This window comes from Bradyrhizobium sp. 41S5 (assembly GCF_011516665.3).
In the GTDB taxonomy this organism is placed as follows: Bacteria; Pseudomonadota; Alphaproteobacteria; order Rhizobiales; family Xanthobacteraceae; genus Bradyrhizobium; species Bradyrhizobium quebecense.
Genome location: NZ_CP083721.1, coordinates 3,181,449 through 3,236,463 on the forward strand (window position 1 = coordinate 3,181,449; position 55,015 = coordinate 3,236,463).

Here is a 55,015-nt window from a genome sequence, read left to right on the forward strand (position 1 = left end):
TGGGACTCAGGCATCGGGTTGATCGGCGTCAGCTTGGTGTCCTTCGGCACCACGCCCTTCTCGATCATGCGCGCCAGCACCCAGGTGCGATACGCCTCGTAGCCATCGTCGAACTTGCCCTTGTACTTGGCGATGTACTCCTTCGGGGCCTGGTGCGGCGCATGATTGGCGCCTGGATTGTAGAACATGAACCACGGCTTCGAGGGAGTCGCCGCCTGCTGATTGCGGATCATCTTGATGGCCTGATCGGCGAGATCCTTGGAAAGATGGTAGCCGTGCTCCGGCGAGGCCGGCGGCTCGATGAAGTGATTGTCCTCAACGAGGTCCGGGTACCACTGGTTAGTCTCCCCACCGATGAAGCCGTAGAAGCGCTCAAATCCCTGACCGAGAGGCCAAGTCTTGCGGTCGCCGCCCTCGGCAACATCCTGCTCCGGAACGTTATGATTCTTGCCTAGCCAGAAAGTGCTGTAGCCGTTGTCCTGAAGGACCTGTGCGATGGTCGCGGCTTGCGGCGGGATACGACCGGCCCAACCCGGAAAGCCATTGGAGGCTTCCGTAATGGCGGCCATGCCGTTCAAGGTGTGATTGCGGCCCGTCAACAGCGTGGACCGGGTCGGCGAACAGAGCGCTACCGTATGCCACTGCGTATAGGTGATTCCGTTTTGTGCAAGCTTGTCGAGCGTGGGCATGTTGATCCGGCCGCCGTAGGGCGACCAGGCGGCAAGCCCGGTGTCGTCGTAGAGGACGAACAAGATGTTCGGTGCGCCCGCTGGTGCCTTCTTCGGCGTGAATGGCCCCCAGTCGGCCTTCGAATCCCGAACATCGAGATTGATGGTGCCGTTGAAATCCTTGTACGGCCCCACGGGCTGTGGCTGCTGCGCCAATGCCCCCAGGGAGAATAGCGTGCCTAGCGCGCCAACCATCAGACGAGAAATGGACTTCGCGATTTTTCCGATCCCGCATTGGGTCGAGCATCTGCACGCGGCTTTCATTGTCATGAGACATCCATCGGCGTCGCCCACGCGGGGAGAACAGGCGAAGTTCTCACGATAGGCTTATGGGGATGGTTGGGCTTGATCTACGTCAAGCAAGGGTGATGGTCCGATATGGGAGCGGAAGCCGGAGCGCGCAGGTACGTTACGCAACCGTGGTACAGATAGCTGTCGTTCTATTTGTTCTGCTGCAAGTCAGACGTGAGCGCGTTTTGCCAGTCCGTCCAGTTGCGGATCCAGCGGCTGACGACCGCGAAAAATAGCCCGGTCGAGAGTCCAAACATGAGAGCGGCCGTCAAGGCCTCGAGCGGCGCGAACATCCGCCAGTGCGCGGGCAATGCGAGACCGCTGCCAATGGTCGTGTAGGCGCCTGCGGAAAAATAGAACGCAGACCCGAGATCGGGAAGGCAGCCTTGCCAGAAATAGAACAAACCCCAGACCGAAATCTCAGCCAGGTGGATCAGAATCAGCCAGCAAGCCAGCGCAATCACAGCTAACGTGACGCGCCGGAAGCCCGACGCGGACAAGGCGTGCGACCGCATGATGCACCGGAGCAGCGTGTCTAGCCCGACCGCGTGAATGGCTACGGTGATCACCACCAGACAAGCAGCGAACAGAACTGTCAGGAACATTGACGGTCGGCTTGTTTCGACAAATCAAACCTGTCGGGTGAGGGCCAAGGGGAGGGCGGGCCTTACTATTTGCTCCGATTGCGTCAGCGGGTCGGATGAAAACTCGGGAAGGCTGGCGGCAACCGCTCAGGAGTGAGCAAACCTCTTGAGCCGAAACGCCAGTGCAACCAGAATCACGCCCATAATCACGGCGTAAGTGCCGATGACCCAAAGCAATGCGAGCGCGCCGGCCCCCGGAGCCATCATGACACCGATACCGAACAGTACCGAAACGACGCCACCCAAAATCAGGTACCACTCGTCGTCGATCTCCTTGCGCAGCCTGATCGCGCCGACAACCTGAAACACACCGGTCGCGATCGCCCAGCCGCCGATGAAATACAGCAGCACAAGCGCTGTAAGACCCGGCATTATGAACACGAGGAGCCCCGTTGCAATGCCAAGCAGGCCGACAATGGCCAGCCACCAGCGTGGTGCCGGCGCGCCACCGGTAATGGCGGCAATTATCGCGAGCGCTCCATCAATCATCGCAAATGCACCGTAGAACATAATAAGCGTCAGCAGGGTCATACCTGGCCAGGCGAACGCGAGCACACCGAATATGATCGCGGCAATGCCGCGTAACAGAAGCACCCACCAGTTCTTCGCCAATGCGTGCACCATGACTGACCCAAGGCCCATTCCTGGCGGCCGGCCGATTTGCATCGTGCTCATGACAATCTCGCTCAAATTGGTTGGACCGCAGCGCTCCAGGCGGTCCTGATCCTGCGCAATGGCTATCTGTGACAGACGGAAAGCAATCAGTGTTGAGCTAAATCAACCGGATGTGTCCTAGCGGTTCGTCAACAAGAGCAAGCACTCCCGGCGTGTGGCAGCGCGCTGCGACAAACGCTGCCAATTGCCCCGCGTTCGTCCAACTCGCGTCAATCCGGTTGTGGCTGCGCGTTAATGAGTCCGCGTCCTGGTAGGATTAAAGCAGAATGAGATCAGGCTGCGGCCGCGAATAGGGCGCGTTCTCTCTCCCGCCTGCGACGCGTGGGGCGAGGGGACGCGGGCGCAATTTCGGAATATTAGAAGAATATCCCTGAGTTGCCCGACGTGTCAAGTCGCCTGGCCAACCCCCGGCCGCAGCCGGCTGCTTTGCATGGGGTTGTTTTCGATATTTTGGCAGCGCCGCTGTGACGGCCCCATAACTCGTCCCGCTTTAGTGCCGCACCACGAGCACCGAGCATTTGGCGTAGCGCACGACGTGGCCGGCATTCGAGCCGAGGAAATAGGTGCGCATCGCCGGGCGGTGCGAGGTCATCACGATCAGGTCGGCCTTCATGGTCGCGGCCTCTTCGAGGATCTCGTGATAGATGCCGCCCTGGCGGACCACGCCCGAGATGCGCCCCGGCGCGATGCCGGACTCGCGCGCGACGATGGCGAGCGCTTCTTCCGACGTTTCACGCTGCTGGCTGTCGAAATCCGCCGGAACATATTCGGCGAGCATCACCGGCGTCATCGGCAATACGTTGAGCAGACGCACCGCCCCGTTCCAGGTTTGCGACAGCGTCGCAGCGGTTGCGATCGCAGGCTTCGCCAGATCGGTATCGGCGAGGTCGATCGGCACGAGAATGGACTTGTACATCTGCGCCTCCTGTCCGCGATTGGTCTGGAGCCGTTTGGTCCCTGTGCCGGGACGCGCGCCTTCTTTTTCTTGGAGTAGCTTGTCGTGTCGCCGCGAACCGGTCCCCGTGTCGCGCCGAGATCAATATAGCATGGCAGGGCGGCGCTGTCCGCTTGCGGTCAGCCGCGCGAGGCCTGCTTCAACAGTTTAGGGCTGACGAACAGGATGAGCTTGCCGCGCCGGAAGGAGACGTCGTTCCAGTCGTCGGTCGCGAAGTCGAACACGGCGAGCCCCGAGGTCGGCAGATTGTCGCCGAGCGCGCGCTTGGCCGCCTCGTCGCCGCTGCCGGTCAGCGTCAGCGCGAGCTCGTGCATGCCGGGATTATGGCCGATCAGCATCAGCCGCTTCGGGTCGGTGACGGAAGCCATCCGGATCGCGGTCAGCAATTGCGCCGGATCGGCGCCGTAGAGTTCCGGCACGAATTCGACTTTCGGCGCAGGTCCGGCGCCCTTCAGCGCCTCGCGCACGATCTCCCAGGTCTGCGTGGTGCGGACCGCCGGCGACACCAGCGCCAGATTGGGCAGGGGCGGATGGCGGGCGATCCAGCCGCCGATCTCCGCCGCATCGCGGTGGCCGCGCTCGTCGAGACGACGGTCCTGGTCCTGCCCCGAAGGCGCGTCGGTTTCGGTCTTGGCGTGACGCAGCAGCAGTAAACGGCGCATGGACTTCCATCTCGATTCGGTCTGGTCGAATTAAATTCTACAGGCGCATGCCCTGGACAAGGTGACAAGCGCCGCAGCGGTTCGTAAGAAACGACATGAGCGAGACTTCCACAAGTGCGGCAGACGGCCCCGACGAGGCGGCTTCGCCGTTCCGCGACCGTCTGGCGTTCGACCTCGACGTCGACATTTGCGTGGTCGGGGCGGGGCTGGCCGGCCTGACCGTGGCATGCGAGGCGGCGCGGCTTGGTGCCAGCGTCGCCGTGCTCGAGGGCCGCCAGGTCGGCTGGAATGCCTCCGGCCACAATCTCGGCACCGTGATGCCGGGTTTCGGCCTGCCGATAGCGGATCTGATCGAGCGCGTCGGCCTCGATGATGCCCGCGAATTGTGGGCGCTCTCGAAAGAAGGCGCCGATTATGTTCGCGCCACTGCCACCGAGGAGCTGATCCCGGGCATCAGGGCGAGCGACGGCGCGCTGGAAGTCTCCAATGTGGATGCCGGCGAAGCGCTGATCAGCCGCCTGCAGACGTTGGGCGAGGAATTTGCCACCGAAGTCGAAGGCTGGCAGGTCGATCGCGTGCGCAGCGTGCTGCGGACCGGCCGCTATTTCCACGGCATCTATTATCCGAAGGCGTTCCAGATCGACGGCCGCAAATATGTGCACGGTCTCGCCGCGCTGGCGATGCGGGCGGGCGTGCGGATCTTCGAGGAGACGCCGGTCGTGAGCATCGATTTTTCCGGCATCCGCAAACGCATCGTGACGCCCACGGCGCGGTTGCGCGCCAACCATATTGTCCTCGCCGGCAACGTCCATCTCGGCGCACCGCTGAAGCGCTTGTCGGATACGCTGCTGCCGGTGTGGCGCTACGCGGCGTTGACCGAACCGCTCGGGGAACGGCTGGCGGAGGCGATCGTCTTTTCCGGCTCGGTCGTCGACAGCGACGGCATCGACCATTTCCGTGTCGTCGATGGCGATCGCCTGTTGTGGGCCAGTCCCGAAACCACCTGGGACGCGCGGCCGAAGCGGCTCGGTGCGGCGGTGCAGCGTCGCATCGCCACGGTGTTTCCTCAGCTCGGCAAGGTCCCGATCGCCGACACGTTCGGTGGCGCAGTCGGCGTCACCGTGCATGGCATGCCGCAGATCGGGCAGTTGCGCAGGGGCCTGTGGGTGGCGAGCGGCTTCGGCCGGCAGGGGCTCAACACCTCGGCACTCGCGGGACAGTTGATCGCGCGCAGCATCCTGTGGGGCGACGACCGCTGGCGGCTGTTTTCGCCGTTCGAGCTGGTCTGGGCCGGCGGCACCACCGGCCGCATCGCCGGTCATTTTATCAGCCTGTGGGCGAGGGGCGCCGCGTCCGCGGCGGGCGTGCTGGCGCGCTACCGCGAGGGTGCACGTGCGAAGGAGCGCCGCCGCGAGGCGCGGCTGGCCGAGGCCAATCTCAAGGCGGGAACCCGGGGACCGCCGCCCCGCCGCCCGCCGCCGTCGTCCGTGCGGCCGGTGCCGCCGCCCGCGCCCCGGCAGGTTGAGGGCGGTGAGCCGCCGTCTGCCCATCCCTCGCAAGAAAGTGAGCGGATCTCGGACGGGCGGATGTAACGTCTGGCGGCGGGGTTCGTATTTGGTGACGAGCCAGTTTGCCAGTCTTGTTTCGCCAGCTTTGGCCGCCCGCATCGGAGATGATTGATGATCGATCGCCGCATCCTGCTTGCTTCCGTCGCCGGCCTGTTCGGCCTCGCCGCCTTCCGCTGGCTGCGCGCCTCGCCGGCGCAGGCCGCCGAGAAATTCGAGATCGAGAAGACCGATGCCGAATGGCGGGCGCAGCTGACGCCGCAGCAATACGAGATCCTGCGCAAGGAGGGCACCGAACGGCCGGGATCGAGCCCGCTGCTCAAGGAGCACCGCAAGGGTACCTTCGCCTGCGCCGGCTGCGACCTGCCGCTGTTCTCGTCCGAGACCAAGTATGAGAGCGGCACCGGCTGGCCGAGCTTCTGGAAGCCGCTGGACAATGCGATCGGCACCACGTCGGACCGCACCTTCGGCATGCTGCGCACCGAGGTGCATTGCCGCCGCTGCGGCGGCCATCTCGGCCATGTCTTCGACGACGGCCCGAAGCCGACCGGGCTGCGCTACTGCATGGACGGTTTTGCGCTGGTGTTTCACCCGGCCGACCCTTCGGCGATCTGACGCCTACAGCGTTTTCGAGCGAAGGGTTGGCGTCAAGAAAACGCGTCAAACCGAAACGGAGGAGCGCGGTCAGAACTGCGCTCTGTCCCGGCAATTGTTGCCTGCCCGGCAATTGTGCCCCGGTTAAACGGCCGGGGCTTTTTTTTCAAGCGCATGATTTTGTTACGTTTCGTTTCGTGGCACGACCTTTGCGACATGCTCCGCCGATGCGGCCATTCCTGTGATTGCCAGCCGCCGGGAATCGAATTGGAGAACATGTCATGGGTATCTTCGGCGCTCTTACGACGGCTGTCGGTGGCTTGCGCGCAGGGTCGTACGCGCTCGAAAACATCTCCGGCAACATCGCCAACTCGCAGACCACGGCGTTCAAGCGCATCGATACCTCCTTTCTCGACCTCGTTCCGCAGACCGCGCTGACCGCCCAGCTCGCCGGCGGCGTCACGGCGCAGTCTCGCTCGACCAACTCGGTGCAGGGCGACGTGCAGTCGGCGTCGGTCGCGACCTTCATGGCGATCAACGGCAACGGCTTCTTCGCGGTGCAAAAGCCGGGCAGCTTCACCGACGGCTCGCCGGTGTTCGACGGCGTCGACCGCTACACCCGCCGCGGCGATTTCCAGCTCAACAAGGACGGCTATCTCGTCAACGGCGCCGGCTACTATCTCGAGGGCGTGCCGATCGACCCGACCACCGGCAACCCCTCGGGCTCTTCGCCGCAGGTGCTGCGGTTCAAGAACGACTTCCTGCCGGCGCAGCAGACCACCAAGATCGACTATCGCGCCAACCTCGCGTCCTACCCCCTGACCACGACGCGCGACACCTCGGTTCCGGGCTCCGAGCTGATCCGGCCGGGCGCGTTCAGCGCCGGACATAATCCGCTGGTGCTGGGCACGCCGGCCGCGCCGTATACCGATTCTTCTGTCACCGGCACCGCGCAGAACAACAAGGCGACGCCGTCGGTGGCCAATACCGCAGCGACCCTGCTGTCGGGCGCGGCGGGCAGCGATTCGATCAATGCCAATTTCAGCGCCGGCTCGGCCGGCCCCCCGGTCGTGCCGGCCGACACGATCACGGTCAACGGCACCGTCATCACCTTCGTGGCTTCGGGCGCGACCGGCAACCAGCTGAACGTCACCGACAGCATCGGGACGCTGCTCGCCAAGATCGACTCGATCACCGGCACCGCGACGCCATCGACGATCAGCGGCGGCAAGATCACCCTGCATTCCGGCACGTCGGCCGACCTCAACGTGACGAGCTCGAACTCGACCGCGCTCGCGGCGCTCGGCTTCACCGGCTCGGCGGTTGCGACCCGCGGCGGCGGCGGCACCGTGGGCACTGGCCAGGTCGTCGGCAACGACAACTCGACCTTCCTGAACGAATCCGTCTCGGGCGGCGCCGTCACGGCTTACGACGTGTCGGGTGCGCCGGTGAACCTGCAATTCCGCTGGGCCAAGACCGACAGCTCCTCGCTGGGCTCCGGACATACCGATAGCTGGAACCTGTTCTATCAGGTCAATCCCAATGCAACCGGCACGCAGGTCTCGTGGCAGAACGCCAACATCAACTTCACGTTCGCGTCGAACGGCCAGATGTCGCCGGCGATCTCCTCGGTCGCGCTCAACAATGCCGTCGTCAACGGCGTGTCGCTCGGCAGCCCCGTGATCAATTTCGGCTCCGGTGGTGTGACCCAGTTCGCGGACGCCAACGGCAACGTCCAGGTCAACCAGATCCAGCAGGACGGTTTCCCGGCCGGCCAGTTGCAGTCGGTCAGCGTCTCGACCAACGGCCGCATCGTCGGCAACTACACCAACGGCCGCAATATCGACCTCGCCGAAATCTCGGTGGCGACCTTCAACGGCACCAACTTCCTCAAGCGCATCGACGGCGGTGCGTTCGAGGCGACCGACGAGTCCGGCGCGGCGTTGTTCGGCAAGGCCGGCACCATCGTCGGTTCGTCGCTCGAGAGTTCGAACACCGATATCGCCGACGAGTTCACCAAGCTGATCGTGACCCAGCAGGCCTATTCGGCCAACACCAAGGTGATCACGACGACCAATTCGATGGTGCAGGACCTCCTGAACGTCGTGCGCTGATCGCATCTGACATGCGCGTGTGAAGCAGTAAAGGCGAGTACACATCATGGGTTTGAGCCAAGCCCTTTCCACCGCGATGTCGGGCCTGCGCGCCACGCAGGCCTCGCTCTCGCTCGTGTCGTCGAACGTCGCCAACGCGGAGACGCCGGGCTACGTCAGGAAGACGCTGAACCAGGATACCGGCACCACCGGCCAGTTCGGGTCGAGCGTTCTCATCACCGGCGTCAACCGCCAGCTCGACGAATTCCTGCAGACCCAGCTTCGCACCGAGACGTCCGGCGCGTCCTACGCCGACGTCCGCTCGAGCTTCCTTGCCAATCTGCAGGGCGTCTACGGCAATCCCGACTCCACGGGTACGATCGAGGACGCCTACAACAAGTTCCTGACCGCGGTGCAGGGCTTGTCGACCAGCCCGGATTCGCAGTCGGCCCGGATTGGCGTCGTCAATGCCGCGCAATCCATGGCACAGCAGCTCAACGCGACCTCGCAGGGCATCCAGACGCTGCGCGCCAACGCCGAGGCCGGCATCAGCGACTCCGTCAATACCGCCAACAATGCGATGCAGCAGATCGCGCGCCTCAATGTGCAACTGCAGGCCAACGGCGGCACGACCGACGCCTCGACCGCGGCATTGCTCGATCAGCGCGATCGTTACGTCACCCAGCTTTCGCAGCTGATGGACATCCGCACCGTCACCAACAGCCAGAACCAGGTGACCGTGTTCACCAATTCCGGCGTGCAGCTGGTCGGCACCGAAGCGGCGACGCTCAGCTTCAACGCCCAGGGCACGATGACGCCCAACACGCAGTACAACACCGACCCGACCAAGAGCACCGTCGGCACCATCACCATCAATTTCCCGCATGGCGGCACCTATGACATGGTGTCGACCAACTCGATCCGGTCAGGCAAGATTGCCGCCTATCTCGAGCTCCGCGACAACACGCTGGCGCAGGCCCAGACGCAGATCGACCAGTTCGCCGCCGCGATGTCGAGCGCGCTGTCGGACAAGACGACGGCGGGCACCGCGGCGACGGCGGGGGCGCAGTCCGGCTTCGACCTCGATCTCTCGGGGCTGCAGAGCGGCAACACCATCCACGTCTCCTACAAGGACAACACCACCGGCATCACGCACAATCTGTCGATCGTCCGCGTCGACGATCCGAGCGTGCTGCCGCTCAGCAACACCGCAACCGTCAATCCGAACGACGAGGTGCTGGGCGTGGATTTCTCCGGCGGCATGAGCTCGGTGCTGTCGCAGCTCAACGGCGCGCTCGGCGGAACCGGTCTGCAATTCTCCAATCCGTCCGGGTCGACGCTGCGCGTGCTCGACGACGGCGCCGCCAACAAGGCCGACGTGACCGCAGCATCGGTCACATCGACCGTTTCGTCGCTGACGTCGGGCGATCCGCAGCTTCCGCTGTTCACCGACAATGGCGGGCTCTACACCGGCGCGATCACGGCGAACGGCTCGCAGTCGACCGGCCTTGCCGCACGCATCAGCGTCAACACCGCCCTGGTCGGCGATCCCTCGCGCATGGTCGTGTACTCGACCAATCCGCAGACGCCGGCCGGCGACACCACGCGCGCCAACCTCATTCTGAACCAGCTGTCGAACGCGTCGTACAGCTATTCGCCGAAGACCGGCCTCGGCACGTCGGGCGCACCGTTCACCGGCACGCTGTTGAACTTTGCCAAGCAGTTCATCAGCCAGCAGGGCGAATCGGCGACGGCGGCCAAGCAACTGGCCGACGGTCAGGACGTCGTGCTCAATACACTGCAGAGCAAGATGGACTCGACCTCCGGCGTCAACATGGACGAGGAGATGGCGCATCTGCTGTCGCTGCAGAACGCCTATTCCGCCAATGCGCGCGTGATGTCGTCGATCAAGCAGATGTACGACGCGCTGCTGCAGCTCACGTGAGGGTAACATGTCGATCGACGGCGTAAGCGGCAGAACTTCCTATATCGGCACCACGATCCTCAACCTGCGCAGTCAGCTAAACGACCTCACGACGCAGCTTGCGACTGGCAAGGTATCGACGACCTATGCCGGGCAGGGGCTCGATCGCGGCTTCGCGCTCAGCCTGCGCGCGCAGATCAGCGGCATCAACGCGTTCTCGGACACGGCCACCAACCTCAACACCCGCCTGAGTGTCGCCAACCTCACCCTGCAGGGGCTGTCCGACGTCGGGACCCAGGTGAAGAACGCCGCGACGACCGCGACGCTGACGCTCAACAACAGCGGACAGACGTCGGGCCAGATCACGGCGCAGGCCGCGTTCTCCAATGCGGTCGCGATGCTGAACAGCCAGTCGGGTGACCGCTATCTCTTCTCCGGCCGTGCCATGGACACGCCGGCCACGGTGTCGGCCGACACCATGATGAAGGGAACGGCAACCCAGGCCGGCCTCACCCAGTTGATCAACGAGCGCAAGCAGGCCGATCAGGGCACCAGTTTGATGGGACGCCTGAGCGTCTCGTCGCCGCCGGCGACCACGACGGTGACCAGCGTCGCCGAGGACGGCTCGCCGTTCGGCCTGAAGCTGCTGTCGGTGCAGTCGTCGTTGACCGGCGCCACCGTGACGCAGCCGGCCGGCACGCCGAAGTCCACCTCGGTCGATCTCGGCGCCGTCAATCCCAAGGATGGCGACAAGATCAAGTTCAACTTCACGCTGCCCGACGGCACCACCGATGCGATCGAGCTCACGGCGACGACCACGAACCCGCCGCCGGCCGGCTCGTTCCTGATCGGTGCCGACACCACGGCGACGACGGCCAACCTTCAATCGACGCTGACCTCGTCCATCAAGACGCTGAGCGACACGTCGCTGGTGGCGGCGTCCGCGGTCGCGGCATCCAACAACTTCTTCAATCCGGTCGCGACCGTCGCGGGCGCCGCCGTCAACAACCAGAACACGCCGCCGGCGCCGATCAGCGGCGCCACCGCCCTTTCGGGCGCGGCGGGCTCCGACTCGCTGTCGACGAGTTTCGCGGCCGGCGACACCATCACGGTCAACGGCACCCCGATCACCTTCGTTGCCTCGGGCGCCACCGGCAACCAGGTCAACGTCACCGACAGCGTGCAGACGCTGATGGCGAAGATCGACCAGATCAGCGGCACCAAGAACCCGTCGAGCATCAGCAATGGTGCGATCACGCTTCACGGCGCCGATGGTCAGAACCTCTCGATCTCGAGCTCGAATACGGCCGCACTTGGTGCGCTCGGCATCGCCAACAACACGACCGCAACCCCGGCGCCGCTCCGGGTAGGGGGACCGCCATTCGATACCGCGACCAACCTGGTCGCTGGCACGCCGGATAACACCGTGTACTGGTACACCGGCGAGAACGGCCCGGGATCGGCGCGCGGCACCGCCGTCGCGCAGGTCGATCAGTCGATCACCGTGCAGTATGGCGCGCGTGCCAACGAGCAGGCGTTCCGCTACCTGCTGCAGAACGTCGCGGTGTATGCGGCGGTCACCACCAACGCCAGCAACCCGAATGCAAGCGCGCAGGTGACGGCGCTCGCGCAGCGCGTCAGCGGGAATCTTGCGCCGCAGAACGGCCAGCAGCAGATCCAGGACGTGCAGGCCGAGTTCGCCGGCGCGCAGACGGCGACCAAGGCGGCCACCGATCGTCAGACCCAGCTCAAGGCCATGGCGGAAACGATGCTCGACTCGGTCGAGGGCGTCAATCAGGACGAGGTCGCGACCAAGATCCTGGCGCTACAGACCAGCCTGCAGGCGTCGTACCAGACCACGTCGATGCTTTATCAGACCACGCTGTTGAAATATCTGCCGATCGCCTGATCGCTTGCCCCTCATCTCCAGCCAGCAAAAAGGGCCTCCCTCGCGGAGGCCTTTTCGTTCAGGCGGGGGCCAGAGCGCTTTCAAGCGAAGGGGATGCCGGTTCGCGTGAAGAAAACGCGTCAAAACAGCAAGCTCTACGCGCTCTTGCGGGTATCGTCCTGATTGACGTTCTGCCGACCGCGTGCGGTTTCCAGCAGCTTCTCCTCATGCGCGATCAGCTTCTTGGATTCCTTCAACGCGTGATAGAGATCGCCGTTGAGGATGAAGTTGTTGACGCTCTCGATGAACGGCCAGGCGCTTGGCATCGCAGTGATGATGTCGCGCACCAGGCTGAAATAGGTCGGGTGGTGCGCCATCGGGTCCGGCGACAGATACATCAGCTGCACCGCGAGATAGATCAGTTTCGCCGGCGTGTCCGCGGTCTCCGGCGTCAGGATGTCCTTCTCGCGCAGGATCGGGATGCGGTCGCCGTCAATCAGAAGCCGGGCACGCTGCTCGGTGTTGGTGATCACGCAATTGCCGACGATGATGCGCTCGTTCGGTTTGAGTTCGACCTTCAGGGCCATGACCGTTCTCCTTTGCCGGGCAGTCGCGCGACGTCGTTGCAGCGGAACGAAGTTGAGTTCGGCACTGCTTAGCAGCCGCCGTCGCGGCCCGGGGCCGATGCGACAGCGATCCTTTCCCATGATGGTTAACGCTTGGTGAACAGCGGGGCCGCGCGATTGGCGGGATCCGGCCGAAATCGGCAAGCGGCTCAGTAGTTTTCGCGGCGAACTTCGCCCAGTGGCGACATTTTTATTCTTCGGCATTTGTCTCAAATGCCTTGTTGGAGATTTCTTTTTCCTTGGCGGCTCTACCGCAGGATCGGCCATCCGCCCGGTCAGAAAGGATTGGCGCGGCTTTCTTCTCAGTTTCACACCAGAAAGGTATGAAAATGTCCGGTATCATTCTCTCCTCCTCCGTTCGTCAGAACCTCCTCTCCCTCCAGTCCACCGCCGATCTCCTCTCCACCACGCAGAACCGTCTTGCCACCGGCAAGAAGGTCAATACGGCGCTCGACAACCCGACCAACTTCTTCACCGCACAGTCGCTCGACAACCGCGCCAGCGACCTCAACAACCTGCTCGACGGCATCGGCAACGGTGTGCAGGTGCTGCAGGCTGCCAACACCGGCATCACCTCGCTGCAGAAGCTGGTCGATACCGCGAAGTCGATTGCCAACCAGGTGCTGCAGAGCCCGACCGGCTACACCACGAGGTCGCAGGTCAGCTCCACCGCGGCGCTCGGCGGCACGGCAGCCAACCTCGTCGATGGCACCACGATCAAGAGCGGCGACGTGCTGGCGATCGCGGCCTCGGCCGGTCAGCCCGCTTTCAGCTTCACCTTCGGGGCCAGCAGTTCGCTGGCTCAGCTGAATACGTCGCTGGCGGCCAGCAACCTGACGGCGAGCCTCGACAGCTCCAACAAGCTCGTCATCACCACGACCAACGACGCGGCGTCTTCGACAATCGGTGCGGTGACCTTCACCAACACCGGCGGCGGCACGGCGACGTTCGGCGCAGCCGGCACGGCGCCGGTTGCCGACCCGGCGTCGCAGTCGGCGCGTGCCGCTTTGGTGACTCAGTACAACAACACCATCGCGCAGATCACGACCACGGCGCAGGACGCCTCGTTCAACGGTATCAATCTGTTGAACGGCGACAACCTGAAGCTGACCTTCAACGAGACCGGCAAGTCCACGCTCGCCATCAGCGGCGTCACCTTCAATGCCACCGGCCTCGGCCTGAAATCGCTGGCGGCAGGCACCGACTTCCTCGATAACAACTCGGCGAACAGTGTCATTGCGTCCCTGAGCTCGGCGAGTTCCTCGCTGCGCAGCGAAGCCTCGACGCTCGGTTCGAACCTCTCGATCGTGCAGATCCGTCAGGACTTCTCGAAGAACCTGATCAACGTGCTGCAGACCGGTTCGTCCAACCTGACGCTGGCCGACACCAACGAGGAAGCGGCCAACAGCCAGGCGCTGTCGACCCGCCAGTCGATCGCGGTGTCCGCGCTGGCTTTGGCCAACCAGTCGCAGCAGAGCGTGCTGCAGCTGCTCCGCTAAGCACGCTGACAAGTGGTTCAAGAGCGGCGGGGGAAACCCCGCCGTTTTTCTTTGCCTCCGGAATATTACGGTATCTTTCGATGCCGTCAGAACGGCGCATTCCGTAACGCCTGCTAACCATATTTAAAGGCGCCGGATGCATAAATATCGGGCGCTAGAATTGCGTCTCCGCGGCCCGAGAAATCCGCATCCCATCGAGGTCATTAATGTCGAATGCAGCCCAGGCCTACGCCCGTACGTCAACGACGACGGCCTCCCCACGTGAAATCGAAGCGCAGGCGCTGTTGAAGGCCGCGCGGCAGCTGCAGGAAGTCCAGGCGAACTGGAATGGGCTCGACAAGGCGCTCGATCACGCATTGCTGTTCAATCGCCGCCTGTGGTCGATCTTCCTCAGCGCGGCAGAGGGCGCCGACAATCCGCAGCCGCTCGAGGTGCGTCAGAACATCGCGAACATCAGCGTGTTCGTGATGAAGCAGACCATCGACATCCAGATGAATCCGGATCCGGCCAAGCTGAAGTCGCTGATCGACATCAACTGCAACATCGCCGCCGGCCTTTCGGGCCGCGGCTGATCGGCCGGTTCACAACGGAGCTCTCGGCATGGCCGACGTGTTGAGCATCCTGTCCGCGAACTACAAGGCCGCCGGCCTGACGGTTCCGTCGAAGACGCCCTATGTGGCCGTCGATCCGAAGCTCTATGAGGGCAGCTGGAGCGGCAAGTACGCCAACAACAAGTCGTTCAACATCTCGGTGTCGAACGTCGATGGCTTCCGCGCCAAGGTCCATTATCAGAGCGACGCCACCAGCAAGTATCAGGACGTCCTGATCAAGGACGGCTCGTTCCGGGTCGGCGATACCAAGTTTTCGCTGGTGCAGCAGGGGACGGCATTGATCGCCAATGTCGTCACCGATCCGGTCACCGGATCGACCTATCTCGACAAGGCCTACGCCACACAGAAGTGAGCGACCACTCCGCTTGCGTTATGCGCGGCGGTCGGTTGCGTGCGCCCGCGTCGGCGCGTCCTTGCTGAGATCGAGCGCGTGGAAATAGGCGCGGCGGCGCAATACGGCTTCTTCCGGAAACTGTCTCACCACCAGATTCGTGCGATTGTCGACCACCTGATAGACCACGGCGCGCGCGTCGCGGTCGATGATGACCTGGTCGGTGACCGATGCTGCCTGATTTGAGAGCGACGCATTGACGGCGTTGGGGTCTATCGTGACGCGCACGCTCGGCTCCGGAGCGGTGACGCTCTGGCTCGCGGGCAATTCGGTCTTCACCGCCTTCTGCGCCGTATCACTCGTGGGAGTGATCATCGGCGCTGCAACCGGTGCCCCCACCGGCTTGATGTTGAAATCTGTACTCATGGCAGCCTCGTAGTGCACAGGCACTAGTTTGCTTGAGTCAAATCCCAACCCCTCACGATCCGCAACTCTACGGGGAACCTCTCAACAGGCTGTTAGGGAACGCGCTGAATGCCGCGCTGCTGGAGCCGCGTCGAATTGAGCTAAATTGTCGGCGTGCGTACGTCAGAGCGTGCGGCTGACGGCGATCGGTGTCATGTTGCGCGGGCCCGGCGTGGCGCGCTGCCCGTTCGCGGTATAGGTGTTCGGGATGTTGCGGCGCTGCACCTCGGCATTGACGCCGCGCACGATGCCTTCGGAGACCGCGTGTGCGGTCGCAAGCACCGTCAGGTTGACCTGCAGCATCGCGCGGAACGTCTCGTGATGACGGCGTAGTCTGGCGAGCAGTTCGGGGTCGGTCTGCGACAGCATCTTCTGCATCGATTTGAGGTGCTCCACCGCGAGCATGTAGCGCCGCGACAGCTCCGATTTCTGCGCCTCGAGCAGCATGGCCTCGCGGATCTTGCCGGCGCGGACGAACTCGGTCTCCTGCTCGACGACGGTGAGCAGCGCGCTCATCACTTCGGTCAGTTCGTTGGCGAGACGTGCGACATCGGGGGGCGTCGTCGTCGCGGGCCGCGCCGCGGCGGCGGCTGGCCGATGCTGCTGTGGACGCTGATTCATCGCGCTGCTCCTTGAGAACCGAATTAGCTCTTGTTCGCCTGCTGCAGGATCAGCGAGCGGAACACTTCGTTGGAAATGCCGACGCCGCCGGCCTTGGCGAAGTTCTTCGAATATTCGTCGGTCAGCATCGACCGCCACGCGCCGGTGCCGACCGTGTCGCCGTAGGGGCCTTCACCCTTCAGGCCGGTGGTCATCTGCGAGAACATCGTATTGAGGAACATCGATTCGAAATCGGTCGCGGTCGCCTTCGCCTTGGTGAGTTGCTGCGGCGTGACCTTCTTCATCGCGTCCTGCAGCACGGGATCGGGGCGGCCGTTGAACATCGGCATCAGCGCCTTGTTCGGCATGCTGCCGGTGGTGCTGTTGATCAGGCTTGCCATCACATCACCTCGATGTCGGCTTCGATCGCGCCGGCGGCCTTGATCGCCTGCAGGATGCTGATGAGGTCGCGCGGCCCGATGCCGAGGCCGTTGAGGCCGTCGACGAGCTGTTGCAGCGAGACGCCGTCCTTGACGACTGCGAACTTCTTGCCGTCCTCGCTGACGCCGACGTTGGTGCGCGGTGTCACGACCGTTCGGCCGCGCGACAGCGGATTGGGCTGGCTGACCTGCGGGCTCTCGGAGATCGAGACGGTGAGATTGCCCTGCGCGACGGCGACGGTCGCGACGCGGACGTCGCGGCCCATCACGATGACGCCGGAGCGTTCGTCGATCACGATCTTCGCCGCGAGATCGGGATCGACCTGCAACTGCTCGATCTCGGTCAGGAAGGCGACGACGTTGCCCTTGAATTCCGACGGGATCGAGAGCTGCACGGTGGAGGGATCGATCGGTTCGGCAGTCTTGACGCCGAGGTAATCGTTGACGGCCGCGGCAATCCGCTTGGCGGTGGTGAAGTCGGCGTTTCGCAGCGCCAGCCGCACATTGGGTAGCCGGTTGAGCGCGAACTCGATCTCGCGCTCGATGATGGCGCCGTTGGCGATACGGCCCACGGTCGGCACGCCACGGACAACACTCGCGGCGGCGCCTTCGGCCGCGAAGCCGGCGACCGCGACCGATCCCTGTGCCACCGCATAGACATTGCCGTCGGCGCCGAGCAGGGGGGTGACGAGCAGGGTGCCGCCCTGCAGGTTCTTGGAATCGCCGAGCGCTGAGACGGTGACGTCCATGCGGGTGCCCTGGGTGCCGAACGCCGGCAAATTGCCGGTGACCATCACGGCGGCGACGTTGCCGGTGCGAATGGTGGCGCCGCGGATGTTGACGCCCATGCGCTCGAGCATCGCCTGCAGCGACTGCTTGGTGAAGGGGATGTTGTTGAGCGTGTCGCCGGTGCCGTTGAGGCCGACCACGAGGCCGTAGCCGATCAACTGGTTCTGGCGCACGCCCTCGATGTTGGCGAGATCCTTGATCCGCGACGTCGCGGCCGCCGGCATGGCGGACGCCGCCAGCGCCAGCAGCGCGGCACAGGCCAACCCGAATAAGCTTACGATGCGGATGCCGGGCATCCAATGCTCCCCTCGAACTTCAACTCGCGGATCGCGCGACACTCCCATGACGGCGATCCGCCATTAACCATGCGAGCCGCGTGCCACTTCGCCTCTTTGGGGCAATGTATTGATATATTTATCGAAATTGTCGGGCCGCCGTTCGGTTCCGGTTCGCCGGGGAGCGCGAAACTGCCGTGCGGCGGCAGAAATTGCCGGGTCGTTTACGCACCGTTAACCATAAAACGGCGATGCTCGCGGCATTCAGGCCTGCGGGATCATGACGATGCGCATCTACGGACCGAACGGCACCACGCTAGGCACGTCCACCAGCGCCACGCGGCGCACCTCCTCGAGCGGCTTCTCGCTGCCGGATGCGACCACCGCGCAGGAGGAGGTTCGCTCCACCGCCGCGCCGAAGGCCGCCACCAGCCTCGATGCGCTGCTCGCGCTGCAAGGCGTCGAAGACCCAACCGAACGCCGCAAGCGCTCGGTGGCTCGTGGCAAGGGCGCGCTCGACGTGCTCGACGCGCTCAAGCTCGGACTGCTGTCCGGCAATTTCGATTCCTCCACTGTGAACCGGCTGCGCGATGCTGCGGCGAGCCTGAAGGAATCCTCCGGTGACCCCGGCCTCGATGCCGTGCTGGGCGAGATCGAGCTGCGCGTCGAAGTCGAGCTCGCCAAGGCCGGGCAGTATTAGGCTCCTCTCGATCAACTAACTTGCCTCAGGCCGCCAGTGCCCTGCGCTGCGCGTCGTAGCGGCGTTGTGCGGCCAGCACTTCCTTCAGATTCTGTTCGGCCCAGTCGCGCAGTGGATCGACCGCCTCGGCAAGCGTCGAACCGAGCGGCGTGATCGAATACTCCACCGTGACCGGAACGGTTGCGATCGCACGGCGGCGCAGGAGCCCGTCGCGCTCCAGGCTCTTCAACACGCGACAGCATTTTCTGCGAGATGCCTTCGATGGCGCGGCGAAGCTGGTTGAAGCGCATCGGCTCGCTGCGCAACAGCAGCAGGATCAGCACCGCCCATTTGTCGCCGACCCGGTCGAGGATCTGGCGCGTCGGGCAATTGGCGGCATAGGCGTCCGGCTTCAGGCTGGCGGCTTTCATCGGGTTACTCCGGCGTAATCAGGTGAAACAAGAGTGCCTTCTTCACACTTACATCCATTTCGCTATCTAGTCACCATTGGAAACTATCAATCGGAGACCTTGATGAAGATCGCCATCGCCGGCGCGTCCGGCCAGGCCGGCTCGCGCCTCACCGCGGAACTCGCCGGCCGCGGCCATGCCGTCACCGCCATCGCCCGCAACCCGGAGAAGATCGCAACCCTGCCTGGTGTCACCGCCGTGAGGGGGGATGTGAACGACCAGGGCGCCCTGACCGCGCTGTGGGCCGGCCACGATGCCGCGATCAGTTCCGTCCATTTCACCGTCAGCGACCCGGTCAAGCTGATCGAGGCGGCAAAGGCATCCGGGGTCGGCCGCTATCTCGTGGTTGGCGGCGCCGGCAGCCTCGAAGTGGCCCCGGGCGTCCGCCTGGTGACCACGCCGAACTTCCCGGCCCAGTACAAGGCCGAGGCCTCGAAGGGGGCGGAGTTCCTCGACCTGCTGCGCCAGGAAAAGGACCTGAACTGGACCTTTTTGTCGCCCTCGGCGCTGTTCGTGGCAGGCGAGCGGACCGGCAAGTTCCGGCTCGGGACCGACCAGCTTTTGACGGCTGCGGACGGGAAGAGCTCGATCTCCTTCGAGGACTTCGCAGTTGCACTCGCCGACGAAATCGAGCGCCCGGCCCATATCCGCCAGCGCTTCACGGTCGGCTACTGACAGGCCAGGAGAGGGGAAAAGCCGGCCCCCGGGCAGCACGGATAAGTTTGCCTGTGCAAGGCCTTGGGGGCACCCCGCCTTTCGCGGTGGCAGATATTGTCTGTCACATGACGTGGCTATATAAGGCGCCGCGCGGAGGGGTTCTGTTCCCTCCGCCTGACAGGGACATGGCTGCCTTTGGAAAAGCTGAAGAACTACCGGCCGACTGAAAAAGAGCCTTTCATGAATGAGCGGCAGCGCGACTATTTCCGCGCCAAGCTGCTGGCCTGGAAGGATGAGATCCTCCGCGAATCGAAGGTCACGCTGCAGACGTTGCAGGAAGAGAACGTCAATCACCCCGATCTCGCGGACCGAGCTTCCTCGGAAACCGACCGCGCGATCGAACTTCGTGCCCGTGATCGTCAGCGCAAGCTGATCTCCAAGATCGACGCGGCGCTCCAGCGCATCGAAGACAACACCTACGGCTATTGCGAAGAGACCGGTGATCCGATCTCGCTGAAGCGGCTCGAAGCCCGCCCGATCGCGACGCTGTCGGTGGAGGCGCAGGAACGCCACGAGAAGCGCGAGAAGGTCTATCGCGACGAATAGTGGCGGTGGACCACTACAGATTGATTCCGGCGCGCACCGGTCGTACGTTCGCGCCGCCATGATGACACGTACTCTCAACATCGCATCGGTCTTTCTCCTGGGCTGATCTCGATTCCGCACGGAAGCGCTGATCGTCCCCACGAGCCCGGGCTCGCGGGATTCCAGTGAACCGAATGAGCCGGCCAAACTCCGCGCCTCGCGGAGCATCGACGGCTGGCGATGATTTGAGAGGCAATCGTGACCGATCGAGACGACACGCGTGTGCTCAGCGACGCGCAAATCGAGCAATTCATCGAACAGGGCTTTGTCCGGATCGACAATGCCTTTCCCCGCGAACTCGCCGATGCGGGACGTGCCATCATGTGGCGCGACCTGCCGTGCAGCGAGCATGATCCTTCGACCTGGACGCGCCCGGTGGTGCGGCTGCCCGGCTATGGCGAGGAACCATTCCGGTTGGCGATCAACTCGCCGCTGCTGTATCGGGCGTTCGACCAGATCGCAGGCCCCGGCCGCTGGTCTCCGCGCCACAACATCGGAACCTTCCCGGTGCGGTTTCCGCATCCGGACGATCCCGGCGATGTTGGCTGGCATATCGACGTCAGCTTTCCCGGCGACGATTGCGACCCGCACGAGCGGAGCGACTTCTCGGCATGGCGGGTGAACGTCAACTCGCGCGGCCGGGCGCTCCTGATGTTGTTCCTGTTCTCCGATGTCGGCGATGACGACGCGCCGACCCGGATCAGGGTCGGTTCGCACTTTCCGATGGCGCGTTATCTGGCGCCGGCGGGCGAGGCCGGACGCGCGCGGATGAACCTCGCGCAAATGGGCGCCGAGTGCGAGCTTGCGCTGGCGACGGGTGAAGCAGGCACGGTCTATCTGTGCCATCCCTTCCTGGTGCATGCCGCGCAGAAGCATCGGGGAACGAGGCCGCGCTTCATGGCGCAACCGTCGCTCAGTCCCGCCGAGCCGTACCGGCTCAAGCGTGACGATGGCGCCTATTCGCCGGTCGAGATCGCGATCCGGCGCGCGCTCGGCATGGGTTGACGCTGTCGTTCCGCAAACTTGGTCCACCTCTCCCGCTTGCGGGGGAGGTCGGATCGCATTTCGTTAGATGCGATCCGGGTGGGGGCTCATTCTACTTGTCCGACGTCAGACAGTGACCAGATGCGGCCTGTGCAGGGTGGACGGTGCATTGTGTGCCCACCTGCCGAACCATGAAGAGGGCAGCGACATGAGCACGGTTTTGGTCACGGGCGGATCCGGTTTCATCGGCGTGCATACAATACTGCGGCTGCTTGCCGACGGGCATGCAGTGCGAACCACGCTGCGCAATCCGGATCGCAGCAAGGACGTGATCGCGATGCTGCGCGAGGGGGGCGCGCTTGCGGCCGACCAGGTCGGCTTCGCCACCGCCGACTTGCTGCGCGATGACGGCTGGCGCGAGGCGGTCGCGGGGTGCGATTACGTGCTGCATGTCGCATCGCCGCTTGGCGCGCATGTGCCGGAGGATGAGAACGAGCTGATCGTTCCGGCGCGCGAAGGCACGCTGCGGGTGTTGCGCGCGGCGCGCGACGCCGGCGTCAAGCGCGTCGTCGTGACGTCGTCGTTTGCGGCGATCGGCTACGGCCATCCGCCGCAAGCCAAGCCGTTCGATGAGACCACCTGGTCGAACCTCGATGGCCCCGATGTGCAGGCTTACCCGAAATCCAAGACGCTGGCCGAGCGCGCCGCCTGGGATTTCGTCGCGCGCGAAGGCAAGGGCCTCGAACTTGCCGTGGTCAATCCGACCGCGGTGTTCGGCCCCGCGCTCGGCGCCGACTTCTCCGAGTCGATCGGCATCATCAAGGCGCTGCTCGACGGCGCGATGCCGGCGGTGCCTCGGATCCATTTCGGCCTCGTCGACGTGCGCGACGTCGCCGACCTGCATCTGCGCGCCATGACCTCGCCCAAGGCCAGGGGTGAGCGGTTCCTCGCGGTCGCCGGCGAGACCATGTCGGTCCTGCAGGTGGCCCGGCTGCTGCGCGGGAAACTCGGCAGCAAGGCGCGGCGCGTGCCCCGGTTCCAGGCGCCGGACTGGATGATGCGGCTCGCCGCGCGGCGCAACCCGTTGGCCCGCGCCGCCCTGCCGCTGCTCGGCAAGGTGCGCCGCTCGACCAGCGCCAAGGCGCAGAACCTGCTCGGCTGGCGTCCGCGCGGCAATGAGGAGATGATCGTCGCGACCGCCGAGAGCCTGATCAGGCTCGGCCTGGTCAAGGCTTGACGGCCTCGCCCGTCCGGCGTGCTTGCCAGACGCGTCGGCGAGTGCTGAATTGCAGTGAGCAGACGGAGGCGCCACCGCGCCGCCGAGAACATCAGGGAGGCTGCGCAGATGGATCGGGTCCTCGCGGCCGCAAAGGCGATTGCCAGCGCGCGCCGCAGCCGCGCGCCGCTCAAGGCGCTTCCGAAAGACATCGTGCCGCTTGACGAGGCCGAAGGCTATCGCGTGCAGTACGCGCTGCACGATTTGCTGCAGCCGCAGGTCGGCAGTGTCGTCGGCTACAAGATCGGCTGCACCAGCGCGGTGATGCAGGAGTATATCAACATCTCACACCCCTGCGGCGGTGGCGTGTTCGAGAAGGTCGTGCATGACAGCGGCGTGCGGCTGCCGGCGGCCGACTTCGTCCATGTCGGCGTCGAATGCGAGATCGCGGTGCGGCTGGCGCGCAGTCTCGCTCCGAGCGAAGCGCCGTTCACCGCCGAATGGGTCGCGGAGGGGATCGAGGCCTATCAGCCGGCGATCGAGATCGTCGACGACCGTTACGTCAAATGGCAGACGCTCGGCGCGCCGACGCTGATCGCCGACGATTTCTTCGCCGCCGGCTGCGTGCTCGGCGAGGCTGTTCCGCGTATCACCGTGCCCGATCTGCGCAAGGTCGCCGGACGCGCGCTCGTCAACGGCAAGGAGGAGGGGCGCGGCACCGGGGCCGATGTGCTCGGCCATCCCCACAACGCGCTCGCCTGGCTCGCCAATCATCTCGCCGCCGAAGGCCGTGGCCTGCATGCCGGCCAGATCGTGCTGACCGGCAGCCTGGTCAAGACGGTGTGGCTGAAGGCGGGCGACACGGTCGTGATGGAGCTCGATGGGCTCGGCAAGGTGGAAGCGACGTTCACCTGAGTTTCACATCGCCGGACGCCTGGCGTCCGTGACAAGCTCGACCTTGCCGTCGGTCAGCCGATAGACCGCGCCGACGATCCTGAGCTTGCCCTGATCGACCGCGGCGCTGAGGATCGGCGTCGCCGTCTTCAGCTTCGCGACGTTGTCGATGACGTTTTGCCTGACAGCGTTGGCGAGCCGGTCGCCCGGCTTGCCCTCGGTCGCCTTCACCGCAGTCGCGATCGCAGTGACCAGCGAGGGCAGATGGCCGGGCAGGGTGGTGTTGTCCTTCAGCGACTTGATCGCGGCGTCGACCGCCCCGCAGCTGTCGTGACCGAGCACCATGAATAGCGGCACGCCGAGCACGGACTGCGCATATTCCAGGCTTGCGATCATCTCGTCGCTGGCGAAATTGCCGGCGACGCGGCAGACGAACAGATCGCCGCGGCCGGTATCGAAGGCGTATTCCGGTGCGATGCGGGAGTCCGCGCAACTCAGGATGCCGGCGAACGGGTTCTGTCCGCCGGACAGCGCCTCGCGCTCGTGCTTGAAATCATGCCGCCGCGAAACGCCTTCGACATAACGGAGGTTGCCCTTCACCAGCCGGTCGAGCGCGGCGTCCGGCCGCAGCACGTTCTGCGGCTTCGGCGGCGGTTTTGTCTCTTTGGCCGTCACGGCCGGCGCAAGGGCGAGGCTGGCCGCGGTGCACGCCGCGCCAGCGAGGAAGAAGCGCCGGGAGGTTCGGTTGGGAGGCATGATTTCGCAGAACTGGCACATCAAGGTTTTCCGTGAACAAGGACCGCATCCGCGCGATATTTGTAGGTCATGCGCAATGCCTTCACAACGAGTTGAATTCGTACGCTCGCGTCGGCTGTATCCACAATCGTCGTCCCGGCGAAGGCCGGGACCCATAACCACAAAAGGACATTGTTGAGCGTCACTGGAACGACGAGTCCCGTTCACTACAATTGCTGCGGCGTATGGGTCCCGGCCTTCGCCGGGACGACGGTGAATGTGTGGCACGGTCTATGAATCACACATCCGCGTTCTCGCGACACGCTTTGTCCGAGTCTTGCATCTCGTTTCGCCGCGCAGGGAAAGCCGGGTGCCGATCGCACCCATGGTCCCGTGCAACAAAAAGCACGGGAGGTAGGACCACAGGTGTAACCGGAAACAACCCGGCTTTCCCTGCGCGATGGTTGTACAACTTACTTCGCGCTCTCCCCGGCGAGACTGGGCTTGTTTGTCCCCGTCTCCGCGAAGACGCTTTCGCATCTTGCGATGAGACACCGGCCACCAGGGCGTCAGGCCCGCACGAATTCGCCGTCCGCTTCGTGTGCTCTCGTCAGTCACACACTCAGTGTCCACCGCATCCCACGCCGCGTTCGTGACGATCGTGATCCGCCCCTCGTACCGGGTGAGACGGATCAATTGAACATCTGAGTTGGGTCAAACGCCAAGCGGAATATTTTCTTATGCTGAGATCGACAGGTCTTGCTGAGTTGACCGACGGGCAGATTAGCGGCGATCGCATAACCAGTTAGCTATGGGTATATCGGGGCGGCCGTTCGTACACCAAGCAGGCCGGAAGCTAGGTACTCAGGGCATGGGCCGCTGGTCCTGAACTTACCGCTTGACCAATTCATAGCTGGGTGGTTATACGTTAATCCATAGCCAATGGGTTATTGATCGCAAAATGCCGGACACTCACGACGTGCTGTTTCGAACCCTCGCAGATCCGACCCGCCGGGCGATCTTCGAGCGCCTGTGCCGCGAGGGCGAGCAGACCGTCGGTGCGCTGACCGCGCGGGCAAAGATCTCGCAGCCGGCGGTGTCAAAACATCTCGGCGTGCTGAAGCAGGCCGGGCTGGTGCGCGATCGCCATGAAGGAAGGCAGACGCATTACAGCGCACAACTCGGCGCGCTGGCGCCGCTGATCGACTGGACCAGCCAGATGGCGGGCTTCTGGCAGAACCGGTTCGACCACCTCGAAGATCTTCTCAAAAGGATGGACCAATGAACAGGACCACCGCCGAAACGCGCTCCGCCATCGTGGAGCGCGAATTTCCCCATCCGCCGGAAAAGCTCTGGCGCGCGCTGACGCAACCGCACCTGATGGAGGAATGGCTGATGAAGAACGACTTCAAGCCCGAGGTCGGGCGCAGCTTCAATCTGCGCGGCGAGTGGGGCGGCGTGCTGGACTGCAAGGTGCTCACTGTGGAGCCGCACAAGACGCTGTCCTACACCTGGAATTTCGCGCATGCGGATGCCGCCTACAATCTCGAGAGCGTGGTGGTCTTCACGCTGACGCCGACAGCGAAGGGCACCCATCTGCGCGTCGAGCAGTCCGGCTTCCAGCCGCATCAGAAGCAAGCCTATGGCGGCGCCCATGCCGGGTGGAAGCAGTTCCTGGAGAATCTCGATCAGCTTCTGGTGCGCGAGGACTGATCGCCTCTCTCTCTCTCTCTCTCTCGTCATTGCGAGGAGCGATAGCGACGAAGCAATCCATTGATCCGCGTACTCGGTGCGATGGATTGCTTCGCTTCGCTCGCAATGACGGCAATACACAAATTTGCACCGACCCAACAGGAGATCACATGAACTGGAACAACTGGATCAGGCAATTTCACCGCTGGCTCTCGATCGCCTTTACGGTTGCCGTCATCATCAACATCGTCGCGATGGTGCTGCAGCAGCAAGCCGTCTGGATCGGCCTGCTGGCGCTGTTCCCGCTGATCTTCATGCTGCTGAGTGGCCTGTATCTGTTCGCGTTACCCTATCTGGCGCCGCGGCGCGTGCGTAGGGCATCGACCGGGACGTCACAAGCGTGATGCCCGGACATTCCAAATGTGATTGCATGGGACAGGCTGGGACCACGAGGCAGCAATGACGGCATCGGAACGTATCGACCAGATGATCGAGGATCTCACCGACTGGCGCGGCAAGACGCTCGCCAGCCTGCGAAAGAGCATCCTCGCCGCCGACTCCGGAATCGTCGAGGAATGGAAGTGGATGGGCAGCCCGGTCTGGTCGCGCGACGGCATCATCGCGGTCGGCAACGCCCACAAGGGCAAGGTGAAGCTGACCTTCATGTATGGCGCGCAGCTTCCGGACCCCGACAAGCTGTTCAACACCGGCTTCGAAGGCAATGTACGGCGCGCGATCGATCTGTTCGAGGGCGACAAGATCAACGACCGCGCGCTGAAGGCGCTGATCCGTGCCGCGATCGAGCGCAACCAGGCCAAATCCAGCAAAACTGCGAAGAAGCCGGCGAAGAAGGTGGCCGCGGGCGCTCGCGCAACCGCGAAGAAGAAAGCATGAGCTGCGCCGGCATGCAGCCTGCCGATCCGGTCCGTCCGTGATGATCGAGACCAGGCTCGCCACATCGTCGGATGCGGAAGCGATCTCAGCGCTGCTGACGGCCAACGCCGGCGACCGCGGCGGCATGCTGCTTGGGCAATGGCCGCGCGAGGTGATTGAGACGCGCATTGCACGCGGGCAATCGATCGTCATCGCGACCGGCGATGAGGGCAGGCTGCTCGGCGCGCTCCTGACGTCGGAGAAGGGATTCGGCGAGGCCCCGCCGGTGCAGGCCATGCTCAAGGCCTGGCCGGGCGGCCCCGGTGCGTATGTGTATGGTCCCGTGTGCGTCTCCCCGGACGCGCGCGGCCTCGGCGTCCTCGACGCGCTATACGCCAGGCTTCAGGCAACGTTTCCCGGCGGCGAGGCGATCCTGTTCATCAGGGAAGACAATCCGCGCTCGCTCAAGGCGCATCTGCGGCTCGGCATGCGCGAGGTCGCGCGATACGACTTCGGCGGCAAGGTTTTCGTGGTCCTGCGCGACAGGCCCGCCCCCGGATAGCCCGGACCGCGCCGGGAACCTGAGTTCTACGCACGGGAACTCCAGTCCCGTTGGCACCAATATCGGGAAATAAATCGTTCACCATCGGATACGAATGACCGGCGACCTGCCACAGGTTGTATCTCGTTACCAACGCAATTGAAGGCGTGGCTGCTAAACCTGTGGCTGTGGAATGAGCGGGTCTCGTGTCGAGGCGCCCGTTGGAATGGCAGTCGCAATGCTCAGTCAGTTGGTCGGTCCGTCACGGATCGCGTCGTCGGTCGACACCGATGTCGCACAGCAGGCCTCCCCGAGAACAGCGGCTACGAGCGAGGAAACTCGCATCCCGCAACCCCATCAGCGGGTCGAGCGGGGCGCATGGTTGATTGGCATCGCGGCGAGCGGTTTCGCCGGCTTCCTGCTCTGGACATTCGAGATCACAGTCGAGCCCGAAAGCCTGGCGCTGTTTTCGGGCCTGATGGGGTTTCTCCTTGCCGTCCATATCGTCTATGGCAGATGGCGGTCCGCGCCGGTTCTGTCCAACCTGGCAGGAGCCGTTGCCGTGTTCTTCTGGTCGGCCGCGGCGGCAGCAACGATCAGCCTCGTTGGCCTGCGATACAAGTTCCCCCTGATCGATGGCAGTCTCGCCGATGCCGATCGCTTCATCGGGATCGATTTGCCGTCCATCATCCTGTGGTTTGCAAGCCATCCATGGCTGACTGAGCTGCTCGCCGCGGGCTATTGCAGCTCATTCGTCCAGGTGGCCGCGCTGTTCGTGCTGCTGGCGGCGACAAAGCGCTTCGACAAGCTTTGGCAACTGGCATTCGTGTTCGCCTTGACGATCGTTGCGTCGACGACGTTTTCGGTGTTCTGGCCCGCCAAGGGGGCCTTTGTCTATTTCGACCATCCCGTCGCGATCCTCGATGCGCTGCCCGAGCACGCGGGGACCTATCATCTCGCAAAGTTCGAGTACTTCCGCAACGGCGTGTTTCCGGAACTGTCGTTAAACAATCTGCAGGGCGTCGTGACCTTTCCGTCGTTCCACACCTGTCTTGCCTTGATGACGATTTTCGCAACGATCGGCACACGGTGGTTGTTCGGCATCACGCTGATCTGGAATCTTCTCGTCCTCGTCTCGACGCTTCCGATCGGCGGCCATTACGTCATCGACCTGACCTGCGGTGCGCTGCTGTGGCTGGCGGCGATGAAGATCGAGGCGATGCTCGGCAGATCGTTCGTGACCTTGCGCGGAATGCCGATGCCGGAAGCGGTGTCCGCCTAGCGCGCGGCCAGCCTACGCCGAGATGTCGACCGCCTGGCCGGCCTTGCCGGCGTTCTTCTGAAACGACTGCTCGATCAATTCCTTGATCTTCTGCTCGACCGCGGCGCGTTGATCCGGCGTCATGGTCTTCAGGTCCTGCTCCGACAGACCCATGCTCTTGAGGATATTCGCGCGCAGGCGGTCCATCGGGCTCATCTGCGCGTATTTGAGAAACTTCTGCTCGACGGTGTCGTCGGATGAGCTGCCGCCGGTCGATTGCGTGGATCCGGTGGCGTCCGCCGTCAGCGGTTTCTTCAACGTGCCAGCCGTCATGTTGGCTGTGACCGGTCCGAAGGCCGAGATCGACGTCATCTGCGCGCGCTGTCCCCGTTGCAATGCTGCAATCGCGGAGCAAATGGCGTGCCATCCGAAGCGTCAGCAATTTCAAGTAAATCGCGACGACGCGGCACGCGCCGGACGTGCCGCAGGAAAGTTCTGCCGGGTGAACCTTGCCGGGGAAGCGACCGTCACGCCTTGGTGTGCACGATCACCGGACCTGCGATTGCGGTGGCTTGCCCGACCAACAGGGGGCCGAGATTGTCGTCGATCCAGGCCAGTGCGCGGCGGTTGGCTTCCTCGGCGCCGGCATGGTTGTTGAAGACGCTGATCGCGGTGACCGTGTCGTCGCCGGCATAGACCACGTAATAGGCCATGAAGCCTTCTACATCGCTGATGATCGGAATTGCGCCTTCCTTGATCCGGCGCGCGAGTTCTTCGGCGCTACCAGTCTTCGCCTTGGCGTGACGGATGGCGGCATACATGCGTTCCTCCTTCCGGCTGCATCGATCGGGCTGCGCTTCGCGCATCCGCGATGGTACGCCTGAAGCGGCGGAGATGCCATCGGGATTGCGGACCGATCAGCTGAAGCGCCTGGTCACGACGGTTGTGCGGCGGTCGGGGAGCTTCGGCAGCCTCGTCAGATCCGCGCGCGTTGCCGCGGTTTTTGGCCCGGGGGCGGGCGCCTGCTCCTGTTGCTGCAGAAACAGCGTGGCTTCGAACAGCACGCCGGGGGCCTGCTTGGCCGTGCCCGAGCACACCGCGCGATTGCCGCTGAAGGTGCCGGTCAGCTGCGCCTCGACCTCGTCGCATCCGAACACGGTGGTGAACGGGCCGTCGGCATATCGGTGCGTCGTCAGGACCGCCGTGAAGCGGTCCTCATCGAGCTGATAGGAGCCGGCATAGGTGAACATGGCGTCGCCGCCGCTGATCCTGCCGTTTGTGAGCTGGACTATTCCGGTGCCTTCGCCCCGCGGCGTCCGGAACCACGCCGCATATCGACCGTCTCTTTGCATGACCGTCACGAACTGCAAACCCTGCGTTGTCGTCTAGCTACGTTGCAATCGGAGCGACTGCTACTGCGGGCTGCTGCAACGGTTAACGAACCGAGAAAGCGATCGCGCGAGTTGCGCGAAGCGGTATCGGACTGATGCGCGACGATCGCGCGAGTGTATTCGACCGGTCACAAGAATGCCACGGCCCTCGCCAGGGGAGCTAGCGAGGGCCGTGTTGGTACACCGCGCCGCGCCTAGGTTCGCGACGAGATGTGGGAGCTCGAAAAAGTCTTACTCAGGCATGATCCTTATCCGAAAACCGGTTTCCACTTTTCGGGATCATGCCCGTCAGAAGGGCAAGAGCACGTCGAGAACCTGCTGGCCGTAGCGCGGCTGTTGCACGTCGGTGATCTGGCCGCGGCCGCCATAGGCGATGCGGGCCTGGGCGATCTTCGAGGAGTCGATCGTGTTGTCGCTCTGGATGTCTTCCGGACGGACGATGCCGGCCACGATCAGCTCGCGGATTTCGTAGTTGACGCGGATCTCCTGCTTGCCTTCGACCACAAGATTGCCGTTCGGGAGAATCTGGGTGACGACGGCGGCGACGTTGGTCTGCAATGCTTCCTGGCGGTTGACCGAGCCCTTGCCGTCGCTCGAGGCCGTGGAGTCGGCGGTCAGGATACGGCCGGGCAGGATCTTGTTGGCCTGGGTGATAGTCTGCGAGCCGAGGAAATTGGTCACCCCGGAATCTTCGGAATTGGTGCGGCTGCGCTGGGTTTCGTTGGCGATCGCGGCCTTGTCGGTGATGTTCACCATGACGGTCAGGATGTCGCCGACGCGCGCGGCGCGCTGGTCCTTGAAGAAGGCGCGCGAGCCGCTGCGCCACAGCGAGTTGGGGCTGTAGGAGGCGACCTCGGGCTTCGGCATCGGCATCTGCACCGGCTTGTAGCCGGGCTGCGCCGTCGGGTTCTCGATCTCCGTCAGCTTCGGCTTTTCACCGATCTGGGAGAGACGGTCGATCGACGAGCAACCGCTGGCGATCGTTCCGAGTGCGAGCAGCGCACCGGTCAGGATGAGGCGGTTGATGCGGTACTGGGACATGAACTTTACTCGGCGTTTGGTGCGACTGAACTCAGCTTGACGGGAGCGGAATCTGAAGAGGCGGCGTCGGCGGCCGGCGCTGCGCGCGGCGTCGCGACCGAGATCGAAACCTCGCCGCGCCCTGTGACCACGCCGGTGACCGCGCGCTTGGACTGCAGGTTCATCACGTTGACGACGTCGCCCTCGGCGCCGCCATCCATCGCCTTGCCGCGGATCGTGAGGTAGAGACCGGAGGTGCGGTAGACCAGCGTGACGTTCTGATCGCGGGTGACGAGATCGGGTTTTGCCATGTCGGCTGTGCGCAGCGCCTGGCCGGCGCGGATCTGGCGGCGCATCTGCATGCCGACGGCGCTGTCGCGCACCGCCGCGTCGTTGCCGATTTCGGCTTTCGGACGGCGCTCGACCGCCACGTCGGAGGCTTTCAGCACATCGCCGCGTTCCACATTGCGCGTCAGCACGGCGGCCTCGATGGTCTCGATCGCGGTTCCGGTGAGGCGCAGCTTGTACGGAGCCGTGCCGGCTTCGTTGCTGACCTCGAAGGTGACGTCGAAACGCGTCGAGCGCGGGTCATAGCGCACGGCGACGGGCTGCATCGCGCCGGTGTTGGTTGCCTCGAGGCGGAGGTCGCCGGGATCGCGGTCGAAGGTCAGCGCGATGTTGCCGGCCCTGCCGAGCCCGTGCCGGCCCTCCAGCGCGCGCGTCAGCTGCTGCTCGATCTCCTTGCTGTCGATGATGCGCGCGAGCCGCGTGACGGTGATCTCCTTCAGCTCGCGGGTGTCGACGCCGATCACCTGGTGGGTGCGCAGCACGTTCAGCACCTGTGCGACCGGCAGTGTGCCTGTGGTGCCGAGATCGGGCGCGCGGTAGATCGCAATGCTGCCGGCGCTGCCGGCGTTGTCGATGAGGTCGCCGACCCGCACGATGTCGTCCGCGACCGTGACGCTGGCGCGCAGCGTCGGCACCGCGATGGTCTCGCCGCGGACTTGCGCGGCGGCAGGTAGCGCGGTCACCGCGAGGAGCGCGGCAGCAACCAGGAATGAGCGGGCGATCATCGACATCATCCTCAGCGGAACAGGTTGGAGGTCGACTGCATCATCTGGTCGGCCGCGGAGACCACCTTCGAGTTCATCTCATAGGCGCGCTGCGCGGCGATCAGGTCGGAGATTTCCGAAACCACCTCGACGTTGGCCTGTTCGAGGTTGCTCTGCTGCATGTCGCCGTAGCCGTCGGTGTTGGCGATGCCATCCTGCGGCTGGCCGGAGGCCGGCGTTTCCTGGAACAGATTGTCGCCGATCGGCATCAGGCCCGCCTTGTTGATGAAGCGGGTCAGGCCGATCTGGCCGATCGTGGTCGATGCGGTCTGGCCCGGCAGCGTCACCGAGACCTGACCCTGCGCATTGATGGTGAGGCCGGAGGCGTTCTGCGGGATCGTGATCGTCGGCTGCACCAAATTGCCCTGCGCGTTGACAATGCGGCCCTGATTGTCCATCTGGAACGAGCCGTCGCGGGTGTAGGTGAAGGTGCCGTCCGGCATCAGGATCTTGAAGAAGCCTTCGCCGCGGATCGCGATGTCGAGATCGTTGCCGGTCGGCGACAACGTGCCCTGGGTCATCATCCGCGGCGTGCCGACGGTCTTGACGCCGCCGCCGAGGTCGATGCCCATCGGCATGATGGTGTTCTGGTCGGAGGCCTGCGCACCGACCCGGCGCACATGGTCGTAGATCAGGTCCTGGAACGCGGCGCGCTGCTTCTTGTAGCCGGTGGTACGCAGGTTCGCGATATTGTTGGAGATCACCTGAACGCTGAGTTCCTGTGCCGCCATTCCGGTCGCCGCGGTATAAAGTGCGCGCATCTGTCAGTCCCCCGGATCAGTTCGGCACGTCGGCGAGCTTGTCGATCGCCGATTTGTGCAGGTCGCTCTGCTGCTGGAGCAGCGAGGCGATTTGGGTGTAGGTCCGCGTGATCTCGATCATGCGGCTCATCTCGACGACGGAATTGACGTTCGACTTCTCGATGAAGCCCTGGCGGATCTGCGCTTTGGTGTCCGGCTGCGGTACTGCGCCTTCGCCTGGCACATAGAGGTTGGAGCCTTCCTTCAGCAGGCGCTGAGCCTGCGCGAACGAGACCAGGCGCAGCTTGCCGCGGATCGAGTCGAGCCGGGACGTGCCTTCGAGCACGCTGACGTTGCCGTCGGGGGCGATGTTGACGTCGTGATCGGTCTGCTGGAACGTGATCGGGCCGGCGGTGCCGAGCACCTGATAGCCCGAGGCGGTGACGAGCTGGCCGCGATTGTTGATCTGAAGGTTGCCGTCGCGGGTGTAGCGCTCGCCGCCCGGCGTCTGCACCACCAGGAAGGCGTTGCCGTCGATCGCGACGTCGAGCGGGTTCTTGGTCTCTTCGGTCGGGCCCGGCGAGAAGTCGTGGAAGGTCGCGCGGTCCTGCACGAAGGAGACGCGGCGGTCGGAGGACGCGAAATTGTCCTCATGCGCGTTCGCGGACAGATATTCCTGGAACAGCGACCGGTCGGCCTTGTAGCCGTTGGTGTTCATGTTCGCGATGTTGTTGGAAACGACATCCATCTGCCGTTCCAGCACCATCTGCTTCGATAGTCCGACCAGAAGCGTATTCTGCATCGGTGGTTCTCCCCTGTGAGGTGATCCGATGCGAATGGTTCTCCCAAACCTTCACGCCGGACCGTCGGTAACCATTGGGTTCTCCCAAACCCGCCAGTCACGTCGTCCTCTCAGCGAAACCCGTGCCAACTTGAAATAATCAGATATTTGAATGGGTTGGGTGTTTTGCAGGGCGCCGTGCCGGGCGGCAGAAAGGTCTTGTTGACCATGTTTGCCCGGCAGTTTTTTCCTAGTGGAAGGTAAATCCTAATCTTCCGTTAACCATTATGACCCCAGTGTTGCCGGCATTGGGGCGCGTGTGCGCCGGCGGCCTTTGTATCGCGTCTTCAAGCCAAAGCTGGGGCAAATCGCGTTCGCATCCTTCAGGTCGAAGCGAGCGGACGATGGCGGACGAGGAAAAGACGGATAGCGGCGAGGGCGCGGCCGCTCCGAAGAAGGGCAAGCTCAAGCTGATCATTGCCGTCGTCGGCTTCCTCGTCGTGCTCGGCGCGGGGGCGGGCGGATGGTTCTTCTTCATGCGCGGTCACGGCGAGGAGCAGCACGCCGAGGCGCCGCCGCCGAAGCCGCCGAGCTTCGTCGACGTGCCCGACATGCTGGTCAATCTGGTCGGCGCGCCCGGCGAGCGCGTGCAGTATCTCAAGCTGAAGCTCGTGCTCGAGGTCAAGGAAGAGAAGCAGGTCGAGGCGATCAAGCCGGCGCTGCCGCGCGTCACCGACCTGTTCCAGACCTATATGCGCGAACTGCGCCCGAGCGATCTGAACGGCTCGGCCGGCCTGTTCCGTCTCAAGGAAGAGCTGACCAAGCGCGTCAACCTCGCGCTGGCGCCCAACCAGGTGAACGCGGTGCTGTTCAAGGAAGTCGTGATCCAGTGACGGGGCGGATGTAAAGCCATGGCCGGCAACGACCAGATGGACCAGGACGCCATTGCGGCCCAGTGGGAAGCCTCGCTCGATTCCGAGGATCCCGCGGCGGCCGCGGCGGAAGCTGCCAAGAACGAACTCACCGAGAACATGGCGCTGCAATGGGCCGCCATGGTCGAGGACGGCAGCCGCGACTTCGGCGGCAAGAACACCAACGGCGAGCGCGTGCTGTCGCAGGAGGAGATCGACAATCTCCTCGGCTTCACGGTCGGCGACGTCAGCCTCGACGATCATTCCGGCATCCGCGCCATCATCGATTCCGCGATGGTGTCCTACGAGCGCCTGCCGATGCTCGAAATCGTGTTCGACCGCCTGGTGCGGTTGATGACGACGTCGCTCCGCAATTTCACCTCCGACAACGTCGAGGTCTCGCTCGACCGCATCACGTCGGTGCGCTTCGGCGACTACATGAACTCGATCCCGCTGCCGGCGGTGCTCTCGGTGTTCAAGGCGGAGGAGTGGGAGAATTTCGGCCTCGCCATGGTCGACTCCAACCTGATCTATTCGATGATCGACGTGCTGCTCGGCGGCCGCCGCGGCCAGACCCAGCTCAAGATCGAGGGTCGGCCCTACACCACGATCGAGACCAACCTCGTGAAGCGGCTGGTCGAGGTGGTGCTGTCGGATGCCGAGCAGGCGTTCCGGCCGCTGTCGCCGGTGACCTTCACGATCGACCGGCTCGAGACCAACCCGCGCTTTGCCGCGATCAGCCGCCCGGCCAACGCGGCGATCCTGGTGCGCCTGCGCATCGATATGGAAGACCGCGGCGGCAATGTCGAATTGCTGCTGCCCTACGCCACCATCGAACCGATCCGCAACGTGCTGTTGCAGATGTTCATGGGCGAAAAGTTCGGCCGCGATCCGATCTGGGAAGGCCATTTCGCCACCGAGGTGGCGCAGGCCGAGATTGCGGTCGATGCGGTGCTGTACGAGGCCGATATCCCGCTCAAGGAGCTGATGAAGCTCAAGGTCGGCGACACGCTGCCGCTGGACATCCGCTCCGACGCGCTGGTCTCGGTCCGTTGCGGCAATGTCACCCTGACGGAGGGGCGCATGGGCCGCGTCGGCGACCGCGTCGCGATCCGCGTCACCAAGAATTTGCGCAAACCCCAAACCACCTTCGCGATGTTCGAGAAGGCGGACGAGCGGACCAAGATGATGGAGGCACCATGAGTCATGTGCTTGGACTAGCAATCGAGAGTCTGGTGGCCGTGCTGCTGATGCTGACGATCGGCTATTGCTGGCTGCTCAACAAGCGGCTGCAGCGGCTGAAGGCGGACGAGCATTCGCTGAAGGCGACGATTGCGGAATTGATCACCGCGACCGAGATCGCCGAGCGGGCGATCGGCGGGTTGAAGCACGCGGTGCGCGACGTCAACGAGAACCTCGGCAACCAGCTCGATGCGGCGGTGCAGATGTCGGCGCAGCTGAAGAACCAGCTGGCGGAAGGTGATGGTGTGGTGCGCCGCCTGTCCAAGATCGCGATGGCCGCGCGGCCGCCGGAGCCCGCGCATGCGTCGGCAGCAGCGGCGCCTGCCGCGCCGGTGGCGCAGGCGCCCAGGGTTTCGGCGGCGCGCGCGGTTGCCGCGGCGGCTGAAGCCTTCACCGAGCGCAGGAGGGCCGGCGGCCTCGCTGCATGAAGTTGCTTCGTGACATCAGAGTGATGCCCGTGGTGCTGGTCGCGATCTTCGGCCTGATGGTGCTGAAGGTCGCGGGCCTCGTGCTTGATGGCGGTTACGTGTTTGCCGACGACGCGCCGCCGGCCGGCCCGGCCGGTCCATCTTGGGCGCAGCAGAATTTCAACTTCCCCGGCGCTCCCAAGGCGGTTGCCGACGGCAAGATCAAGGCCGATCCCGGCGACATCACGGGATCGGTCGAGGGCAAGGACGCGAAGAAGGACGAGGCTCCGAAGCCGGCCGCACCGGCCGCGGAGGCGCCCAAGCCCGACGGCGTGGTGGTCAATCTGGATGCGCCGCCGCCGGTGTCGGCGTCCGAACGCGCGATCTTGGAACGGCTGCAGTCGCGCCGCCAGGAGCTGGAGACGCGCGCTCGCGAGGTCGAGATCCGCGAAAGCCTGCTGAAGGCCGCCGAGAAGCGTATTGAGGCCAAGGTCGAGGAGGCCAAGGCCAATGACGCCAAGGCGAATGCCGATGCGGCGGCAAAGGCAGAAGCCGACGCCGCCCGCTTCAAGGGCATCGTCACCATGTACGAGAACATGAAGCCGAAGGACGCCGCAAAGGTGTTCGACCGGCTGGAGATGACCGTGCTCTACCAGATCGCCTCGCAGATCCAGCCGCGCAAGATGTCGGACATCCTCGGCCTGATGCAGCCGGAGGCCGCCGAACGGCTCACGGTCGAACTCGCCCGCCGCGCCGGCGGCGACAAGTCGGTATCAACAGACGATCTGCCCAAGATCGAAGGCAAGATGCTCACGCCGAAGACGAATTGACGGAGTGTGTTAGCCTCTGAGGCTAATTTTCGGTGGGTTTGCGCGCGCGCCAGGCGACGCGCCTTTGCGACGTCGGCGATAGCCGTAGCGACGAAAGATGGATCGTCCTCATCCAGCGCCGCTGCAATTACAAGCGGTTTGCTGCTCAAGTGCTTTCAGATGATCCCGGATGCCGAATCTCGTCGTAGCGAGCGGCATCTTGAACCGCCATTTCCGCGAGCCGTTCCAACGTGATGGCAAGTGTTCTTTAACCATACCGCAAACACGTTCGACTGTGGTCTGATACACCCATTGCCGGCAGATTACCGCGGGGCCAAGCCGGCTCCGAAACCCGCTTCAAAGACACCTTCCTGGTTCCTTCCTAGCCTCCGTGAAACAATCCGTTGACGTTAACAGCTCCTTAACGCCGCCCGATCCAAGATCGGAACGCGTGGGCGAGGGCGCTTCGCGCTGGTTTGGCTGGGGTCCCGAGAAGACGTTTCGAGATGGCGCGAACGGCTGCCGCTGAAACATGGTCGCTAGGCCGCGCCTGGGCGCGGACTGCGCATCTGTGCCTGCTTGCCACCGGCCTTGCCCTTGCAACCCTCACATGTCCGACCACAGTGCGGGCCCAGGACCCGCCGCCGGTGCCGGGCGAGGCGACATTCTCCGCCGCGAACGGCTATGCCCGGCTGGTGCTGAAGCTGACGGAGGATGTCGAGTCGGAGGTCACGACTGCCGGCTCGATCATCGTGATCCGCTTCAAGCGTCCGGTCGATATCCCCGTCGAGAAACTCTCCGATGCGGTGCCCGATTATGTCGGCGCTGCGCGCCGCGATCCCGACGGTTCGGCGATCCGCTTGTCGCTGGCGCGCCGCGTCACCATCAACACCATGACCGCCGGCGAGCGCATCTTCGTCGACTTCCTGCCCGACGGCTGGACCGGCCCGCCGCCGTCATTGCCGCAGGAAGTGATCCGCGAGTTGGCGGAGCGCGCCCGTGCCGCCGAGCGTCTGTTGCGCATCCAGCGCGCCGCCGATGCCGCCAAGAAGAAGCCGCCGATCCGCGTTCGCGCACTGGTGCAGCCCACCTTCGTCCGTTTCGTGTTCGAGGTTCCCGACGGGGTCAGCGTCTCCTCGGTGCTGAACGAGCAGAAGCTGACGCTGTCCTTCAACTCGGTCCTGAGCTTCGATCTGGCCGATGCCAAAGTTGCCGCTCCCCCGAACGTCGCGTCGATCAGTTCGCGCGCCGACACGGATACATCGGCGGTCGACGTGACGCTGATTGGCGATGTCGACGTGCATTCGTTCCGCGACGAGAAGAACTACATCGTCGATGTCGCCTTCCAGCAGAGCGAGCAGCAGCAGGCGGCGAAGCCCTCGCTGAGCTCGTTGTTGCCGACGCCGCGCGGCAAACCGAAAGGGGCGACTGCGATCGCACCGGTGACATCGGAAAGCATCGCGCAGCAGGCCAAGATCGAGATCAAGTCCGAGCAACCCAAGGCAGAGCAACTCAAGGCAGAGCAACTCAAGGCAGAGCAACCCAAGGCGGAGCCGGCCAAATCGGAACAGGTAAAGTCCGAGCAGATGCAGTCCGAGCCGGTCAAGTCAGAACAGGCCACGATCGAACAGCCGGCGCCCGCGCCCGCCAAATCGGAACAGCCGAGATCCGAACTGCCCAATTCGGAGCTGCAGAAGATCGCCGCGGCGCCGGCGGCCGACGTCGAGAAAGCCGCTGCGCCGGCCGCACCGCGCGCGGGCGGCGCTGCGACCGAACAGAGCGACGCGCCAAAGCCTGCGCCTGCTGTCGCAGCCGCGCCGGCCATGGAGGCGCCGAAGCCAGCGGCGGCGCCATCGCCCCCCGCAGAGGCCCGCGCCAGCGCCTCGTCCGCGGTCGAAGCCCTGCGCGACAGCGACGGGTTGCGGGTGACGTTCTCATTCCCCGGCGCGACGCCGGCGGCGCTGTTCCGTCGCGCCGACACGGTATGGATGGTGTTCGACACGCCTGAGGCGATCGACATCGATCCGATCCGCGCCAAGGCCGGCTCGCTGATATCAGATGTCAGCCGGATCGCGCTGGAGAAGGGGCAGGCGGTGCGCTTTCGCCTCAATCGGCCGCAGATGCCGTCACTCGAGAGCGACGACCGCTCGCGCGGCGTGAGCTGGACGCTGACCTTCGCCGACCGGGTGCAGAAGCCGCCGCTGCCGCTCAGCGTGGTGCGCAATATCAGCGAGCCCTCGCTCGCCAATGTCAGCGTGCCACTCGCCAATCCCGGCCAGCTCCACAGACTGATCGATCCCGATGCGGGCGATACGCTCTGGGTCGTGACCGCGCCGCCGCCGACCCGCGGCATCATCAAGCGGCAGGACTTTGTCGAGCTCTCGCTGCTGGAATCGATTCACGGCGTCGTGGTTCATCCGAACGCCGACGACGTCAAGGCGGAGGTCGGCGCCGACAAGGTGATGCTGGGCCGGCCCGGCGGCCTGACGCTGTCGTCGGCCGACGTCGCCGCCGAGCGCGCGACCACGGCGGTGAAGCCGCTGTTCGATCCGGATGAGTGGCGCAAGAACCAGTCGGAGAATTTCCTCAAGCAGCTCGACGGGTTGATTGCGGCGGCTTCGACCGCCAATGCCGAGCAGCTGCCGCAGGCGCGGCTCGATCTCGCCGATTTCTACATGGCGCGCGGCATGTACCAGGAAGCTCATGGTGTGGCCAATCTGATGCTGTCCGAGAGCAAGCGCGGCAGCGAGGCGGCGTCCGTGGTGATGGTGCACGCGGTTGCCAGCATCCTGATCGGGCACCCGGCGCAGGGCCTCAAGGACCTCGCCAATCCCGTGATCGGCAACGGTTACGATTCCCAATTGTGGAAGGGGCTCGCCTTCGCCCGCGAGGGCAAATGGCCTGAGGCGCGCGAAAAGTTCAAGAACGCCGAATTCGCGGTCGCGACGCTGCCTCCCGATCTGCAGCGCATCGTCACGATCGACTCGATGAAGGCCTCGCTCGAGGTCAAGGACTATGCCGGCGCCGCGCGGCGCAAGAGCGATCTCGACGTGGTCGGCGTTCCCGACGCGCTCAAGCCCGCGGTTGCGGTGCTGCGCGGCCGGCTCGCCGAAGCGCTCGGCCAGGAGAAGGATGCGCTCGACGCCTATCGCTTCGCCGCCAGTTCGCCCGACCGTCAGGCCGCCGCCGAAGGCAGACTGCTGGAGACGCTGCTGCGGCAGAAGCGCGGCGAGATCGGCCGCGACGATGTGCTGAAGGAGCTCGAGCTCTTGTCGATGCTGTGGCGCGGCGACAATATCGAGCTGAAGACGCTGTACGTATTGTCGAAGATCTATGCCGAGACCGCGCGCTACGCCGATGCCTTCGCGGTGACCCGTGCGGCGACCCGGCTGCAGCCGAACGCGCCGGAATCGCGCCAGGCGCAGGATGCCGCCTCGGCGTTGTTCGTGCAGCTCTATCTCGGCCCGAAGGGCGACGAGATGGCGCCGATCGATGCGCTCGGCACCTTCTACGACTATCGCGAGCTGACGCCGATCGGCCGCCGCGGGGACGAGATGATCCGCCGTCTCGCCGACCGCCTCGTCGGCGTCGATCTGCTCGACCAGGCCGCCGACCTCCTGCAGTACCAGGTCGACAAGCGGCTCGAAGGCGCGGCGCGCGCCCAGGTCGCCGCGCGGCTTGCGATGGTCTATCTGATGAACCGCAAGCCCGACCGCGCCATTGGCGCGCTGCGCTTGACCCGGATCGCAGACCTCTCCGGCGAACTGCGCCAGCAGCGGCTGCTGCTCGAGGCGCGCGCGCAGAGCGACGTCGGCCGGCACGACCTCGCGCTCGACATCATCTCGAACATCACCGGGCGCGAGGCGATCCGGCTGCGCTCGGACATCTATTGGGCGTCGCGGCACTGGCGCGAAGCGTCCGAGCAGATCGAGCTCTATTACGGCGACCGCTGGCGCGATTTCACGCCGCTCAACCCGAGCGAGAAGGCCGACATCATCCGCGCCGTGGTCGGCTACGCGCTCGCCGAGGATGCCATCGGGCTGTCCCGGTTCCGCGAAAAATACGCGCCGCTGATGTCCGGCGATGCCGATAAGCTGGCGTTCGACGCGGCCAGCAAGCCGGTCGCCACCTCGAGCGGCGAATTCGCCCAGATCGCGCGGATGGCCGCCAGCGTCGACACGCTCGACGGCTTCATCCGCGAGATGAAGACCCGCTTCCCCGACGCCACCGCCCGCGCGCCGCTGCCCGATCCGTTCACGACCGGATCGCTGCCGGAGAAGCCGAAGGCCGCGCCGGTCAGCGCGCTGCCGGTCATCAAGGGCGAGCGCCGCGCCGGCGCGACGCCGTAGAGCATTTTCGGTTCTGATTGAATCAGAACGGAAGCTCTAGATCTTTGTGTTGACGCGTTTTCTTCACGCGAACCGGTGCCCACTTCGCTTGAAAACGCTCGAGCGGCGCCGGCTCTCACGGGCCGGGAGTCACCCACGCGGTCGAAATGATACCCTTGTCGTCGAGCGCGATGCGCCAGTGCGTAGCGCCGTTCGCCTGTCTGACGCTATAGACGTCTTCGCCTTGCTCGCCGACACCGAGAAAGCGGGTCGACTGGATCGTGCCGAGGTCCGCGAGGGGCTGAAGCCACGCCATCTGCTTGCGGGTCGCCGCCGCCAGCGGCGGGCTCATCTCATTGTAGTTGGGAGTCCCCGAGGCGATCCCATCGATCAGGCGGTGAAGCGCAGCCTCGGTCCCAGGATTTGCCGACTGGTTCTTGACGCGATCCGCCGTCTGATCGGCGATCTTCCGTGCGGCCGCGGCGTCGATGCGCGCCATCGCAATATCGCTGCCGTTCTGATGCAGAATCAGCGAGGTGGCTCGCCCGTCCGGTCCGACAACGAAGCTGACCTGCGCGTCGACGATCCTGGCGAAGAATTCGGTCACGCTCTCCGCAAAGAACCGCACCGAGCGCTGCCCGGTCAGTTGCATCACCAGATGATGTCCGTCAGGTGTCACCGTGAACACGGCGCGGTCGTTGAGCTGATAGAACCCGGCATAGCGATCGAGCGTGGCTGAATCCACGGCGGTCTCCCGCCGCGTGACGATCGGCGGTGATTCTGCGGTGGAGTCTGCAGCCTGTGCCGGCGTGCTCGGCGGTCCGGCGGAGTGAATCCGGGCGGACAGCGTGTTCCAATCACGCAGACCGAGGACGTTGGCGATCAGCTCCAGGCTGTCGCTGTGGGTGAGGGGGATCGATTTGGCGGCGAGCGCTTCGCGCAGCGTCTGCGCCATGGCCTTGGCATCACGAAAGTCGCGCATGAGATCAACCTTTGCATCGACGAACGGAAAGCGTCAGGGGCTTGCATTGCTGACCCGTTCGTGTGGGCAAAGGAAGCCTGAAACCTGGCTTGATACGTTCACCGTCCCCGGGGCGGGGTGCAAGCGGCGGGTGGTATCGACCCAGCCCGATGTTCGCCGGGGACCTGCAATTTGTCAATTGCAACAGCCCGTGATCGGGTGCGTCCTCTCGACATTCCGCCGCCAAATCGGCAACCATGGCTGATGTCGCCAGCCGGGAGGACGTCGTTACATGAGCAAGCCGATCAAGACCGAAGCCGAACTCGTCGCGATGGCGCGGGCCGAGTTGAAAGTCCATGCCGACTGCCCCGACGGCATCGACATCTCCGTGCTGCGCGACGGCGACAGCTGGGAATTCCGCGCCAGTGCCAACGAAGCCACGGTGGCAAGGCCCGGCTATCCCGAATGCGTCGCGATGCTGGTACAGATCGGCGATCATCTCAGCAAGCAGTATGACGTAAAGAGCTAGGGGCGGCCGCGAACCGGGGACCGCGATGGATCGCATCGACGCCATGAAGGTCTTCGTCGCGGCGGTCGACGAGGGCAGCCTTGCAGGTGCGGGGCGAAAACTGCGGCGCTCGCCGGCGGCGGTCAGCCGGGCGATCGCGTTCCTCGAGCATCATGTCGGCGCCGAGTTGCTTCATCGCACCACGCGGTCGCTGAAACTGAGCGACGCCGGCCAGCGTTATGCGGCGGCGTGCCGGCGGATCCTCAGCGAGCTCGAGGAGGCCGACATCTCGGCCGGCGGCGAGCGGTCGGCGCCGCGCGGCACGCTGACCATCACCGCACCCGTCGTCGTCGGCGAGGACGTGCTGCGGCCGCTGCTCGACGCCTTCATGACCGAGTATCCGGCGGTGACGGTGCGGCTCGTGATGCTCGATCGCACCGTCAATCTGATCGACGAGGGCATCGACGTCGCGTTGCGCATCGCGCAGCTCGCCGATTCCAATTTTGTCGCGATGAAGCTCGGCGAGGTGCGTCGCGTAGTCGCGGCGTCGCCCAGCTATATCGCGCAGCACCCTGATATCGGCGAGCCGGCTGATCTCGCAAAACACCAGATCATCGCGATGACGCATTTCGGGCTCGACTCCTGGAGCTTTCCGCCTGCCGCGAAGTCGAAGGTGGCGCGCGCGGTCCAGTTCGCGCCGCGCCTCGTCGTCAACACTGTGCGGGCGGCGGTCGCCTCGGCCAGCGAAGGGCACGGCGTCACCCGGCTGTTCTCGTATCACATCGCCGAGGAAATCCGTGACGGGCGATTGCAGATACTGCTTGCCAAGGACGAGCATCCGGCCTTGCCGGTGCATCTGTTGGCGCCGCAGGGTCGCTTCGACGTGCCGAAGGTGCGCGCCTTCGTCGATTTCGCGGCGCCGCGGCTGAAGCGCTATTTCGAGCGGCTGACACGTGAGGCCAGCCAGGCCAGTCGTTCGCGTCGCGGAAGAGTGTCTGCCGAATAGCGGGCATTCGCGCGGAAAGCGGATGTATCTAGCTTGCTCTCCATCGAGGCGGTGCTGACGCCGCTTCAGCAACAGATGGAGAGAGATCATGGGTGCAGAGCAGAAGGTTGCCATCATCACCGGCGCGTCGCAGGGGATCGGCGAGGCGCTCGTCAAGGGCTATCGCGACCGCAACTACCGCGTCGTGGCCAATTCCCGCAGCATCAAGCCGTCGGCCGATGCTGATGTGCTGGCGGTCCCGGGCGACATCGGCGATCCCGAGGTGGCCGACCGCGTCGTCAAGCAGGCGCTCGCGCGCTTTGGTCGCCTCGACACGCTGGTCAACAATGCCGGCATCTTCGTCGCCAAGCCGTTCACGGATCACACCGACCAGGACTACGCGTCGGTGCTCGCAACCAACCTCAACGGCTTCTTCTACATCACCCGCCGCGTGGCGAAGGAGATGGTGAAGCAGGGGTCGGGGCATATCGTGCAGATCACGACGAGCCTCGTCGACCACGCCAACAGCAACGTGCCTTCGGTGCTGGCCTCGCTGACCAAGGGCGGGCTCAGCGCGGCGACCAAGTCGCTCGCGATCGAATATGCCGCCAGGGGCATCCGCGTGAACGCAGTGGCGCCCGGCGTGATCAAGACGCCGATGCACGCCCCCGCGACCCATGATTTCCTCGCCAAGCTGCATCCGGTCGGCCGCATGGGCGAGATGAAGGACATCGTCGACGCCGTGCTGTTCCTGGAAGGCGCGGGCTTCGTCACCGGCGAGATCCTGCACGTCGATGGCGGCCAGAGCGCCGGTCACTGAGGCGCTGACGGCTGTTGCCACATCGAACCTGGCACCTCTCCCGATCGGGAGAGGTGAGCCACGATCGCTGCGAGCGATCGCTGCGATCGGAACTAATCATTTTTCATGAACGGCCGGAGGGCCTACTGCGATGTCCATGTCAGCCAATGTCGATCATCACCGGCGCCATCACGCCGAGCCGCATCGCGATGCAGGCGGGCCGCTGTGGCTGTCCGCCGCCGCGGGGCTGTGCGCCTCGCTGGTCGGGCTCGGGCTGGCGCGCTTTGCCTACACGCCGCTGATCCCGGCGCTGATATCGGCAAAATGGTTCACGCCGGCGGAAGCGGTCTATCTCGGTGCCGCCAACCTTGCCGGCTATCTCGCCGGCGCGCTGATCGCCCGCGATCTCGGTGCGCGCGTCGGCTCGGTGTGGGCGCTGCGCGGCATGATGGTGCTGGCGGCCGTGACCTGCTTTGCCTGCGCGGTGCCGATCTCCTTCATCTGGTTCTTCGGCTTCCGCTTTCTCGCCGGAATCAGCGGCGGCGTGATCATGGTGCTGGCGGCGACCGCGATCCTGCCGCACACCGCACCAAGCAAGCGCGGCCTGATCGGCGGCGTGATCTTCGCCGGTGTCGGACTGGGTATCGCAGCGTCAGGCACGCTGGTGCCGCTGTTGCTGCAGCAGGGCGTCAAACAGGCCTGGTACGGCCTTGGCGTGCTGTCGGCGGTGCTGACCCTGATCAGCTGGAAGGCGTGGCCGGCGGAAGTGCCTGCTGCGCATGCTGTGACGGAGCAGCCTGTTGCTGCGCATGGCGTGCGCTCGCCGCTGGTGATCGCGCTGTGCCTGGAGTACGGGCTCAACGCGCTGGCGCTGGTGCCGCACATGGTATTCCTGGTCGATTATGTCGCCCGCGGCCTCGGGCAGGGGATCGCGGCAGGGTCGTACTACTGGGTGCTGTACGGCATCGGCGCCGTGATCGGCCCGCTGCTCACGGGTCATCTCGCCGACCGCGCCGGCTTCGCTGCGGCGCTGCGCGCGGCGTTCCTGATCGAGGCGGTTGCGGTCGCGCTGCCCGCGGTGACGAACTCGCCCGCCGCGCTGATCGTGTCGAGCCTCATCGTCGGCGGCTTCACGCCCGGCATCGTGCCGCTGGTGATCGGCCGCATCCACGAACTGATCCCGCATTCCGCCGCGAGCCAGCGCTCGGCCTGGGCGCAAGCGACCACGACCTTCGCGCTGTTCCAGGCGGCGGGCGCCTACGGCTTATCCTACCTGTTCGCGCAGAGCGGCGGCGACTATGCGCTGCTGTTCGTGATCGGTGCGGCCGGAGTCGCCGTCGCGCTGGCGATCGAATTGTTCAGCGTAGTTGCATTGGGGCGCAAGCGCGGCTAGGCGCGCAGCGCTTTCGTCAAGAGAGCGACGAGGCGGTCGACATCGGCCTCCTCGTTGAAGACGTGCGGCGAGATCCGCATCCGGCCGAGCCGCAGCGCGACATGGATGTTCTCCGCGGCAAGCCGCGCGATCAGCTCCTTCGGGACGCCGCCGGCCATGCCGAGGCTCAGGATGTGCGGCGCGCGCAGGCCGAGCGCCAGCTGATTGAGCCCGAGATTGCGCACGCCGTCGGCGATTCGCCCGTTCAGCATCGCGAGCCGCGCGCTGACGGCAGCGGCGCCCCATTCCGCCATCATCTCCATGCCGATCGAAGCCATCTCCAGCGTGATGAAATGATCGCGCTCGCCCATGTCATAACGCCGGGCATTGTCGACATAGGCGAGATCTCCGAAATAGACGGGGTTCTCGGAGTTCACATTGCGGCGGCCGGTGGAGGTCTGCTCCAGCGGCACGCCGTTCTGGTGGCGCTTTGCAACGTACAGGAAAGCGCGGCCGTAAGGGCCGATCAGCCATTTGTAGGTTGGAAAGATCACGGCATCCGGATCAAGTCGTCTCACGTCCATCGCGACGACACCCGCGCTCTGCGTCGCGTCGATCACGAACATCGCACCCTGCCGCCGCAGTGCGGCCTGCACCATGTCGACGTCGATGATGCCGCCGTCCGACCAATGGACCGACGAGATCGAGGCGAGGCCGACCGGCGGCGCGCCCGAGCGGTCGATCGTTGCAAGCACCGCCGACGTCCAGTCGCCGTCGGCGGGCTGGCGCACGGTGTCGACGACAAAACCCTGCGCCTCGGCGCGGGCGTGCCACTCCAGCACCGGCGAGGAGTGATCGTTCTCCAGCACGACGACGCGGGTGCCGCGCGGAACGGTCAGCGCCTTCGCCACGGTCGCTATGCCGTAGCTGATTGCCGGGATCAGCGCGACGTCATCAGGATCGGCATTGATCAGGCGTGCCGCCGCGGTGCGGGCGCGTTCATGCTGGCGGCCGGCGAAACCGGCGTCGATCGTCCAGGGCTGGCCCTTGCGTTCGACCGCGGCGCGGCCGGCGTCGAGCGTCTTCAACGGCAGCGGGCTGTAGGACGCCGAGTTCAGGTAGCAGACGTCGCGTGGGATCTCGAACAGATGGCGCTGGGAGGGAAGCATGTCGTCTCGTGGCTGGGATTGCGGATGATGTCGCGATGCGGATGAGCGCGCGCTCATCCGTCATACTGGTCCGGCCCCATCGCCCACGGCGCCTGGTCGTAGCCGTTGGCGAAGGTGCGGTTGGTCTGCGCCGGATTGCGGTTGATCAGCGGCCGCAGATACATCGGATGGGTGGCGCTGCGCACCTCATGTTCGACGGTGAACAGGTGCCGCCCATCGGCGGGATCGATGATGTCGCAGAAGCGGTACTGATATTGATTGTCCTCGCGGGATACCAGGTTGCGCTCGCGCAGCCGCTTGTAAGGGCCGGAGAAGTCCGTGATGTAGATCTGGACGTGATGGCCGTCGAACTCGCCCTGCGCCTGGTCGGCTTCGCGGAATTGCAGATACTGATCCTTGCCGACCTTGGCGCGCGCGACGACAGCGTCGCCGTTCACGACGCTGGCGGGGATGCCCATGATTTCGGGATAGAACCGGCTGATCGCCTCGGCCGTGCCGCGCGGCACGTCGAACTCGACATAGGGCATGCCAAGCGCGATGCGCCCGAACCGCTCGGCGTCCGGTTCAAAGCAGCGCAGCCGGTTGCCCCAGGGGCAAATGGCCTCGACGTGATCGTTGTGCTCGCGATAGCTGAACGCGGTGCCTTCGAGCTTGGGCGCGACCGCGGCAAGCCGCTGCAGCAGGGCCTGCCGTCCGGCGATCACGATCGCGGTGTGGCCGCGCAGCACCTGCGGCGGTCCGCTCGGCAGATGAAACTGGCTGCGGCCGGCATTCACCCACATGTTGCTGTCGGAGACCATCAGATAGGGATCGCGGGTCAGCCCGATTCCGGCGATGTAGAACAGCGTGGCGAGGCGCTGGTCGGGCACCTGCACGTTGACATGCTCGAGATGGATGGCATTGCCGAGGTCTTCTGCGGCGCGGTCGAATGGCTGCTGCACGGCACGGCTCCCTGGATGCGGTGCCGCGCATGATAGTGCAACGGCACGGCCGATCCAGCTGACGGGCCATGAATGTTTCGCGGGGCTGCTACCCCCCGTAACTCTGCACCAGGCTGCCGGCGACCAAGGCCCAGCCGTCGACCAGCACGAAGAAGATCAGCTTGAACGGCAGCGAGACGACCACCGGCGGCAGCATCATCATGCCCATCGACATCAAGACCGAGGCGACCACGAGGTCGATGATCAGGAACGGCAGGAACAAGAGGAAACCGATCTCGAAGGCGCGCTTCAGCTCGGAGATCATGAACGCCGGGACCAGGATGCGCAGCGACATCTCCTCCGGTGTCGCCGGCGGCGGCTCGCCGGAGAGGTCCATGAACAGCTTCAGATCCTTCTCGCGGACGTTCTTCTGCATGAAGCCGCGCAAGGGGACCGAGGCGCGCTGCAACGCTTCCTCGACGCCGATCTGGTTGGCGACCAGCGGCTTGATGCCGTCGTCATAGGATTTCTGCAGCACCGGCCCCATCACGAAGGCGGTGAGGAACATCGCGAGCGCGATCATCACCGAGTTCGGCGGCGCGGTCGCAGTGCCGAGCGCGGTGCGCAGCAGCGACAGCACGACCACGATGCGCGTGAACGACGTCATCATGACGAGGATCGACGGCGCGATCGACAGCACCGTGAGCAGCGCGATCAGCTGGATCGCGCGCTCGGTTACGCCGCCATTGCCGCCGCCGAGATTGATGCTGATATCCTGCGCCATCGCCGGATCGGCGAAGGATCCGGCGGCGATCAGGACAGCGATGAAAAAAACTCTACGCGGGACCGCCCCGAACCTCACGAAGGATTCTTCGGTCGGCCGAGCAGCGATGCCATCTCGTCCTCGAGATTCTCGAAGCCGCTCTTCTGTCCGCCGGCGGGCGGGGCAGGCGGCTCGCTGCGCGGCGCGCGAACCGGCGGCGCCTCGGGCGCAACCGGCGGTGCGACGGTCTCGTTGGCGCCGGTCGGGCGGCGCAGTGCCGCCTCGAGCCGCTGCGCCATCTCGGCAAGATTGGCATCGGCGTTCGATGCCGGCGGCACCGGCGGAGGCGCCTGGGTTGCGACCGGCGGCGGAGCAGGGGGAGGCGGTGGCGGCGGCGTGACGGCACGCTCGGGTGCCCGCGGCGGGGCCTTCGGCGGCTCGGCGGCGCGCGGCGGCCGCGGGATGACGGGCTCGGAGCGCGGCGGCAGGCGCGGCGGCATCGGATCGGGCCGCGGTTCGCTGCGCTCGGCCGTGAAGCCCGCGAGCGGATCGTTGCGACGCTCGGCGATCGGCGGCGGGGGCCGGCGCAGCTCGTCGGCGAACGAGGGCCGCGCCTGACGCGGCGGCAGCTCCGGCTCGGGAAGGTCGAAATTGTCGGAGCGGGCGGCTTCGCTCTCGTTCCAGGCGGCATCCGGAAGCGGCGCCACGCGCGGCGGCGCGGCATCGGCTGCGACCGCGGGGCGGGTCGACATCTGATCGCGCCCCGGCATCGCCCGGACGATATTCGGCTCGACGACGATGTCGGTCGGGCCACCGATCATCAGCAGATGCTCGATGTTGTCGCGGCGGACCAGCACCAGCCGGCGGCGGCCATCGACGGCAGCCGCGTCGATCACGGCCAGTCGTGGCATGCGTCCGCGGTTGGCGTTGGCGCCGAGGCGGTTCCCGGCGAAGCGGCGGACGAGCCATGCGGTGACGCCGATCAGCGCCAGCACGACAACGAATGCCAAGACGAATGTAATGACCTGCATATTGGAGTCCCCGGCCATGGTGGCCTTCCTCAGCTTCCGCCATCAACGAGCGCGGATTGATAGGTGCGGTTTGCGCAGCGAATCGCGCCCGAGATTCGCCTTATTTCTTAATTCCCAGCGGCTTGCAGCCGACTGTTCTATTAATAAACCAAGAATCGCTTGTCCCAAAACGACTTCTCAGCGCCCCACGCTGTCTCGGTTTGTGCTGGTTAACGCAGCATTCGTGGCGAAAATGCGCTCGCCGGCCGCAGTTGCGGCGTTCTCCACGGCTCCGTCCGACATTTTAACCACCCGTTAACCATACACCGGGCAAATTCTGCCTACCTCGGATGGCCCAAGGGTCGTCGAAGAGGTTAACGGAGCCGCGGCGATGTCCATGAACGATCTGCCGATCCTGTCGGCGTTGCGCAGCAAGATGCAGTGGCACCAGGAACGCCAGCGGGTGCTCGCAGAGAACATTTCCAATTCCGACACGCCGAACTTCCGGCCGCGCGACCTGGTCGAGCCGAAGTTCGACCGGACCGGTACCACGGTCGGCGGCGGCATGGGGACGCTGCCGATGATGCAGACCAGCGCCACCCACATGGCGGCGTCCGGCGCCCCCGACACGTTCGACAATGATCGCGGCAAGAGCGGGTTCCAGACCCGCCCGGCCGGCAACGCAGTCAATCTCGAGGACCAGATGCTGAAAGTGTCGGCCAACCAGATGGACTACGCGGCCGTCACCTCGCTCTACAGCAAGAGCCTGCATCTGCTGAAGACCGCGATCGGCAAGGGCTAGGCCGCCTGAGCGCGGCGGGAGGATCCCATGGCAGATGGAACAAGCGATTTCACCCGCTCGATGAGCATCGCGACGTCGGGCCTGCGCGCGCAGGCGGGGCGGATGCGGGTGATCTCGGAAAATATCGCCAACGCCGATTCGACGGCGCAGACCGCGGGCGGCGATCCCTACCGCCGCAAGGTGCCGACCTTCTCCTCCGCGCTTGATCGTTCGCTCGACGCCCAGGTCGTGACGCTCGGTCGGATCCGCCCCGACCGGTCGTCCTTCCGCATCAAGCACGAGCCGGGCAATCCGGCGGCGGACGCCTCCGGCAACGTCAAATATCCGAACGTCAATTCGATGGTCGAAATGACCGACATGCGCGACGCCCAGCGCTCCTATGAGGCGAACCTCAACATCATCAGCGCGACGCGGCGGATGATCCAGCGCACGCTCGACATCCTCAAGTCCTGACGCAACAAGAACAGGGAACGTAAATCATGGCTACACCGACAGTCGCCGCCAACGCCTACGCCAGCCTCGCCAAATTGATGGAGCGCGGCGGTGTCGAGAAGGCCGGGCAGGCCGTCGCCGGCCCGTCCTTCAGCGCGCTGCTGAAGGACTCCGTCGGCAGCGTGCTGGAAGCGGGCAAGAAGTCCGACGCGCAGACCATGGCGATGGCCTCCGGCAAGGCGAATGTGATGGATGTGGTGACGGCGGTCGCCGACACCGACGTCGCGGTGTCGACGCTGGTCTCGGTGCGCGACCGCGTGATCCAGGCCTATGAAGACATCATGAAGATGCCGATCTGACGTCCGTCAGGACGTCATCCCGGGGCGATGCGAAGCAAGATTGCAAAAGCGAGAACACAACAATGACCGGCCCTGAAACTCTCGACGTGGCACGCGATGCGATCTGGACCATCGTGCTGGTGTCGTCGCCTTTGATGGTGGTCGGCCTCGTGGTCGGCGTCGTGGTGTCGCTGTTCCAGGCGCTGACCCAGATCCAGGAACAGACGCTGGTCTTCGTGCCGAAGATTCTCGCGATCTTCGTCACATTGCTGCTCGCGCTGCCCTTCATGGCGGACGCGCTCTCCAGCCACATGATGCGGATTTCGTCGCGAATCATCGGCGGTTGATGCACTAATGCCGCGGTCATGCGCATCGATGTCTCCCTGCTTCCGGCGCTGGCCGCAATCTTCGTGCTGGTCTTCGCGCGCGTGGGCGCGATGGTGATGCTGCTGCCCGGTTTCGGCGAGAGCAACATCCCGGCACGGGTCAAGCTGTCGATCGCGCTGCTGCTGACGCTGATCATTCTTCCCCTGCATCGCAACGCCTATCATGTCGACCTGACGTCGATCCCCTCGCTCGGCGTCCTGATGGTGCATGAGCTCATCATCGGCATCGTGCTTGGCGCGACCGCGCGGGTGACGCTGTCGGCGCTCAACGTCGCGGGCTCCGTGATCGCGCAGCAGCTCGGGCTCGGCTTCGTCACCGCTGTCGACCCGACCCAGGGCCAGCAGGGCCAGATCATCGGCAACTTCCTCACCATCCTCGGCCTGACGCTGCTGTTCGCAACCGACAGCCACTATCTCGTCATTGCAGCGCTGAGCGAGAGCTACCGCATCTTCTCGCCGGGCGAGATCATGCCGACCGGCGACGTCGCCGCGCTTGCGACCTCCGCGTTCTCCGCCGCCTTCAAGATCGGCCTGCAGCTGTCGGCGCCGTTCCTGGTGTTCGGCCTCGTCTTCAACATCGGGCTCGGTGTGCTGGCGCGGCTGATGCCGCAGATGCAGGTCTACTTCGTCGGCGTGCCGCTCTCGATCGTGGTCGGCTTCCTGATCTTCGGCGTCGTGCTCGCGGCGATGATGAATACCTATTTCGACTACTTCAACGGCGTCATGCGCCAACTCGCTCCCATGAATTGACCAGGAGAAGAGATGGCCGAGGATACCGAAGACAAAACAGAAGACCCTACGCAAAAACGTCTCGATGACGCACTCGAGAAAGGCGACGTCGTCAAGAGCCAGGAGGTCAATACCTGGTTCGTCATCGCGGGCGCCACGCTGGTGCTGTCGACCTTCTCGGGCTCGATCGGCGGCGGCATCTTGATGCCGCTGCGCAATTTGATCGCCAATTCATGGATGATCCGCACCGACGGTGCCGGCCTGCTGCAACTGACCCAGACGCTGGGCTACGCCGTGGTTGCCGCGGTCGGCGTGCCGTTCCTGATGCTGGCGCTGGCGGCGATCGCAGGCAACATGATCCAGCATCAGCTCGTGTGGTCGGGCGAGCAGCTCAAGCCGAAATTCTCCAAGATCTCGCCGGCGGCCGGCTTCAAGCGGTTGTTCGGCAAGCAGGCGGTGGCGAACTTCCTCAAAGGCCTGTTCAAGCTGATCGCGCTCGGCGTCGTGATGGTCATGGTGCTGTGGCCCGATCGGATGCGGATGGAATCGTTCCTGCGGGTCGATCCGGCCGAGCTACTGCCTGCCATCACCGGCATGACGATGCACTTGCTGGCGGCGGTGGTCGCCCTCCTCGCCGTGGTGGCGATCGCCGACTACTTCTTCCAGTACCGGACCTGGTACGAGCGTCACAAGATGTCGCTGCAGGAGATGAAGGAGGAGTTCAAGCAGTCGGAAGGCGACCCGCACGTCAAGGGCAGGATCAAGCAGTTGCGGGTCCAGCGCGCCAAGAAGCGCATGATGGCCCAGGTTCCGAAGGCCTCGGTGATCATCACCAACCCGACCCACTATTCGGTGGCGCTGGCCTATGACCGCAGCATGTCGGCGCCGATCTGCGTCGCCAAGGGCGTCGACAACCTCGCCTTCAAGATCCGGGAGATCGCCAGGGAGCACGACATTCCGATCGTGGAGAACGTGCCGCTGGCCCGGGCGCTCTATGCGACCGTCGAAATCGACAAGGAAATCCCGGTCGAGCACTACCATGCGGTTGCCGAAATCATCGGCTACGTGATGCGGCTGAGGCGCGGCCTGTCCGGCCTGCGCCAGTAAGGGGCGGAAAACCGCTTGAAATGCGCGTAAGTTGCGAAATTGCCGCCTGATGGACTTGCGTTTTCGGGTCCGATTCAGGCACTCAGAGGCGAGGTGGCCGGCCGGTCGCCTTCGTGATGCAGACGAGCCATGTCTCTCCAGATGACCGCCGATAGCAACGATCCTCCCGCGACCGAGCCGTTCGTGGCTCACGGGCCAGCGCGACGGAGCGGCAGTATCCTGCTGGTTCTCCTGATCGCCACCGGCATCGTCGCGGTGGCCGTCTGGCTCATGACCATCGGCCGGACCCAGGCGCAGCCCTATATCCTGTTTGTGCTGGCGCTGCTCGCCACCGTCGGGCTGTTCAACCTGTTCGCCCTTGCCGCCGGCATCATCCGCTTTTCCGACCGCACGAGCGACGACCCGGTGATGGGACGGATCGCCGACCACGCCCATGAAGGGCTCGTCGTCACCGACTCCCGCGGCCATGTGGTCTATTCCAACGCCGCCTATCTCACGCTGACCGGCGCGGCCGGTCCGCAGGACGTCCGTCCCGTCGAACGCGTCTTCATCGGCAACCCCGACGTCTCCGAGGCGGTGTTCCGCCTCTTGAAGGCGGCGCGCGAGGGCAAGCGGCAGCAGGAGGAAGTCCGCGTCGCCGGGCACGAGGCCGGGCAAGGTGGTGGACAAGGCCGCTGGCTGCGGCTCAGGGTACGCCCGCTCGGCGAGGGCAAGCGCGACGCGAAATATGCGGTATGGTCGATCGCCGACGTCACTCGTGACCGCGAGCGCCAGGAAGACGTGTTCCAGGAACTCCGGCACGCGATCGAATATCTCGATCATGCGCCGTGCGGCTTCTTTTCGGTCAATCCGGCCGGCGAGATCGCCTATATCAACGCCACGCTGGCGAACTGGCTGGACTACGATCTGGCCGAGATCGGCTCGGGCGGCCTGAAGCTGACCGACATCGTCTCGGGCGACGGCGCGGCGCTGCTGACCTCGATCGCGGCGGTGCCCGGCGAGGTCAAGACCGAGGTGTTCGACATCGACCTGCGGATGCGCGGCGGCAAGACCGTGCCGGTGCGGCTCTATCACAAGCTCGCCTTCGGCGCCGACGGCGCGGCGGGCGCCTCGCGCACGCTGGTGATCAGCCGCGCCCGCGACGAGCATTCCGATCCGGAGCGTGCCGCCGAGGTGCGCTTCATGCGCTTCTTCGACCATACGCCAATGGCGATCGCGACCGTCGATCGCGGCGGCAATGTGGTCGGTGCCAATGCGCGCTATGCCAAGCTGGCGCAGGGGCTGAACGGCGACGGCGGCGCGGCCAAGTCGATCTTCCGCGCAGTCAATCCGCGCGACCGTGGCCTGTTGATCGCCGCGATCAACCAGGCTGCCGAAGGCCAGGGCGACATTGCGCCGGTCGAGGTGATGCTCGACGGGCCTAAGGAGCGCTCCGCCCAGTTCTTCGTTACCACCGTCGAGAAGGACGAGCGCGACGCCGAGACCGCGATCGTCTATATACTCGAGACCACCGAGCGGCGCGCGCTGGAAAACCAGATCAACCAGTCGCAGAAGATGGAGATGGTTGGCCAGCTCGCCGGCGGCATCGCGCACGACTTCAACAACGTGCTGTCAGCCATCATGATGGCGAACGACTTCCTGCTCAACGCGCACAAGCCGACCGACCCGTCGTTCCAGGACATCATGCAGAT

At 64.7% G+C, this 55,015-nt stretch carries 59 protein-coding genes and 1 pseudogene (2 of these 60 only partly in view); 36 read left to right on the forward strand and 24 right to left on the reverse strand.

Annotation, left to right across the window (positions count from 1 at the left end):
* The 5 genes from HAP47_RS14885 to HAP47_RS14905 form a co-directional block, all read right to left on the reverse strand.
* Positions 1-1,022, reverse strand: partial view of an arylsulfatase gene (locus tag HAP47_RS14885; RefSeq protein ID WP_210285215.1) — the 5' portion only. 1,474 nt of this gene lie to the left of the window's left edge; only the first 1,022 of its 2,496 coding nucleotides appear in the window; it begins with the start codon at positions 1,020-1,022; the stop codon falls past the left edge of the window.
* 146 nt (positions 1,023-1,168) lie between these two features.
* Positions 1,169-1,624, reverse strand: coding sequence for an ion channel (locus tag HAP47_RS14890; protein ID WP_173637586.1), 456 nt, complete (start codon positions 1,622-1,624; stop codon positions 1,169-1,171).
* A gap of 126 nt (positions 1,625-1,750) precedes the next feature.
* Entirely contained in the window at positions 1,751-2,338 is a 588-nt protein-coding gene (locus HAP47_RS14895) for an HdeD family acid-resistance protein (protein ID WP_173637585.1), read from the reverse strand.
* A 490-nt stretch (positions 2,339-2,828) separates the two neighbouring features.
* Positions 2,829-3,254 (reverse strand): universal stress protein, encoded by a 426-nt coding sequence (locus tag HAP47_RS14900; protein ID WP_021077991.1) that lies wholly within the window; start codon positions 3,252-3,254, stop codon positions 2,829-2,831.
* Between the two features lie 158 nt (positions 3,255-3,412).
* Positions 3,413-3,955: a SixA phosphatase family protein gene (locus tag HAP47_RS14905; protein ID WP_173637584.1), complete on the reverse strand. Its 543-nt coding sequence runs from the start codon at positions 3,953-3,955 to the stop codon at positions 3,413-3,415.
* Between the two features lie 95 nt (positions 3,956-4,050).
* Here HAP47_RS14905 and HAP47_RS14910 point away from each other — a divergent pair, with 95 nt between their 5' ends.
* The 5 genes from HAP47_RS14910 to HAP47_RS14930 all read left to right on the forward strand — a co-directional run bounded on the left by HAP47_RS14910 (position 4,051) and on the right by HAP47_RS14930 (position 12,040).
* Entirely contained in the window at positions 4,051-5,547 is a 1,497-nt protein-coding gene (locus HAP47_RS14910; protein ID WP_173637583.1) for an NAD(P)/FAD-dependent oxidoreductase, read from the forward strand.
* An 87-nt stretch (positions 5,548-5,634) separates the two neighbouring features.
* The gene (msrB, locus tag HAP47_RS14915; RefSeq protein WP_173637582.1) at positions 5,635-6,135 is read left to right on the forward strand and encodes a peptide-methionine (R)-S-oxide reductase MsrB; all 501 of its coding nucleotides are present in this window, start codon (positions 5,635-5,637) and stop codon (positions 6,133-6,135) included.
* A 260-nt stretch (positions 6,136-6,395) separates the two neighbouring features.
* A complete protein-coding gene (locus HAP47_RS14920) occupies positions 6,396-8,228 on the forward strand; it encodes a flagellar hook-basal body complex protein (RefSeq protein ID WP_173637581.1) in 1,833 nt (610 codons plus the stop codon).
* A 46-nt stretch (positions 8,229-8,274) separates the two neighbouring features.
* Complete coding sequence (gene flgK / locus HAP47_RS14925) at positions 8,275-10,152, forward strand: flagellar hook-associated protein FlgK (protein ID WP_173637580.1); 1,878 nt, start codon at positions 8,275-8,277, stop codon at positions 10,150-10,152.
* A gap of 7 nt (positions 10,153-10,159) precedes the next feature.
* Positions 10,160-12,040: a flagellar protein gene (locus HAP47_RS14930; RefSeq protein WP_173637579.1), complete on the forward strand. Its 1,881-nt coding sequence runs from the start codon at positions 10,160-10,162 to the stop codon at positions 12,038-12,040.
* Positions 12,041-12,174: 134 nt separating this feature from the next.
* Here HAP47_RS14930 and flbT read toward each other — a convergent pair whose 3' ends face one another.
* Positions 12,175-12,606 carry a flagellar biosynthesis repressor FlbT gene (gene flbT / locus HAP47_RS14935; protein WP_173637578.1) on the reverse strand — a complete coding sequence of 144 codons (432 nt, stop codon included), beginning with the start codon at positions 12,604-12,606 and terminating at the stop codon, positions 12,175-12,177.
* A 368-nt stretch (positions 12,607-12,974) separates the two neighbouring features.
* On the opposite strand from flbT, the gene HAP47_RS14940 reads away from it, so the two are divergent.
* From HAP47_RS14940 to HAP47_RS14950, 3 genes are all read left to right on the forward strand, one after another.
* Positions 12,975-14,144 (forward strand): flagellin N-terminal helical domain-containing protein, encoded by a 1,170-nt coding sequence (locus HAP47_RS14940; protein ID WP_173637577.1) that lies wholly within the window; start codon positions 12,975-12,977, stop codon positions 14,142-14,144.
* Positions 14,145-14,350: 206 nt separating this feature from the next.
* Positions 14,351-14,716 carry a flagellar biosynthesis regulator FlaF gene (gene flaF / locus HAP47_RS14945; protein ID WP_050403500.1) on the forward strand — a complete coding sequence of 122 codons (366 nt, stop codon included), beginning with the start codon at positions 14,351-14,353 and terminating at the stop codon, positions 14,714-14,716.
* A 28-nt stretch (positions 14,717-14,744) separates the two neighbouring features.
* On the forward strand, positions 14,745-15,107 hold the full coding sequence (locus tag HAP47_RS14950; RefSeq protein WP_173637576.1) for a hypothetical protein: 363 nt from the start codon (positions 14,745-14,747) through the stop codon (positions 15,105-15,107).
* Between the two features lie 18 nt (positions 15,108-15,125).
* On the opposite strand, the gene HAP47_RS14955 is transcribed toward HAP47_RS14950, so the two are convergent.
* The 4 genes from HAP47_RS14955 to HAP47_RS14970 all read right to left on the reverse strand — a co-directional run bounded on the left by HAP47_RS14955 (position 15,126) and on the right by HAP47_RS14970 (position 17,676).
* The gene (locus HAP47_RS14955; RefSeq protein WP_173637575.1) at positions 15,126-15,512 is read right to left on the reverse strand and encodes a hypothetical protein; all 387 of its coding nucleotides are present in this window, start codon (positions 15,510-15,512) and stop codon (positions 15,126-15,128) included.
* 162 nt (positions 15,513-15,674) lie between these two features.
* Positions 15,675-16,172 (reverse strand): hypothetical protein, encoded by a 498-nt coding sequence (locus tag HAP47_RS14960; RefSeq protein ID WP_173637574.1) that lies wholly within the window; start codon positions 16,170-16,172, stop codon positions 15,675-15,677.
* 23 nt (positions 16,173-16,195) lie between these two features.
* Positions 16,196-16,552: a flagellar assembly peptidoglycan hydrolase FlgJ gene (gene flgJ / locus HAP47_RS14965; protein ID WP_173637573.1), complete on the reverse strand. Its 357-nt coding sequence runs from the start codon at positions 16,550-16,552 to the stop codon at positions 16,196-16,198.
* The gene (locus HAP47_RS14970) at positions 16,552-17,676 is read right to left on the reverse strand and encodes a flagellar basal body P-ring protein FlgI (RefSeq protein ID WP_092115428.1); all 1,125 of its coding nucleotides are present in this window, start codon (positions 17,674-17,676) and stop codon (positions 16,552-16,554) included. Before HAP47_RS14970 ends, flgJ begins: the two co-directional genes overlap by 1 nt.
* Positions 17,677-17,941: 265 nt before the next feature.
* Between HAP47_RS14970 and HAP47_RS14975 the strand changes: the two genes are divergently transcribed.
* Positions 17,942-18,355 (forward strand): flagellar assembly protein FliX, encoded by a 414-nt coding sequence (locus tag HAP47_RS14975; RefSeq protein ID WP_173637572.1) that lies wholly within the window; start codon positions 17,942-17,944, stop codon positions 18,353-18,355.
* Between the two features lie 25 nt (positions 18,356-18,380).
* On the opposite strand, the pseudogene HAP47_RS14980 reads toward HAP47_RS14975, so the two are convergent.
* A pseudogene (locus tag HAP47_RS14980) lies at positions 18,381-18,765 on the reverse strand (winged helix-turn-helix transcriptional regulator).
* A 102-nt stretch (positions 18,766-18,867) separates the two neighbouring features.
* On the opposite strand from HAP47_RS14980, the gene HAP47_RS14985 reads away from it, so the two are divergent.
* The 5 genes from HAP47_RS14985 to HAP47_RS15005 all read left to right on the forward strand — a co-directional run bounded on the left by HAP47_RS14985 (position 18,868) and on the right by HAP47_RS15005 (position 23,221).
* Positions 18,868-19,479, forward strand: a complete 612-nt coding sequence (locus HAP47_RS14985; protein WP_173637571.1) for an NAD(P)-dependent oxidoreductase — start codon at positions 18,868-18,870, stop codon at positions 19,477-19,479.
* 222 nt (positions 19,480-19,701) lie between these two features.
* A complete protein-coding gene (gene dksA / locus HAP47_RS14990; protein WP_021077973.1) occupies positions 19,702-20,067 on the forward strand; it encodes an RNA polymerase-binding protein DksA in 366 nt (121 codons plus the stop codon).
* 237 nt (positions 20,068-20,304) lie between these two features.
* On the forward strand, positions 20,305-21,111 hold the full coding sequence (locus HAP47_RS14995) for a phytanoyl-CoA dioxygenase (protein ID WP_173637570.1): 807 nt from the start codon (positions 20,305-20,307) through the stop codon (positions 21,109-21,111).
* Positions 21,112-21,298: 187 nt separating this feature from the next.
* Positions 21,299-22,327 (forward strand): SDR family oxidoreductase, encoded by a 1,029-nt coding sequence (locus HAP47_RS15000; protein ID WP_173637569.1) that lies wholly within the window; start codon positions 21,299-21,301, stop codon positions 22,325-22,327.
* A 108-nt stretch (positions 22,328-22,435) separates the two neighbouring features.
* Positions 22,436-23,221, forward strand: a complete 786-nt coding sequence (locus tag HAP47_RS15005) for a 2-keto-4-pentenoate hydratase (RefSeq protein ID WP_173637568.1) — start codon at positions 22,436-22,438, stop codon at positions 23,219-23,221.
* Positions 23,222-23,224: 3 nt separating this feature from the next.
* Here HAP47_RS15005 and HAP47_RS15010 read toward each other — a convergent pair whose 3' ends face one another.
* Positions 23,225-23,977 carry a carbonic anhydrase gene (locus HAP47_RS15010; protein ID WP_173637567.1) on the reverse strand — a complete coding sequence of 251 codons (753 nt, stop codon included), beginning with the start codon at positions 23,975-23,977 and terminating at the stop codon, positions 23,225-23,227.
* A 919-nt stretch (positions 23,978-24,896) separates the two neighbouring features.
* Here HAP47_RS15010 and HAP47_RS15015 point away from each other — a divergent pair.
* From HAP47_RS15015 to HAP47_RS15040, 6 genes are all read left to right on the forward strand, one after another.
* A complete protein-coding gene (locus HAP47_RS15015; RefSeq protein ID WP_173637566.1) occupies positions 24,897-25,220 on the forward strand; it encodes an ArsR/SmtB family transcription factor in 324 nt (107 codons plus the stop codon).
* Positions 25,217-25,648 (forward strand): SRPBCC family protein, encoded by a 432-nt coding sequence (locus HAP47_RS15020; RefSeq protein WP_173637565.1) that lies wholly within the window; start codon positions 25,217-25,219, stop codon positions 25,646-25,648. The genes HAP47_RS15015 and HAP47_RS15020 overlap by 4 nt, the downstream gene beginning before the upstream one ends.
* Positions 25,649-25,797: 149 nt before the next feature.
* Positions 25,798-26,031, forward strand: coding sequence for a hypothetical protein (locus tag HAP47_RS15025; RefSeq protein ID WP_173637564.1), 234 nt, complete (start codon positions 25,798-25,800; stop codon positions 26,029-26,031).
* Between the two features lie 55 nt (positions 26,032-26,086).
* Positions 26,087-26,521 carry a DUF1801 domain-containing protein gene (locus HAP47_RS15030; RefSeq protein WP_173637563.1) on the forward strand — a complete coding sequence of 145 codons (435 nt, stop codon included), beginning with the start codon at positions 26,087-26,089 and terminating at the stop codon, positions 26,519-26,521.
* Positions 26,522-26,561: 40 nt separating this feature from the next.
* Positions 26,562-27,062: a GNAT family N-acetyltransferase gene (locus HAP47_RS15035; RefSeq protein WP_173637562.1), complete on the forward strand. Its 501-nt coding sequence runs from the start codon at positions 26,562-26,564 to the stop codon at positions 27,060-27,062.
* A gap of 205 nt (positions 27,063-27,267) precedes the next feature.
* On the forward strand, positions 27,268-28,323 hold the full coding sequence (locus HAP47_RS15040; RefSeq protein WP_173637561.1) for a phosphatase PAP2 family protein: 1,056 nt from the start codon (positions 27,268-27,270) through the stop codon (positions 28,321-28,323).
* A 12-nt stretch (positions 28,324-28,335) separates the two neighbouring features.
* Here HAP47_RS15040 and HAP47_RS15045 read toward each other — a convergent pair whose 3' ends face one another.
* The 7 genes from HAP47_RS15045 to flgF form a co-directional block, all read right to left on the reverse strand.
* Entirely contained in the window at positions 28,336-28,674 is a 339-nt protein-coding gene (locus tag HAP47_RS15045; RefSeq protein ID WP_173637560.1) for a hypothetical protein, read from the reverse strand.
* 155 nt (positions 28,675-28,829) lie between these two features.
* Positions 28,830-29,123 (reverse strand): antibiotic biosynthesis monooxygenase, encoded by a 294-nt coding sequence (locus tag HAP47_RS15050; protein WP_173637559.1) that lies wholly within the window; start codon positions 29,121-29,123, stop codon positions 28,830-28,832.
* A 96-nt stretch (positions 29,124-29,219) separates the two neighbouring features.
* Positions 29,220-29,654, reverse strand: a complete 435-nt coding sequence (locus HAP47_RS15055) for a hypothetical protein (protein ID WP_173637558.1) — start codon at positions 29,652-29,654, stop codon at positions 29,220-29,222.
* 327 nt (positions 29,655-29,981) lie between these two features.
* A complete protein-coding gene (gene flgH / locus HAP47_RS15060) occupies positions 29,982-30,734 on the reverse strand; it encodes a flagellar basal body L-ring protein FlgH (RefSeq protein ID WP_173637557.1) in 753 nt (250 codons plus the stop codon).
* Positions 30,735-30,739: 5 nt separating this feature from the next.
* On the reverse strand, positions 30,740-31,795 hold the full coding sequence (flgA, locus tag HAP47_RS15065; RefSeq protein ID WP_173637556.1) for a flagellar basal body P-ring formation chaperone FlgA: 1,056 nt from the start codon (positions 31,793-31,795) through the stop codon (positions 30,740-30,742).
* A 2-nt stretch (positions 31,796-31,797) separates the two neighbouring features.
* Positions 31,798-32,586 carry a flagellar basal-body rod protein FlgG gene (gene flgG / locus HAP47_RS15070; protein WP_173637555.1) on the reverse strand — a complete coding sequence of 263 codons (789 nt, stop codon included), beginning with the start codon at positions 32,584-32,586 and terminating at the stop codon, positions 31,798-31,800.
* Positions 32,587-32,602: 16 nt separating this feature from the next.
* The gene (gene flgF / locus HAP47_RS15075) at positions 32,603-33,367 is read right to left on the reverse strand and encodes a flagellar basal-body rod protein FlgF (protein ID WP_173637554.1); all 765 of its coding nucleotides are present in this window, start codon (positions 33,365-33,367) and stop codon (positions 32,603-32,605) included.
* Between the two features lie 383 nt (positions 33,368-33,750).
* Between flgF and fliL the strand changes: the two genes are divergently transcribed.
* From fliL to HAP47_RS15100, 5 genes are all read left to right on the forward strand, one after another.
* Positions 33,751-34,239: a flagellar basal body-associated protein FliL gene (gene fliL / locus HAP47_RS15080; protein WP_057018626.1), complete on the forward strand. Its 489-nt coding sequence runs from the start codon at positions 33,751-33,753 to the stop codon at positions 34,237-34,239.
* A gap of 18 nt (positions 34,240-34,257) precedes the next feature.
* Positions 34,258-35,460, forward strand: coding sequence for a flagellar motor switch protein FliM (gene fliM / locus HAP47_RS15085; RefSeq protein ID WP_092115408.1), 1,203 nt, complete (start codon positions 34,258-34,260; stop codon positions 35,458-35,460).
* Positions 35,457-35,927 carry a DUF6468 domain-containing protein gene (locus tag HAP47_RS15090; protein ID WP_173637553.1) on the forward strand — a complete coding sequence of 157 codons (471 nt, stop codon included), beginning with the start codon at positions 35,457-35,459 and terminating at the stop codon, positions 35,925-35,927. The genes fliM and HAP47_RS15090 overlap by 4 nt, the downstream gene beginning before the upstream one ends.
* The gene (locus HAP47_RS15095) at positions 35,924-36,736 is read left to right on the forward strand and encodes a MotE family protein (RefSeq protein WP_173637552.1); all 813 of its coding nucleotides are present in this window, start codon (positions 35,924-35,926) and stop codon (positions 36,734-36,736) included. Before HAP47_RS15090 ends, HAP47_RS15095 begins: the two co-directional genes overlap by 4 nt.
* A 485-nt stretch (positions 36,737-37,221) precedes the next feature.
* A complete protein-coding gene (locus tag HAP47_RS15100; RefSeq protein ID WP_173637551.1) occupies positions 37,222-41,064 on the forward strand; it encodes a tetratricopeptide repeat protein in 3,843 nt (1,280 codons plus the stop codon).
* A gap of 115 nt (positions 41,065-41,179) precedes the next feature.
* Here HAP47_RS15100 and HAP47_RS15105 read toward each other — a convergent pair whose 3' ends face one another.
* Positions 41,180-41,998 carry a glyoxalase superfamily protein gene (locus HAP47_RS15105; RefSeq protein ID WP_371821784.1) on the reverse strand — a complete coding sequence of 273 codons (819 nt, stop codon included), beginning with the start codon at positions 41,996-41,998 and terminating at the stop codon, positions 41,180-41,182.
* A 298-nt stretch (positions 41,999-42,296) separates the two neighbouring features.
* On the opposite strand from HAP47_RS15105, the gene HAP47_RS15110 reads away from it, so the two are divergent.
* The 4 genes from HAP47_RS15110 to HAP47_RS15125 all read left to right on the forward strand — a co-directional run bounded on the left by HAP47_RS15110 (position 42,297) and on the right by HAP47_RS15125 (position 45,689).
* Positions 42,297-42,533: a hypothetical protein gene (locus tag HAP47_RS15110; protein WP_173637549.1), complete on the forward strand. Its 237-nt coding sequence runs from the start codon at positions 42,297-42,299 to the stop codon at positions 42,531-42,533.
* A gap of 25 nt (positions 42,534-42,558) precedes the next feature.
* Positions 42,559-43,518: a LysR family transcriptional regulator gene (locus tag HAP47_RS15115; RefSeq protein WP_173637548.1), complete on the forward strand. Its 960-nt coding sequence runs from the start codon at positions 42,559-42,561 to the stop codon at positions 43,516-43,518.
* 88 nt (positions 43,519-43,606) lie between these two features.
* Positions 43,607-44,317 (forward strand): SDR family NAD(P)-dependent oxidoreductase, encoded by a 711-nt coding sequence (locus tag HAP47_RS15120; protein ID WP_173637547.1) that lies wholly within the window; start codon positions 43,607-43,609, stop codon positions 44,315-44,317.
* 130 nt (positions 44,318-44,447) lie between these two features.
* A complete protein-coding gene (locus HAP47_RS15125) occupies positions 44,448-45,689 on the forward strand; it encodes a YbfB/YjiJ family MFS transporter (RefSeq protein WP_231168887.1) in 1,242 nt (413 codons plus the stop codon).
* Here HAP47_RS15125 and HAP47_RS15130 read toward each other — a convergent pair.
* From HAP47_RS15130 to HAP47_RS15145, 4 genes are all read right to left on the reverse strand, one after another.
* Complete coding sequence (locus HAP47_RS15130; protein WP_173637546.1) at positions 45,686-46,837, reverse strand: aminotransferase class V-fold PLP-dependent enzyme; 1,152 nt, start codon at positions 46,835-46,837, stop codon at positions 45,686-45,688. The two genes, HAP47_RS15125 and HAP47_RS15130, sit on opposite strands and share 4 nt — an antisense overlap.
* A gap of 53 nt (positions 46,838-46,890) precedes the next feature.
* On the reverse strand, positions 46,891-47,778 hold the full coding sequence (locus tag HAP47_RS15135) for a hypothetical protein (protein ID WP_173637545.1): 888 nt from the start codon (positions 47,776-47,778) through the stop codon (positions 46,891-46,893).
* Between the two features lie 88 nt (positions 47,779-47,866).
* Positions 47,867-48,619, reverse strand: a complete 753-nt coding sequence (gene fliP / locus HAP47_RS15140; RefSeq protein ID WP_050631029.1) for a flagellar type III secretion system pore protein FliP — start codon at positions 48,617-48,619, stop codon at positions 47,867-47,869.
* Positions 48,616-49,569, reverse strand: coding sequence for a flagellar biosynthetic protein FliO (locus HAP47_RS15145; protein WP_231168888.1), 954 nt, complete (start codon positions 49,567-49,569; stop codon positions 48,616-48,618). Before HAP47_RS15145 ends, fliP begins: the two co-directional genes overlap by 4 nt.
* A gap of 352 nt (positions 49,570-49,921) precedes the next feature.
* Between HAP47_RS15145 and flgB the strand changes: the two genes are divergently transcribed.
* From flgB to cckA, 7 genes are all read left to right on the forward strand, one after another.
* Entirely contained in the window at positions 49,922-50,332 is a 411-nt protein-coding gene (gene flgB, locus HAP47_RS15150) for a flagellar basal body rod protein FlgB (RefSeq protein ID WP_092115395.1), read from the forward strand.
* A gap of 27 nt (positions 50,333-50,359) precedes the next feature.
* A complete protein-coding gene (flgC, locus tag HAP47_RS15155) occupies positions 50,360-50,785 on the forward strand; it encodes a flagellar basal body rod protein FlgC (RefSeq protein ID WP_173637543.1) in 426 nt (141 codons plus the stop codon).
* Between the two features lie 26 nt (positions 50,786-50,811).
* On the forward strand, positions 50,812-51,123 hold the full coding sequence (gene fliE, locus HAP47_RS15160; protein WP_173637542.1) for a flagellar hook-basal body complex protein FliE: 312 nt from the start codon (positions 50,812-50,814) through the stop codon (positions 51,121-51,123).
* Positions 51,124-51,185: 62 nt separating this feature from the next.
* Entirely contained in the window at positions 51,186-51,449 is a 264-nt protein-coding gene (gene fliQ, locus HAP47_RS15165) for a flagellar biosynthesis protein FliQ (RefSeq protein WP_050401183.1), read from the forward strand.
* Positions 51,450-51,467: 18 nt separating this feature from the next.
* Positions 51,468-52,238, forward strand: a complete 771-nt coding sequence (fliR, locus tag HAP47_RS15170) for a flagellar biosynthetic protein FliR (RefSeq protein WP_173637541.1) — start codon at positions 51,468-51,470, stop codon at positions 52,236-52,238.
* 12 nt (positions 52,239-52,250) lie between these two features.
* Positions 52,251-53,324, forward strand: coding sequence for a flagellar biosynthesis protein FlhB (flhB, locus tag HAP47_RS15175; protein WP_173637540.1), 1,074 nt, complete (start codon positions 52,251-52,253; stop codon positions 53,322-53,324).
* Between the two features lie 141 nt (positions 53,325-53,465).
* Positions 53,466-55,015, forward strand: partial view of a cell cycle histidine kinase CckA gene (gene cckA / locus HAP47_RS15180; RefSeq protein ID WP_173640491.1) — the 5' portion only. 1,027 nt of this gene lie beyond the right edge of the window; the window shows 1,550 of its 2,577 coding nt (coding positions 1-1,550); its start codon is at positions 53,466-53,468; the stop codon falls past the right edge of the window.

Coding starts and splice junctions, on each gene's coding strand:
- flaF (WP_050403500.1), top strand. CDS start 14,351: ATGTCGAATGCAGCCCAGGCCTACGCCCGTACGTCAACGACGACGGCC.
- HAP47_RS14975 (WP_173637572.1), top strand. CDS start 17,942: ATGCGCATCTACGGACCGAACGGCACCACGCTAGGCACGTCCACCAGC.
- HAP47_RS14985 (WP_173637571.1), top strand. CDS start 18,868: ATGAAGATCGCCATCGCCGGCGCGTCCGGCCAGGCCGGCTCGCGCCTC.
- HAP47_RS15030 (WP_173637563.1), top strand. CDS start 26,087: ATGACGGCATCGGAACGTATCGACCAGATGATCGAGGATCTCACCGAC.
- flgJ (WP_173637573.1), bottom strand. CDS start 16,552: ATGGCAAGCCTGATCAACAGCACCACCGGCAGCATGCCGAACAAGGCG.
- HAP47_RS15000 (WP_173637569.1), top strand. CDS start 21,299: ATGAGCACGGTTTTGGTCACGGGCGGATCCGGTTTCATCGGCGTGCAT.
- HAP47_RS14940 (WP_173637577.1), top strand. CDS start 12,975: ATGTCCGGTATCATTCTCTCCTCCTCCGTTCGTCAGAACCTCCTCTCC.
- HAP47_RS15055 (WP_173637558.1), bottom strand. CDS start 29,654: ATGCAAAGAGACGGTCGATATGCGGCGTGGTTCCGGACGCCGCGGGGC.
- HAP47_RS14900 (WP_021077991.1), bottom strand. CDS start 3,254: ATGTACAAGTCCATTCTCGTGCCGATCGACCTCGCCGATACCGATCTG.
- fliE (WP_173637542.1), top strand. CDS start 50,812: ATGGCTACACCGACAGTCGCCGCCAACGCCTACGCCAGCCTCGCCAAA.
- HAP47_RS15040 (WP_173637561.1), top strand. CDS start 27,268: ATGGCAGTCGCAATGCTCAGTCAGTTGGTCGGTCCGTCACGGATCGCG.
- HAP47_RS15035 (WP_173637562.1), top strand. CDS start 26,562: ATGATCGAGACCAGGCTCGCCACATCGTCGGATGCGGAAGCGATCTCA.
- HAP47_RS15105 (WP_371821784.1), bottom strand. CDS start 41,998: ATGGCGCAGACGCTGCGCGAAGCGCTCGCCGCCAAATCGATCCCCCTC.
- flgG (WP_173637555.1), bottom strand. CDS start 32,586: ATGCGCGCACTTTATACCGCGGCGACCGGAATGGCGGCACAGGAACTC.
- HAP47_RS15115 (WP_173637548.1), top strand. CDS start 42,559: ATGGATCGCATCGACGCCATGAAGGTCTTCGTCGCGGCGGTCGACGAG.
- HAP47_RS15110 (WP_173637549.1), top strand. CDS start 42,297: ATGAGCAAGCCGATCAAGACCGAAGCCGAACTCGTCGCGATGGCGCGG.
- fliM (WP_092115408.1), top strand. CDS start 34,258: ATGGCCGGCAACGACCAGATGGACCAGGACGCCATTGCGGCCCAGTGG.
- HAP47_RS14895 (WP_173637585.1), bottom strand. CDS start 2,338: ATGAGCACGATGCAAATCGGCCGGCCGCCAGGAATGGGCCTTGGGTCA.
- HAP47_RS15005 (WP_173637568.1), top strand. CDS start 22,436: ATGGATCGGGTCCTCGCGGCCGCAAAGGCGATTGCCAGCGCGCGCCGC.
- flgK (WP_173637580.1), top strand. CDS start 8,275: ATGGGTTTGAGCCAAGCCCTTTCCACCGCGATGTCGGGCCTGCGCGCC.
- HAP47_RS15090 (WP_173637553.1), top strand. CDS start 35,457: ATGAGTCATGTGCTTGGACTAGCAATCGAGAGTCTGGTGGCCGTGCTG.
- flbT (WP_173637578.1), bottom strand. CDS start 12,606: ATGGCCCTGAAGGTCGAACTCAAACCGAACGAGCGCATCATCGTCGGC.
- HAP47_RS14955 (WP_173637575.1), bottom strand. CDS start 15,512: ATGAGTACAGATTTCAACATCAAGCCGGTGGGGGCACCGGTTGCAGCG.
- HAP47_RS14970 (WP_092115428.1), bottom strand. CDS start 17,676: ATGCCCGGCATCCGCATCGTAAGCTTATTCGGGTTGGCCTGTGCCGCG.
- msrB (WP_173637582.1), top strand. CDS start 5,635: ATGATCGATCGCCGCATCCTGCTTGCTTCCGTCGCCGGCCTGTTCGGC.
- fliQ (WP_050401183.1), top strand. CDS start 51,186: ATGACCGGCCCTGAAACTCTCGACGTGGCACGCGATGCGATCTGGACC.
- flgB (WP_092115395.1), top strand. CDS start 49,922: ATGTCCATGAACGATCTGCCGATCCTGTCGGCGTTGCGCAGCAAGATG.
- HAP47_RS15045 (WP_173637560.1), bottom strand. CDS start 28,674: ATGACGTCGATCTCGGCCTTCGGACCGGTCACAGCCAACATGACGGCT.
- HAP47_RS14910 (WP_173637583.1), top strand. CDS start 4,051: ATGAGCGAGACTTCCACAAGTGCGGCAGACGGCCCCGACGAGGCGGCT.
- fliL (WP_057018626.1), top strand. CDS start 33,751: ATGGCGGACGAGGAAAAGACGGATAGCGGCGAGGGCGCGGCCGCTCCG.
- HAP47_RS15050 (WP_173637559.1), bottom strand. CDS start 29,123: ATGTATGCCGCCATCCGTCACGCCAAGGCGAAGACTGGTAGCGCCGAA.
- HAP47_RS15020 (WP_173637565.1), top strand. CDS start 25,217: ATGAACAGGACCACCGCCGAAACGCGCTCCGCCATCGTGGAGCGCGAA.
- HAP47_RS14960 (WP_173637574.1), bottom strand. CDS start 16,172: ATGAATCAGCGTCCACAGCAGCATCGGCCAGCCGCCGCCGCGGCGCGG.
- HAP47_RS15125 (WP_231168887.1), top strand. CDS start 44,448: ATGTCCATGTCAGCCAATGTCGATCATCACCGGCGCCATCACGCCGAG.
- HAP47_RS15025 (WP_173637564.1), top strand. CDS start 25,798: ATGAACTGGAACAACTGGATCAGGCAATTTCACCGCTGGCTCTCGATC.
- dksA (WP_021077973.1), top strand. CDS start 19,702: ATGAATGAGCGGCAGCGCGACTATTTCCGCGCCAAGCTGCTGGCCTGG.
- HAP47_RS15145 (WP_231168888.1), bottom strand. CDS start 49,569: ATGGCCGGGGACTCCAATATGCAGGTCATTACATTCGTCTTGGCATTC.
- HAP47_RS15100 (WP_173637551.1), top strand. CDS start 37,222: ATGGCGCGAACGGCTGCCGCTGAAACATGGTCGCTAGGCCGCGCCTGG.
- HAP47_RS14920 (WP_173637581.1), top strand. CDS start 6,396: ATGGGTATCTTCGGCGCTCTTACGACGGCTGTCGGTGGCTTGCGCGCA.
- HAP47_RS15120 (WP_173637547.1), top strand. CDS start 43,607: ATGGGTGCAGAGCAGAAGGTTGCCATCATCACCGGCGCGTCGCAGGGG.
- flhB (WP_173637540.1), top strand. CDS start 52,251: ATGGCCGAGGATACCGAAGACAAAACAGAAGACCCTACGCAAAAACGT.
- HAP47_RS15130 (WP_173637546.1), bottom strand. CDS start 46,837: ATGCTTCCCTCCCAGCGCCATCTGTTCGAGATCCCACGCGACGTCTGC.
- flgC (WP_173637543.1), top strand. CDS start 50,360: ATGGCAGATGGAACAAGCGATTTCACCCGCTCGATGAGCATCGCGACG.
- HAP47_RS14930 (WP_173637579.1), top strand. CDS start 10,160: ATGTCGATCGACGGCGTAAGCGGCAGAACTTCCTATATCGGCACCACG.
- HAP47_RS14890 (WP_173637586.1), bottom strand. CDS start 1,624: ATGTTCCTGACAGTTCTGTTCGCTGCTTGTCTGGTGGTGATCACCGTA.
- flgF (WP_173637554.1), bottom strand. CDS start 33,367: ATGCAGAATACGCTTCTGGTCGGACTATCGAAGCAGATGGTGCTGGAA.
- HAP47_RS14950 (WP_173637576.1), top strand. CDS start 14,745: ATGGCCGACGTGTTGAGCATCCTGTCCGCGAACTACAAGGCCGCCGGC.
- flgH (WP_173637557.1), bottom strand. CDS start 30,734: ATGTCCCAGTACCGCATCAACCGCCTCATCCTGACCGGTGCGCTGCTC.
- fliR (WP_173637541.1), top strand. CDS start 51,468: ATGCGCATCGATGTCTCCCTGCTTCCGGCGCTGGCCGCAATCTTCGTG.
- flgA (WP_173637556.1), bottom strand. CDS start 31,795: ATGATGTCGATGATCGCCCGCTCATTCCTGGTTGCTGCCGCGCTCCTC.
- HAP47_RS15010 (WP_173637567.1), bottom strand. CDS start 23,977: ATGTGCCAGTTCTGCGAAATCATGCCTCCCAACCGAACCTCCCGGCGC.
- HAP47_RS15095 (WP_173637552.1), top strand. CDS start 35,924: ATGAAGTTGCTTCGTGACATCAGAGTGATGCCCGTGGTGCTGGTCGCG.
- HAP47_RS14905 (WP_173637584.1), bottom strand. CDS start 3,955: ATGCGCCGTTTACTGCTGCTGCGTCACGCCAAGACCGAAACCGACGCG.
- HAP47_RS15015 (WP_173637566.1), top strand. CDS start 24,897: ATGCCGGACACTCACGACGTGCTGTTTCGAACCCTCGCAGATCCGACC.